Raw genomic sequence first — 41,205 nt, 5'->3', positions numbered from 1 at the left:
GCGCTGTAGTTCAGGTTCTCGACCAGGCTGCGCAGCTGTCCCGACTCATAACCGACCTGCGCAAGGAACGCCGCCATTCGCAAGCGAGTGATGATTGCGTACTTGTTCATAGTCGCGTTGAGTGCATGAACAAAAAGGCCCGCAACGGGGCGGACGTTTGGAAGGATCTACAGCAGTTGCTGCTCTGTGAGTGGTATTCGTTTTTCTCCGATACGATCTAGTTGATTTTGATTAAGCCAGGCTCTTGCTGTTGACACCCATACCATCCAATAAATAACATCAATGAATTCACTAACGAATTCCAGAAATGAATAAAATACTAGCAATAACCTGCCACCAAATAACCAACCCTTTGATCCACACGATCAATTATTTCTCATCATTCAAAAACAACACAATACTAATACATGTAGATAAAAAATCACAAATAAGCGAATTCGAATCCCTAAAAAAAGACAACGTAATCCTTATTGACGACAGGGTAGACATAAAATGGGGAAGCGTCTCTCAAATAGAGGCAACCATAAACTTAATGAAAGAGTCTAAAAAGCATGATCACGACTATTTCTTTCTGCTATCAGGAGACGACATACCAATCCAGTCAGAAAATCGCATAAACGGTTTTTTAAAACATAATTCCGGTTACAACTTCATACATTATCAAGATGAGCGAACAACCTACATCGACCCACACCAGAGAGTCAAATATAGATACACAGAATATTTTTTTAGCCGAAAAACGGATTTAAAATCGAGAATAACCAGAGCACTCCACCGATCAACAAGAGATCTTCTATTCAAGAACAATCAATATACAGAAAATCTGCATAGAACTCCTGAATTGTACAAAGGAACTAACTGGTTCGGACTGACAGAAAATACCGTTAGATACGTACTAGACTTCATAGACTCTAACGATTGGTATCTCCCAATGTTTGAGGAATCAATTTGTGCGGATGAGGTTTTTTTTCACACGATAATAAAAACAAGTGAAAAGAACCTGGTTTATGAAAACAAAGAACTGAGAAGCAATGCATTGAGATACATTGACTGGGTTAGCGGACCGCAGTATCCAAAAATACTTGACGCCACCGACTTTGAGAAAATAATAAAAAGCCACATGTTTTTTGCGAGAAAGATAGAAAAAAATGCAACAAAAGAATTCATGAATATTTTTATAAAAGATTCTTAGATAGACCAACCTACAGAATTTAAGCATCATTTTGGTGGAGGTATTCCTTCCCCCTCACCACTCAACCATCGAACTATCTGGAACTGTCCGCTCAGTACAAACCTGACGACTATGCCAAAGCATCAGGCAAGTTATCGAGGAAGCCCGCCATACTTATTGACGCTCACGAAATATAAGGGTAGACGGCGGTATTAGTCGTCTATTTGAAGCCATCGGCCGAATCCCAGAACGCCGTCACTGGTCTCTGGGGCGAATGCGATGGAGAGTCGTTCCCGGTCAAAACCGGGATCAGGAACTTCATCGTGCTGACCACTGAAAGGTTGGAGCACGTCAGTAAAAAGAGGTCTGTCTAGTCCTGAAATAGGTTTACACCTGTTTCACACTCAAAACGCCCGATGCACCGCGTCGGGCGCTTGGTATTTCAAGGTCTGTCATGGCGCAGGCGGTTGGCCTCATCGACCCGCACTCGGTCAATCACCTCTCGCCCATACTTGGCAACCACATGGAACAGGTCATAGACCACGCGGGCGTGAGGGCAATGTTGGCGCATTTCCAAATCAAAGGCGGTGTTCATGTCCATGGCTACTGCGCGGCCAAGAATGGGCAGGTCTCAAATTGAACGCTGGCCGTATTCGTGAATGATGGTGCTGGGCTGATGGCAACCGCTGCAGGTGGGAAATCTGGTGGACTGGGGAATCAAGTCGACCAGCAGATCATCGCCGTCAGATCGAATCGCGATGGCGGAAAAGCCCTCCCAAAAGGCCCGAAACGTATTAAGATCGTGCACAAGAACGCCGGTTTGTAGATGTGTTTGCTCGCACGAACATCATCCATCAAACCGGCGTTCTTGTTTCTATCTTTCCCCCGGATTCCGTGAAGAAGCAGAAAAAAGCCCCGGCAGATACCGGGGCCCTGAATAGGTACGCATGTCTTTCTGCTGCCGTCAAAGCGGTAGTGATAAGGACAGGTCACCTCAGCAGTCGACGCGCACAGTAGCTAATCATTTGCCTTTTAGTTGATCGTATGGGATCTGAAGGCCCATTTGAGCCCAGCCTTTAGGCATGACAGCATCATTCGCATAGGGTTTGAGAGTTTCCTTTCCCCCTACCATTGCGCAAGTTATACAGTAACCCCCTACTGTTGGTTCATACTCAAAAACCTTGACTATCAGCTTGATGAGTTCAAAACGACTATCGCTCGGGTTATCTAACCAGACACCGCCGAGCCCAACCATAAACTTAGTTGCTTGTGTTTGCTTTGAGAACCAATTTCGGAAATTTGTTAACGATGCTTCATTCCATTGCGATGAATTCCCTGAAGTGCCCATACAATTAAGGGTGTTGTAATGAGCGATAGCCATTTGCTTCGCCCCATTGAAACCCACCACAGCAATACAATTGCCAAGGCCAGCAGTACCCACCTCGCCGTTAACGCTTATCAACTTGGACAGTCTATCGTAGCCAGCTGCTTCCATTGCAAATGCCTCCATTGATTTGAACCGCAAGCATAGACGCAGAAAAGACAGGATGCGCCGCACTCGCACCTGGGAGGAAGCGGCAACACGGTTTTTGAGTGAGAACAAGGACCAGCCTTCGCTCAAGTTGACGGCGCATCATCTGAAGCAGCTTCATCCCTACCTCAAGGATCTGCCATTGACTCACATCGATGACCAGGTCCTTGAACCGTTTGTGAAGGATCGTTTGAAAGGAGTGGTATTACCGGACGGAAGGCAGTTGAGCCGGTGGCTCCTCGTACGATCAACATCTCGCTCGAGCGAGTGATACGGGTTCTTTCGCTTTGTGCGCGCAAATGGCGGGATGAAGAAAGGCGGCCTTGGCTTGATTCAGTGCCAATGCTGACGAAGCTGGACCTGAAGAAAAAGAGGCTTGAGCCCTACCCCATGACATGGGAGGAACAATCGATTCTTTTCGGGGAGTTGCCGGCGCACCTGCAGACGATGGCCCTATTCAAGGTGAACACAGGTTGCCGCGAGCAGGAGGCCTGCAGAGATCTCTTGCCAGAACTTGGCACCAGCGTATTCCTGATCCCCTCCGACTTCGGCGGCCGGAACAAGGTCAGGCGTGAAAAATGGCGATGAGCCGCTGGTCGTGCTCAATAGCGTGGCCAAATCCATCATCGACAAGCAGTGGGGCCAGAACAAGGAAGGTTTTTTCCTTACAACGGCACGGCACCGCAACACATCGCATCGCATGAACGACTCGCCTGGAAGAAGACGCTGGCGAGAGCGGCGAAATTCTGGCAGGAGGAAAACCTTCGCCCCGCTCACCCAACAGCACCTCGACCTTGCTGTACTTGAAGCCAGATCGGTAGATGTAATCGACTGCATCAACCACCACCTTTGTCAGCAGGAGTAGACCTTTAGTTGGATAAGGCAAGTCAACTAGCACGCCACTGGAAACTTTTATTTCCACTAGCGATAAAAATCCATTTAACCAATAGCAAATAAAACCTTAATTAAACTTAAAACCCCACCATAAAATTTGACAGCGGTGACTCACCAAACTTTAATAGCTGAGCGTATACAAGTGCTGGATTCACACAACAGGGAGAAACTCTTGTCTAGAGTTTCTAGTTCGATAAAAAAGGAAATTAAAATGTCTGAAGCACTCAAGAAAACAGTCTCAAACGACAGCCTAGGGGCTCTTAAAAACTTCACCCTCTACAATCAGAATGGCATCAAGATTACCTTGACGCTGCCAACCCCAGTGACGCTCAATCTGAACAGCCAGGAGTTTTACCCCCCAGAAGCGGACCAAACCACGATAGTCGCTCCCGTTTTGGAGAACACCTCCGGCATTTCTCTCAAATCGGCGACGTTCACTATCAAGCTCAATAACGTCATAGAGAACGACAACACGGTCGCGAATGTGCGGTGGTGGAACGTCGATGAGGCCGAGGGGCTACAGGCCATGGAATTCACTTGTGGCCGGATTGATGACCAGGGCAAGGGCTCAGGTACCGCCAAGACTCCTGGATACGCTCGAATCCGGTGGGGCACCATGGCGAACACCGCGCGCCAACATCAAACCTTTACCGTGAGCAATATCTCGCTCACCTTTAATCCGTCGGCCGATACAACGACGGGGGCAAATGACGGGCCAGTTATCAGAGTTGGCTAACTGATCTGCCACCGCGGGGCCCAGAATTCTGGTCCCTGCGGTCGTCCCCGCCTACTTCATTCAACTCGACACCACCCCGATTGCGCGTACAGCGCCCCATCCACCTCTTCAAGCCCGCTGATGTTCAGGCCGAGCGGTGCCATGCCGTCGATCTTTGCATCAAGTAGTCTCGGGAAAACATCAGGACCCGGACCACTGTTGAAAATCCAGGCCTGGGTGCAGGAGCGCCCCAGCCTCTAGGGCGCTGCAACACGGCACCAACGATGCAGCTCACCTCCTCCATACTGCCGACGACCAACTACACGCCGACGCTGTCCGATGGAGCTGGAGGCCACACTGGGCAAAGACCGCGCCGCACCGATTAACGCCCGGGTCGAGAAAGTGGCCCACGGGCCTTTCTTCCGCCAGATCTGGCCGCACCGGGCCATATGCCCGATCGATTGATGGCTCGAATGGGTCGACGCAGGAGGCCCAAAGAAGCAGCCCTACCTGATCCAGGGTTCGCCGATATTCTGCACCTCGATTGGACAGCTACCAGATCCGGACGAAGGGGCCGGAGAACATGATGGCTTTGTGATCATCACCGCCGACAGCACCGGAGGCATGGTCGACATACACAACCGGCGGCCAGTGGCCCTGGCACCTGAACTGGCCCAGGGATGGCGGCCGCAATCGATACCGGCAATGGGCCATTAGCCTATCCGTCCTATGTTGACCGGCGCAGCTGGCATACCAAACTATTTTTCTGAACGACCTTACGCAGCCGAGGACAATAGCCCTCAAGGCGATCAGCGTTTGGTTCTACATCCCGGAACACGGGGGAACGCATCGGGTGAGTAGTGCGCAAACACGAGCCCTGTATGAAATTGAGGTGTATATGAAATCGTCTATGTTCGGCACTGTACCGCTGCCCTGGGCCCATGTGCTTTTACTATTGGCCCTTGCCTTTCCGGCAATTGCAGAAGCGGAGGGGAGATGTCCTGCGGGGCAATATCCCATCGGCGATCAAGGGGTTGGCGGCTGCGCTCCGATCCCAGGCGCTGGCGGGAGCTCCCGCGAGCAGGAGCCCGCCGGGCAGTGGCATAAGACCTGGGGCGCAATCGCTTCATCTGGAGCAACCGCAGATGCTGGGGTTGCCCTCAACAGGCCCAGCAAGGAGAGTGCCGAGAAGTTGGCCTTGTCCGATTGCAGCAGGCGGGGGGCGACTGATTGCAAGGTGATTTTTACGTATCGAAACCAATGTGTCGCGTGGGTAGTTCCCAGCAGCCAGGACGGGCCGTCCCGCTCTGGCCTGGGCAGTGCCAAAGACCCTGAAGAAGCCCGCATGGTGGCTCAACAGTCATGTGTCGACACGGGAGGCAAGGCTTGCCAGGTGGTATACGAAGACTGCACCAAACCTGTGTATGAAGCGTTTTGAGGGTGAGTAATTCGTGATTGCCGGTCCCCAGCTTTCTTGCTGGAACCGCAGATGCAGTCGAGCTAGTTCGTTTAGGTCAACATCCCCGCGCACTACTGCGATAAGAATAGTGGCGAGGATTGTCTGAAGGTACATATCGGCGGGGACAGCGGCCGGGTTAGATGTTGACGCAACGGGCCCAACCGCTCTTTTTCACTTCGTTGAAACAATTTCTTTGACGTAGCTCTGGCAGGCCGCCAGGGCGATCAGTCCTTGGTCACCGTCACCGGTGATTCCGACAATTCGTCGAGCTGCTACTGGCTCAAGTTCGGCTCTCGCCGCTCCATGAGCCAGGCCGCCGACACCGGCGGTGGCTGGCACCCCACAGTTACTATCTGAGGCGGTGGCGTTGAGTAGGACTGACAGCCAGAGATCAACAGTAGCCAACTGGCCGCGCAGGCGAGCCTGTTTCGCTTGTTCATCGAGCAATTCCTTGTAGTGGGTTTCGTCATTCGCTTACAGGCGATCCTCCAGCGCCCGGTGGGCGTCCTGCTGCTCGCCCTGCCAATTGATTACCGCCGTAGCGGCCTGCTCCTTGCTGATCGACATGCCCGCCTTAACACCTTGGCTGTGCCGTAGCCGATAGTCCAGACACCGACGGCATCTTAATAGGCTTGCAGGCGCAGGCCGCGTTGCGACGTACACATTGGGTTTTCTCCAGGCACAAAAAAACCGCCAGATGGCGGTGATCTCGATTATTCATATGTCAGCGCGCGGGGTTATCCGACTCACTCCTGCACCGCCTGGAACTCACCTATGAGTTCAACTTCCCCAAGCGCTGGGAGAAGCGAGCTTGAAGCGGATCTACAACCAGGTCCGCAAACGGTGGCGACAGGCATGGTTGGACTTGCCGGCCAGCGGAATTGAAGAGGTCGGCTATGGCCAAGACCAACGCGGAATTGCAACAGGAAAAACGCGCCAGGGAGAGGGCGTTGCTCGAGCGGATCAGCGCTATGCAGCCTACAGCAATTACTGAGCAGCCGAGGTAGTAGACATAATGGATGAATTCGATTAACGCTCCACGGTTGCCACTAGCAACACTACCGAGATCAGCCATAGGTGCCAAGCAAGTGTTGTGGGCCACAACACTTTCCCGGGATCGGAATCTGCTGAGCGCTTCGGCTTCGAAATGACTACGTCTATTGACAGGTACCGAAGTAGCCCTTGTTACCCTGCTTCTTATATGAGAAAGCGTGGCATGATTTAGAGGGCCTCGCGCTGGTGGGCTTATCATAAATATAAACAGTCACATGTACATCATCCGAAAAAGCAACTGCCCCCCCTTTATGCCATAGGTCTTTCTTGAGGTAGAGGTTTTTACCTTTCGGATCCTTAGTCTTATAAGCACTAGAAACTTCTGTTTTTACTGAGTTCTCTAGGGTCGCCTTAATAGTGGTTTTATTGATATCTGGAGACGTTATATTACGTTGATCTTCTGTGAGTGGAGCCGGCTCCCAGGTATTACAAGGATCGGATGTACAAAGGTATACATCCGCTAGAACATAACTAGAAAAAATAGATAGGCCCAGCGCCGAGACAAGTGGAATCAAACGGGCTCGTAGTTTTTTCATTGGTATCCCTCCCAATGGGAATTTGATAGATATAACTGTGAAAAGTGGCCGGTTCCTACCCTGCATTGAATGCCTCCTGGCACGCTGAAGTAGGAACTGCAATAGACCTTAGACCGGTTAGGGGAATTATCAAGGTAGCAATCGCAGCGCCCACTGGAGTGGTCTAATAAAATCAGACACCTGCAGCCTGAACCTATTTCACTGCCCGCCAGCATTTCCTGCGGGCAGCTATGAAAACGCCGCCTATGTCGGCGGCGTTAAGAGAAGCGGTGCATCAGGGTGTGTAACCCTTGCTCTTGCTGCGATCAGTAGGACCGCCCATGTCCCAAAAGTCCTTCGACTTCTGCTCGTCGATTTTGGCCTGCTTCTCTGCCTCACACCCACTGAGTGGTCCAGCGCTGACTAAAGCAATGATAGCTAGTGCAAAGGCGCGGATCATGGCTTAAACCCTTGGTCCTGGCTCCGGTCTGGCGGTGTGATTTTCCAAAACTTCTCGCTGGCTTCTTGCTGCTCCTTCGCCTTCTCTTCGGCCCCGGATTCGAAGCAGCCGCTCAACGACAGCGCAGTAACGGCAACGAGCATGGCGCCAATGATGGTCCGTTTCATAAGGATCCTTCCTGCGAAATGGTTGGGCGTTATACCAAAGATCGAATCCTTCCGCAAAAACTGACACCAAGCGCTGCCCACCAGCGCCTTCTCCTCTCAAACGATGAACGCCTCCCCGGCAAGGGTGGCGCCTACATGGAGAAAGCCATGAACGTTGAAACCCGACAGTTGCCAAGCTGCTGATCACAGGCGTTCAAGGCCTGGACCCGATCAGCGTCTACCGGGTGACGTCGTCGATCTGATGCGCAAGCGCAAGGCCGCAGCGCAGGCGGTGCAGCCATGATCCTGCTCAGCGTTCCCCGCCCTGCTCTACCTCGCATGGAACATCTACAGGGGCCAAGGCCATGAGCGAAAAAATACGTGAATCCTACAAGATGCACCGCGCAAAGTTGGCCGGCCTGCTGATCCAGGACGAAGACTGGCCTGGAGCTTATCGCCGAGCCGATGAAATTCTCAGCTGGTCGTGTTTCAAGGCCGGATAGCAGGCCTCCCGCGAGGCCGTGGTGGTGGAGCTGCCACATGTCCCAAGCATTGAGGACGACGCCCATCCCGTCGTTGATATCAATTACCAGCGCGACGTCGGTCGTGGGCAGGCATTACTCGAAGCCCGTCAGGCAATCGAGGCCCAAGGCCTGAAAGTGAAGTCCGCCCGGCCCGGATGAGTCGGCTTACAGCGCCAGGACAACGAACCGAGCGGCATGCAACAGTGCCCCGGCGCAACGCAGGCGGCCATCAGACACGCCTCAAACCAACCAAGACAGCCTGCCGGTCGGCGGGCGAGGAATTCCTATAGCCAATCAAAAGGCAATGCAGGCCGTAGAGCTTGCGCCCCGCTTCATCAGAGCAATGAAAGCTCCCGCATACCTAGGTATGTGCAAGGAAGAATTCAAGAACACAGTCAGGCCGCACTGAAATCCGCATAGGCAAACAGGGTATTGCATTCGATCGCAACGAGCTCGACGCCTGGGCAGATAAGTCACCAGCGCACCCTGGATTCAGATCGATCAGGATTCACGACTTGAAGCACACCTTTGGCAGAAGGCTACGTGCAGCAAACGTGACAGAGGAAGATCGGAAAGCGTTGTTGGGTCACAAGAACGGCAGCAGCACGAGCCACTATTCTACCCCGGAGCTGCAGCATCTGATTGAGGCGGCGAACAAAGTATCAGCGACCGATTCGCGAGGGCCGGCACTGACCATCTTGAGGAGGAAAACGGGTTGAACCCCCGCAAAATTCCCTGGGCATGAAAAAGCCCAACCTGTGAAGATTGGGCTAAGTCATTGAAAAATATGGTCGGGACGGAGTGATTCGAACACTCGACCCCTAGCACCCCATGCAAGCGGACACATCTACAGGCCGCTAAACACAAGGCTTCGCGTCAGGCGCTCGCTGCAACGGCACCTAACAGTCATGAACCATAATTTACAAAGTCACTCGGAAAGTCACTCGGCCTTTTGGTCCCTCCTACGGCGTCCTGCCGACCGATCACCAATCCCTATTTCCCTAAAGCATCATAGGCCTGCTCACATGTCACTCCCCTTGCTCCGCGTTGATCAGCAGTTGCTGCCAGATCTTCCGCTCTTTGATCAGCGCGCTTGAGCACGTCGGCAAGCACCATGACGGCACGGGTTGCTGCCGCGCTTGCGGCGGCAGTGCAGGAATTGCTGCTGGTCGTATGCTTGAGGTGCTCGGTGAGAGCGTCGACGGCCCGCTGCAGGCTGTCAGCAGCAGAGCGAGCGGAAACAGCATCAGCGACCGCGCTATAGATTTTTCGTTGCCCATCCTGCACCGCCTTGTTGATTGAGTTCTGCCTCGCCTGCTCTTTCTCGCGTTCCTCGCGCTCAGCCAGGGCCCAGGCCTGTTTGTCGCCGGCGTCACGTGCGCTCCAGCGGGCCTGCCATTCCGCATTCTCGACTGATCGCCCGTGCTGGTAGATCCCCCAGTAAGAGGCGAGGATCAGCAGCAGGACGACCGCGCGTAGCACCCAGGCGCTCACTGGAGCACCTTGAGCGCCAGCTCATAGAGGGCCTTTCGATCAGTCGCACCGTTCGGCACCCGACCAGTCGCCCCGGTGTTGATGATGCTGCCGATGTCTTGAAAGCGGCCGGCGTCGGCCAGTTCGTTGAGTCCATGCTGTGCCCACCACCAGGCGGCCGACTGTGCCGCGTTCTCGGCCTGCTCGAGCAGCTCAGGCTGGGCTTCTAGAGGCAGGCCCAGGCCTTCGCCGGCGGCACGGTAGTTCGATCTGCCGGTGACCTGCAGCAAGCCGCGGCCACGAAAGCGCCAGCCATCGCCAGAGGCCTCCGGGCCGTTGCCCATCCGGCCTCCGTAGACCTTGTTGGCGATCTTCTCGGGCTGCCTGGCGTACGCGCCAGCTGTCTGTGGTGTGAACCGGTTTGGCCAGGTTCGCGCCAACGCCTCGGCGCTGTAGTTCAGGCTCTCGACCAGGCTGCGCAGTTGGCCAGACTCATGCCCGACCTGGGCCAGGAACGCGGCCTGACGCACGCGGGAATCGATCTTCCAGCGAGCCATCGCGCGGTTGAGGGCAGGAACAAAAACGCCCGCTACAGGGCGGGCGTTCGGGAGGATCTGCAGCAGCTGCTGCTCAGTGAGTGGCATTGTGTTCTCTCCAGACACAAAAAAGCCCGCGACAACGCGGGCTTGTAACGGATTTATTTATCTGCCAATGACCACGAACTGGACAGTGTCGCCCGCAGCCGCGCTCTCGAATGGTCCTGAGGTGAGAAGAAGTGTCCCACGAGTTCGCTTACCAGTTACTTCCACCCCGGTCAGAGTTGGAACGCCAATAACTGGGATAAACGCTTGGTCACCAACGAAACGAGTCACTGGAATAAGAACTGGAGGAGAAGTATAGGTCTTGGTAAAAAGTACATTAACTAGGCCTCCCGCCCCAAGAACCGCTGTCAGCATCTCAAATTGAGTCGGCTTTGGCAGCGCTGCGATGGCATCATCGACAGCCTGTTTCGCTGCTTCAGCAGAAGCAGCAGATTGGCTAGCCTGTTGTGCGTAGTCATGAGCATTCTGAACCTCTGCTGACATAGCAGTAGAGATTCCGACAAGAGTCGATTCTGTGCTCGCAATTCGAACTGCAATATTCCCAGGAAGAACATTCTCCGGAAGCTCAACAAGCGTGTCCGAGTTTTTAATCTTCCCTTCGTGATAAACAACTGGGAAAGGCGGATCTGGTAGTTTATGCCAACTGTAGGTCCCGTCAGCTTCTACGATCCACTCTCCAAACCGATCGGGACCGGTCATTGGAGGAAGATCATCTACCCAAACCGATCCTTCAGGAAGGATGTAGTCGTCCTCATAAGTGGTACATCCAGCCTTGTTTGTTCCAACAATTCCAACGCACTTAAATGAGCTCATTTTCAATCTCTAGGAGGTGAGGGCCAATCTACGAGACCAGGCCAGCCTTCTTGCGAAGAAACCCGGTTTACAACAACCCGATATTGCTTCCACGCCTTTAGCCTTGTGACCTCTTCATCTGTAGCGGAATCAAGATCAACTGCATCCTGAAGCGGCGCGATTCGAAGAGCTGCATATGCTAGCAATGAATCACGCTTTTCCAGTGCGATTGAAAGTGTCTGCTCAGGCGAGGGAACAGGATCATCAGGAATAGATTCAGAATAAAACTCGATCTCTGGATCTGGGAAAATTTTTGATGGATTTTCAGGATCTTCTGACGGTCCATCAACTGACCTCCAGCCAGAACCATCACGCTTAACTGCATAACCACTCATAGATTGTCCTCCCATCCACCAACATATAGACGTGACTGTGCGGTACTAGATGCCCAATAAATACTCGTGGATTCAAGGGAAATTACCCCCATGGATGGACTAGGCAACAATTGCCCGCTTGCTGAAAGCCCGACAGGTGGTGGATTGGTACTCGAATTGTATGCTCCATATGAGGTATTTGGAGCAACCATAAGTGCTGCTGAGGTAGCGGCAGGAATTGATAATGTAACCGATACTCTTGATGCAGTCGTAGGAACATACTGAGCCATCGAAATGGCTACCCAAGTAGGAGTGTTTATATCACCAGCAGTTCCGCTAGCTACGGCTGGGAGTGAAGTGAGATTCGATCCGCTAGCCACCTTGTACTGAACAACTCGTCCGTATTGAATAAATGATAATGGATACTTATTGGCTGTTCCATCGGTTCTAACCCAGCCAATCCTGGCTCGATGGGTATATCCTGAAGGTAATGTTGGGTTCGTTGCACTCAGAGAGAATAGTCCAGCAATATTAGTGCCGTTCCAGATCACCCATACGCTATACCATGTATTAGATGTTGATGTTCCGGTATCGAGTCCATTTGCACCAGATGATGCTAAAGACGGAGAAATACTTACGCCGCGTAATGTCTGATATTGATTTGACGAATTTTCTATAACAATTTCATCGGCAGAAAATACAGCAGATGCGCTTGTTCCACTTGCTGACCCTGACAGATTTTTATATGCGCCTTGAATGCCGACAGTATTCTGAAAGTTATTTGGATTAAAATTTGCCGAAGACCATAGCTCCTGCCAAGGTTGAACTGATCCATTTGCCGAGCTACGAAACCATGACCTACTGTCGGTGGTAGATACTGCTTGCTGAGTCCAGTTTAAAGTAGGCTGATTATAAGATATGTGAATTACTGTTCCAAATGTTGCACCTGAAGGATTATTTGTTGTCGATGGATTAAACCTGTACATACCTGTCGAAGGAACACTGTTCAAATCACTAGCCAAAACAACGCTAAGAGATTCAATTCCACCTGCATATTTATTCATGGCATCTGTTATGCCATAACCTGATAAGGTTGTTGGCTTACCAGTAATCTTAACCCATGAGGTGCCAGCATTTTTCGCGGCATTGGATATTGCAGTAGCAAGGTTTGTAAGAATTGGGGCGGTACTGCCGTTATCGAGTACATCGACAGTCGCGTTATCGGATATGTACTGAGCCAAAACGGACGACATTACCGAAGACTGTCTCCACGCTTTGTTGAGCTGAGCAGAGACAGCGGTTCCTGATGAGAATCCATTTGCACGACTCGCAAGAACAGCATAATCCGCCTGACTCATAACATTAGCGCCAGCAGCGATGCCGAATGGCAGGAAGTCATTCGTTGCCATATAAACTCCGATTTATGAGTAGATTTTTCCCCAGCTTCCTTTGTTGAAGCCGGCGACATATTGGTTGTCCACATCGAATCCGAATAATGGACCTTCACCAGTGGGTATGATGTAGTAGGAAATTCCCACACTTTGCGGCTTGATTGGGATGTGACCACCAGTCAATAGAGCAAGCTGTAGGGCTGTTGGCTGTTTACCAACCACACCTACGGTCATGGTCATATCCTGGTTGTCTTGGATGAACACGAAAGTATCGTTATCAAACACCAAGTCAAGAATTGCCCTGGATTGCTCTAGTGTACCGTCCCAATGATTAGCGCCGATTTTTGCTCGAATAAGGGTTCGATAGGTTTCATCATCAAGTACTGTGATGCCCGAATCCGGATCAAATGGACCTCTCCATGCACCTTCATCGAATCCAAGGCCTGGAGTATCTAAAGCAAAGTAGATTCCAGACAGTGGGGTTTTTATATTGCGAGATACGCCTACCCACTCTCCTACAGTATCGAGTTGCACGCCAATTGCGATGTCTAAATCGAATACTGTGGGCAGGATCTCTGATGCATTTCCAGAATCAAGAAAACACTGGCTGACGGCCTGAACCATGGCCATGTATTTTGGGCGGTCCAGGTGCTCACTTGTAATTTTTCCGGTGTAGTCAGTGATCTTGGCCATATCATGTCACCGTCAGCACAACGCTTGCTGGCGTACAGGTCGCCGCCTGATTAAACGCAAGTGGAACATCTGGGACCCCCACTCCGCCTGGGCCGGTAAGCACAAGAGATGTCAGCTTGAAGGTGGTACTGCCTTCAACGCTATTGGCCGCCGTAAGAGCATCAGCCCATTCGACAGATGCGCTTGGGCCGCCTCCAATTGCTACCTGGTTAATGTAATCAGACACAGCCTGCTGAACTGCCACACCAGTTGTGGACGTGTAGCCGGATAGAGCCTTCAGAGTAACTGCAACGGTTATAGCTCTGTAGGTAGGTCGCGAGAACTTGATTGTGATCGGCATTCCATACACATTCAGTACTGTTACTGAAGTGCTTCCGTAGGTCCCCCCGCCAGGCCCTTTCTTGTTAGCAATCGCCTGGGCAATAGCCGTTGCGTCCCCGCCCTCCACGATGATTGCCAGACTGTTGCCTGGAATACCGTTCGAATCAGTAATCTTTGTGTCATTGTCGACTGCCGAGTAACGGATCACGCCAGGAACATTCGCTACTGCTCCAATTGTCCCCTCCAGCACGGTTCTTGATGGCAATGCGGTTGATGTCTTCTGCCGCTGCCTAAGCGCTGCATCAGTCTCAACTGGTGCTCCGGGAGATGCCGCAGAAAGGTTTGTAACCGACTGCCAGCCACGTGTTGGAGTGGCGATTTTGTTGATCTGGCCTGGTGTTGCAGTAATTGCCCCGGCGACCGAACAGGTAGCCGTGACCGTGATCTGGCCCGCCGGTGGAATTGTCACTGAGGCTGGAAGCGCCCACTTGTTAGATGCTTGATCTTCAACTGCACCATTAGTGATCAAGGTGCCAGCCTGGCCTGTCACAACTACGTCAGCCTGTGAATTGCTTGCCACCGCGCGCTTGATGCCGTTGATCTTGACGTTGCTAGATAGCCCTGCCCCCTGAGCGGTACCAGGAGAGAATGAAAAGTAGGCAGATATGGTCGCTGCGTTTGCGTCACTGATTGCAAGGGCAAGCACGCCAAGGAACTGACCATCCTGGGAGTCATTCTCGAGGTAAACATCAGTCCCATAAATCGACCGATACTGCTCTTTCAGAAAGGCTAGGACTTCGGCATAGGTTGGCGCCGAAATGCCCGTAACAGAGATGACTGGTGCAGTAGACGACGCCATTTATAGGTTCTCGCTGATTGTGGTCTGGCCATAGGCCGTGGATATCGTCGCGGATACAGAAAATCGCCGAGTCTCTGCGTTGAATGAACTGTTGTAGGTATCGATCTGTGTTACGCCGGTAGTGCCCAGGATTCGCTTCTTGATGGCAGCATCACGGGTAGCCACTGTTCTCTCCCCAAGCACTTCGCTCATCCATGGCATACCGTCTGCGGTATCGATGAACCACTCACCTTTGTTCAGACGCAGTCGCGTCAAAACGGCCTGACCCACAGCCTCTGGATTATTTCGGTAGAAGTCGGCCTGCTGATTGCCAAATGAGTAGTCCCCATTGGCGTCAAGCTTTCGGTACCTCATGGCGTAGGCCCTCCACTTGTTCCGCTGCCTGGTGTAACTCCGGTGTGCTTATGCAACTGCAGGCTGATAGTGCCGGCCTTCACATCGCCGGTCGTATCAACCTTACCGTTTACCTTTACATCGCCATTGATGGTCACCAGGGGGGCTGTAAGCGTGATGCCGCCCTGAGCACTGACCGAAGCAGGCCCGCTTGTGGTGGCGTTGACCGCATGCGTGGTCGGGTTTATCTCGACAAACGCCTGACCGTCATCACTGCGCAACTGGACGGCCTGCAGGCTGATTCCACCGATTACCCGAGGTTGCGACCTGAATCCCAGCAGAGCGAAACCATCCGAGAGGTCATGCATACGCAGTTCTGCTTGGGCCTGGATCCCTCCCGACTGCCACCAGGAGTCGATGCAGCGGGAAGCGAATACAACCAGGCACTCGTCTCCAGCAACTACTGGAAAGGTCAGCGTGCACCCTCCACCAGCAGGAAACTGCACAGGGCAATCAGTCAGCAGCGGTAGGTTCGTCAGAACCATCGCCCCATTATCATCTGTGACAAACGACTGAATCGCAGGCTGAACAACGCAGGTCATTGCAGCAGCGTTAAATGACTGGATAATCCCTGGAATCGATGTCCACAATTTCGACTGGGCAGAACGCTGGGCAACAGACAGCATCGCAAGCGGGTCGTCTAACCTCTCTTTTACGTTCAAGGAGTATCACCATGATGAGATTGTTGGCTGCAGCTTTGTTAGTCGCAACTAGTCCAGTGATGGCTGAAACGATCCTGGTAGAGCCAGGAGATGGCCATAGGTTCGTTGGCGATAAGTTCAATGCGCGGGAGGTAAATCAAGTTCTCTATGAGGACAGGCCCTGCAAACTTCCCTTGGTAAATGCCAAGCACATGCGCGAGTACAGCACAAAATCAATCGCCATACCCATGAAAGCATGCTGGGGCAGATTGATTGGAGGGGACGTCGCAATAATTCTTGAGAATGGGGACTCTTGGAAGTCGCCAGAAATTGCATATGTAACCACAAGCGTTGATAAAAACGGTTCTGGTGTAGTTACAAAGTCTTTTTACAAGAAGAAAAACTAGCCATATGGCTTGACTGGCCCAGGATCGCCAATAGCACCAGGAGTTTTACTGTTGATCAGTTCTTTGCTGAAGATTGTCGCATCCACAGAAACACATATAACGTCCGTATACCATTCCTGACCGCGAGTATCACCAAAACTATTAGCCATCAATACCTTGTACATTCCGTCTGCATCAAGATCTATCTGGTTCTTAATGATCTCATTTGGCGCCTGATCTCGAAGTGCTACCCCATACCGATACTGTTGGACACTAGCATTATCGATCTTCAAGAGTCGGCCGATCTTAACGCTTGGGTTGAGAAGCATACGGACCTCAACGCCGTTCTGAGTCTGCTCTGGAAGCCCGACCATCCCCGACTGATAGTTCACGACAATTGCATCCCCCGGGAGGTATGCAGTGTTCGGGATCAGCGTTACTCGGCCGTCCTGGATACTCCAGCTGACGTCCTGGGTCCGCTCAAGGTCGTCTAGGACATTCCGGGTCAGCCCGAACATGACTTTTCCGCGCGGGAGTCTGTTCTGCGATAACTGGGGTGCTTCTCCCATCGTTACGCCGCGATCACCCATTACCTTCACAACAGCATCAAGCTGATCCTGTGCCGTCGATCCAGCAGCTAGGGTCATGTTGATGACAGACCAGTTATAGGCACTGTCGCCGTCAGCAGCGGTGATATCGAGATAGGTGTCAGTCTGGCTCTCACGACCGCGGCGCACCTGCTTGATCGTGCCATCGAAGATCACCCCGTAGTTTCCGGCATAGCCGGCCTGCAACACGACGCGCCCAAACTCCTTCAGCTGGGACTTCTTCGCAGTAGCCGCACTGACGTTGTACACCCGGATATCGGCTGTGTTGGGCGTGCTGATCGTACCGCGTCGAACAGAAAATCTGATCCGAAGGTCCGATAGATCGATGGCTTCGGTATCGCTGCCGATCTTGAGGCTGATCTGGCGGAGGTATTGGGGTACGCTCATGGATTTCCTCAGGATGATCAAAAATGCTCAAAAAGGGACTCGTTATGGGCTGTGTGCTAGCTGCCCTGTCTGAAAATTCCTACGCTGGAAAAGATCCATACAAAGTGAACCTGGCAGCAGAAAACCTTCCAAACCTTGTCTCAATTTACAGTGCGATGAATAGCATGTGCCGGGACCGTCCAGATGCTGAACTAGAGTGTGCACGTCGAGATGTCGCAGCTGCTGAAATGAAAAACCGCGGATGGTGCTGGGGCCCGGACAATGTGGCTGGTTCAGAAAAAGAGTGGATAAAATGCCAGCTCCAAGCTCAAACAAATATGCCGTCTGCCGCCTCGGTAAATGACATCGAGTGCCAGAGAGAATTGTCCTGCTGGGGAGATAAGAATTTCGCCATTGCATCGGCAACATGCCGACGCGAAATAGAGAAGCTGGCAAAATACTCATTCAAATGGACTGATGGATTTACAGACTTCAAATTTAGCAAGTATCGATGGTCCAACCAAAAAAATCTTATTGTCACTTACATCGGTGACAAAATTCAGTTTCAAAATGGATTTGGCGCATATGAGGGATTTACATATGAATGTGATTTCGACACGCTCAATAAGTCCGTAAAAAATGTTATTGCAAACCCTGGAAGACTCTAGTCATTAGTCCACCAATACAGATGGGAGCCGACCCCGAGATTATCGAAGGTCGGTACCGCATCTGGGTCGTCAGTGGTCTGGCACCAGAGCACGCCACCAAGTCCAAGGTATTCGTATTGATCAAGCAGGTTGGTACCTGTCACCAGCGGAATGCCTTGGATGATTGGATTTCCCGCAGCATCAGAGATATCAACAACCCATCCGCCATCCGTTGCATTTCGCCAAGCCACAGACATTCGGTACTGAACACCCGATAGCGTGATCGTGAATCGCTGAGGACTTGGCGTCAGCGGAATTTCGAAGTTGGCCATCTATCCCCCGCCATCTGGTGGCTGCCAGCCTCCAGGGGCCGGGAATGATTGTGCTACCTGCTTATCGCCGGCGTTTTCTGTTTCAGCTGTACTTGCAGGAGAGGCCTGATCACCTCGAGGTGGTAGGGTTGTGGCTGACGTACTTACGATCAGCACCTGACGGAACGTCGCCGTCACCATCAGCGTGTACTCGCTGGAGGGATCGGTGGTCTGTGTAAGACTGCGCATCAGCATGTTCGTGTAGACACGCTTGCCAGTCGAAACATCAAATGGAATGCGCGACTGCTGTAACGCTAGGAGCTGGTTGTACACCCCAGACACATAGTCAGAGCCGAATGCATCGCCGCCCGTGATAGCAGAGAAAAGCCCTTTCACGCTATCGATTACCCCGGCCAGACTGGCATTGCTCCAGCCACACCTGATAACTACCTCGGGGTTCTTCTTGTAGGCATGGTCGGTGATCTCGGCGCCTTGCTCTACAGGGTGATCAGTGATCTGCAGTTCATCTGTACCAACCTCCTCCAGCGTGACATGCGCAACGATGCTGTCGATCGACCGTTTCGGATCGATCGTGATGAATCCTGCAAAGTTGGGCATGTCAGTTCACCGGGTTGCTAAGGTTTCGACGCATATCTTGTGTGACCTGCTTCTGAGCTCCTGCTACAGCACTGGCGGTTGCATTAGGATCATTGGCGCCATACACATTGATCGTGGTGGTCTGGTTGAGTTGAGATGCGATCTCACCTCGATTGCGCGCCTCGCGTTCAGTATCGCGAGGGCGAAGCCAATATTGAGAACCTATCTCTGCTGCAGCTCTTGAGTTTTGTGCAGCCCTCATCAGCTTCCCAGCCCTCTGCTCTGCTCCCTGTGTCAGTTCATAAACAGCAAACTCCATCTGCTTGAACTCATCAGCCCGATCATCCCGGATGTTAAAACCTGACCATTTCTCAAAGTTTTTCTGCCGATCCGGGTGCAATTGGAATATGCCCCTGGCAGCTCCGCCATCACCAATAGCCTTTGGATCGAGATTACTCTCAGCTATCCCGTTGGCGATCATGCCTATTGCCATCTCTCGGCTTACTCCGAGAGACTCAAGAAAGTCCGTGTAAAACGACGCCCTATCCTTATTGGATGCCGAAGCCATCACATCCTTTTTGGGACTGCCAGCATGTACTCCGGCCATGATTTCATCGGCACGTTTCTGTACATCATCTTCCGATGTTCCTCCAAACCACTTTCTCCACCATTGGTTCTCAAACTGCTTTCGAGCCAAGGCAATAGCAGCTTCCCGTGAACCGGCCATAGCCTGATCCTGGAGCCCTTGAGCCTCCTTGCTGCTATCAGACACATCCCCTTTCAGCAGGAGACTTGCAGTGGCAACGGATGCAATACCGCTCCCAAGCCTGAAAAATGCTGAAGCCAGCTTAGTAATTCCAGCTATGACAGCAGTAGCACCAATCGCATTGAGAACCCAAAGGAGGGCCAGCAATTTGGTACTCCACCCATCAGTGGCAGTATCAAGATCTACGAAGAACTGCCAAATCTGCTGGAGATATGGGCCTGCTTTCTCAGCCATTTCCACCAGTTTTATAACGATGTCGGCAACACGGTCAGCGATCATCGGCGCGTTCTTCTCGAACCACTCTGAGAACCGCGCCAGTTCTGGACCAAGACGCTGCATCAGCGCAGCTTGCACTCGTATCGAGAAAGACTCGAACTGCAGCATCAAGCCACGTAAAGCCTCCATGAATGCGTGCGCATCCTTTGAAGCCCGGTCAAGTCCGCTTCCTGCAAGTCGCTTGCGATTCTCTTCAAGCTTGCGACCAAAGTCGCCGCTGATGATGGCTCGAAGCGTGTTGTCATCGATACCAAGAATCCCAGCGTATTGCTTGGCCTGGTACCAGGGCATGCTACGAAGACGATTACCGAGACCAACCATCAAGTCTGCTGTATCGCGAAGCTCGCCATTGGCTTCTCGTGTCTGTACGCCGATCCCCTGAAGAAATCTCTCACCACCAGGGTTCTCACGCAGGAACCGCGCCATCGACTCAAGAGAGCCGCGCGCTTCAGATGCCGAAGCACCCAAATCCCGGGCAGCATACTCAGCTGATTTGATGCTTGTGGCAGAAGAACCAATCCGCTGGGAAGCGAAATAAAGGCCTTCCAGGTTAGATGCGAAGGCTGAAACACCAGCAGCAACCGCCAATGAAGCACCAGTGATAGCTGTCACTAGGTTTTTTACAGCCTTGGTCGCGCCATCCACACCATCGGTGAATGACTTCATACCTTGCTTATCGACCTTGAAGCCGAGGCCAACAAGGAACTCTCTCATGACCTCCTGATCAGCCATTGATTCTCTCCTGGGCTATCCGTGAGCGCTCTTTGTTCTCTGCGCGCACAAGAAGCGCATCGTTCATCTTGGCTATGTCAGCAAGATCTAGGGTTCCATCAATCAGCGATTCATACCGGCACATGCCCTCCATAACTGGGAGCAGTAGCCAGTCTTCACCGCCTGGGAGGCTGGCCACTTCAAACGTTACGCCTGGGGAGTACTCTGGCCGGTAAGCATCCCTTTGAAAAAAGGGCCAAGGGATTCCTTGATCACCCGGAAGCACATCTGAATCATCGAACCAAGGTCGATATCATCGAACATGCAGACCGCGCCGCGGTTGCTCCAGATCGGCGCCCAGGAATCGCCCTGCTTGCGCTGGACGGCGCCAAGACATGTCGACAGGATGAACTCCGACGACTCGTTGTCCATGTTCGCGATGCCCTCAGCGAAAGGGGTGATCAGTTCTGCCATTCCGGCCAGATCACCACTTAACGGGTTCTCGCCGCTCGACTTCTGCAGCGTCATGAACACAGGGATCAGGGTTGGAATGATCGGTGCAACCTTGCGAGACAGATGCCATTGATCGAAGACCGACAACTTGCCGATCTTGTAGGTAATGTCATTGAGTTGGAACTCGCTCATCAGTAAGTCCCCAGCAGGCCATCGATTTTCACGGCGTCAAACACCCATTCAACGATGTCGCCGTCTTTGCGGTAGTTCAGGTCAGGGCGCTTCTTGAAGGCGCAGGACCTGGCCACCGTGGTGTCGCCGCTCGAGGAGTTGGTGATGGTGATCAGGTTCTGTCCCCATAGGGATGAGCTCAGCGACTGAGCATCGTAGAGCGCCATCAACTGGGCGTTCTTGGGCGAGGTCTTCAGCAGGCGCACTGTGACCTGACCGGACTTGTCGGCGTGCAACGAATGCATGCCTTCACCATCCGCACCGATGGTCATGGTGTTCTTGTCGCCAGCTGCGACGATCGAGATGCCCTCTTCAGCGTTCGCGGATCCTGAGCCCAAGTCGAGCACAGCCCCGGCGCCCACCAGCGTAGCGTTTACATCGAGGAACGAATAGGTTGCCATGGGTGATCAGCTCCGATCAGCGGTTGACGTTGATAATTACGTCGGCGAAGTGAACTGCACCAGCCAGCTTTACCGCCGACTGAAGCACTGTGGACTTGCGCGCCTCACGGTCCGCCTGGGACTGAGAGGCTACTGGAGGCGCATAGGTGTAATAGCCAGTCGAAAGGAACTGGCCAGTAGTCAATGCGCCAAATGAGGGGCCATTCCACTGTCCTGGAGCAATGAGTCCGTTTACTACCCCCTGTTCATGCCTGCTGTTGACGGTGGTAACGAGCCGATTCATGCCCCTATCCGTTTGAGGGGTCTTGGGGCCCGTGTACAGCACGTTCCACACTGCGGTTTGAACGTCGTTCTGCAACCAGTCCAGGCCGTGTACCTCGTCGAAGAAGTACCCGTTAGCCATCACGCCTTCTTGAATGATCGCGGTGTCGTTGTCGTAGTTGACGAAGACATTGCAGTTCTTCGCCTTCAGGGCTGCAGCCTGGGTCGCGTTCAGGCTCTCGGCAGTAACGCCTGGCTCCTGCTTGAACTTCAGGGTGATGGTGGTGTTGTTGCCCTGGAAGTTAACAGTGAACGCCCGGCCGAAGATCGACGCAGTGGCGTATGGGCTGGAGCTCGAAAACTGGGTAAAGGTACGCTTGTAGTTGGCGGCCTTAAGCTTCGAGGCGATGTCAGTAGTGATCGATCCGTCCAGAGTCTGTGGGTTCTGTGTGGTGTACCCGAAGATTCGAGACTGCCCTGAGCCTTCGATGAAGGCCGCAACAGCCAACACGTCATCAGCGGAAATCGATGTATCGGCCACCTGCAGGCCATACCAGGCATTCGACATCCCGGCCAGAGTGGTAACTGCGTCCAGCAGAGACTCAGCGGCAACGCCATTTACAGGCGCAGATGCAAGAGTGCTGTTAAGGCCAAGTAGGGCCGATACATCTACTCCGGACGCCGGAGCGGATGCGTAGCTGATGGTCGAGGTTGTGCCAGTGGTTGCGCTCGTGACTTCGAAGCGGCTGAACGTGGCATTCCAAACGCAGGTGCCTGCCGTCGACAGCTTGGTGTTCACGATCGACGCCACGCCGTTCAGGTTCGTTACCCCCGAAAAATCCATTGCAGTCAGGCTCTTTTCAGTGCCGTCGATGGTGATTTTCATCGCACCGGTGGTGATGGCGGTGAAGTTTGCGATCTCCTGCTGTTCAGCCGATAGCGCGCCGCCCTTGAGCAACGCCGACGTTGCGGTCTTAGCCCAGCGCCCTACAAAAAGGGTTTCCGGCTGAGGCGACTGACTGTAGTAAAGGTTGGCGGCCAGGTACTCAGGGGCGGTGTTGCCAAAGTCCGACACAACACCATCCAGGTTCGAGTACTGACGAATTCGTTCGGTTACATCAACCACAGGCGAAGCGCCCAGAATCAGCAAAGCGCCGAAATCCCGGGTGGCTGCCGCCTTTGGAGACATGACGATCTGGACGCTCACCACGTCCGAAACGGCGAGAGTTTGCATTGAGTTCTCCAATGGAGTCAGCCGGTGATGATTGGGGTATCAGCGGACAGGATGTTGAGCACCTGGTAGGTGCGGGTGATCTTCCGGCGCAGGCGAATGCGCAGGTCGTAGCGGCGAACCCATTGCTGGTTCACCAGTTCAGGCGCAGCGATCAAATCGCCGGCCTCGACGAATGCCATGTCCTTGGAGCGAAGCATTTCGCTGTTCTGAGGGACATACATGCCGTCGCTGAGTATCTGGCCGTACGCCTGGGCATTTGGGCCGTAGAACGTGGCCAGCAGGATGATTTCCTGATGGCGTTGGTACTTGTCGTGGCCGTCTTCGATTCCGATGTGGTCGATGGCTGAGTTGGCGTCCTGCCTGGTCGACATCACGCCGATCGCGCACCAATCGACGCTTGGCTCTGGCTGCTTTGGGTTTCCAGGCTGCCAGCGAGGCCGCACGTACTTCCCAGGAATGCTAGTGATCCCGGAAACCATTGCTTGCAGGGTATCTTCGAGCGACTCATCGGTAGGCGTAGGCGCGCCTTCCGGCGCCAGATAGCCACCGGTTGCTGAGGTGTTCGCCATGGGTCATCCCGCCAGAGGTTTGAGATCGCAAGAGGCGGCCACGAAGCCGCGCCCGAAGTGGCTGTAGTCGTTGACGTTGGCCACGGTGTAATCCCGCCCCTGCCAGGTCACGATGTCAGCGATGACATCGTCGCCGTCGCCGGCCGTGAGGCGGAACATGGTATGGATGGTGATGGAGCCTTTCTTGCGCTCTCCGCCGGCAATGCGCTCAAGGATGTCGCCCTTGTCGCTGGTTACCACGCCAGCAAAAGGCGTAGCGGTCACGGCGTTGGTCGCTCGACCGTTGTCGCCTACTGATTGAGTGGAGCGCTTGCAGACCAGGCCCATGTCCATGAAGTCCGGATCAAGCAGGACCTCTGTGACATCGAGCAGGGCCATGGCTATTCCTTCTTGCGGATGACGTAGGTTATTGAGTTGCGCAGCTGGCCGGTATTGACCAGCGGCTGAATGCCGGCCTCATCCTGGGCCTCCTCGGGCGCAGAGCCCGAGGCGATCAGTTCCAGGTAGCGCTTTTCCGAGGCCCGCATCGACTTGGTGCCGCGGGCCTTGTACCGGTTGCGGATGGTGCTGGGCGACAGCGGCGCGAACTCGCCAGAGTTGAGCTTGTTGCGTGCACCGGTTGAGGCGATCAGGCCGGCCGCATTAAGCGACAATTCCACCTTTTCGCCCTGGCCATTCAAAGCCGCCTTGGCCGCTGTCTGCAGGTGATTGGTGATGCTGGCTCGCTGCTCCTCCACCCCAGGCTCCAGGAAGGGCCGCGCCGGGATGTTGGCCTTGGGTGAGCCGTATTCATGGATGTAGCCGATCTGCGCGTTGTTGAGTGGGGCGCCCGCCTCGTCATCGTTTCGCTCGGCTTCAGTCGCCGGGATGCCGACCAGAACCTCCTGGCCTGCCAGCTTCTGGATGGCATGCAACACGCTCGCGACGTTGTCCTTGGTCACCTTCAGGCTCATAGCTGGAACCCTCCGGTGCCGATCATCCTGGCCAACTGTAGTAGTTGGATGCCATAGGTGGTCAGGTTAAAGAACCCGCCGTCCTCGAGCGACACCGCACCGCTGTCGTAGCTCACACTGACCTTGTCCACCGACTTGCTGTTTACTGGACCCTTCACCTGGCCGCCAGTACCACCAGCTGCAGCGGTCTGCTGGTTGCCAGCGGCGACGGTCAGGTTGTGAGCCACGAACAGCTCAATGCCGATGTTTAGGTAGTCGCACCACCGATCAGGCGGCAGGACATTGATGGCCAAGCCCATCCAGAGATTCACCGCAGAATCCGGGTACTTGGTGGTATCGGAAAACTCGGGGAAGTCCTCGCGGAACTTAGCTGCATCCATGGTCCCGTCCTGTATCAGGCGTCAGCGTTGGCCTTGGCCACTCGCTCGCGCAGGGTTTCGAGTTTGATGTTGCCGCCGACGTTAATGCCCTTGGCTGACAGCTCAGCGATGAGGCGCTTCTTCTCTTCCTCTTCGCTTTCGTCGACGATTTCTGGCTCCAGGTGGGCCTGGACGAACCAGTGATCGATGTGTTTGTCATCGATCACCTGGGTGCCTGCCGCGAAGTCGATCACACCGTCAGCGGTGTTCAGCTTGAAGGGCTTGATCACATTGCGCTTTGCCATGATGAAGCCCTCAGATGCCGTCGCGGTAGCCGATGGTTTCCGGGTAGACCACTTCCGTTACGCCCAGGCGGCCGTAGTAGGTAGTGATCTGGCGGATGCCGCGATATTCCAGGGGGGTACGCTGCAGCGGCACCATCGGGAAGCGGACGCGGTCCTGCTCGTTTGTGTACGCCATCATGCGGTTGGCGTTGCTCACGCCACGGTTGGTCAGCCACTTCAGCGGCTGGATGTTCAGCGGGGTACCGTTGATGGAGTTCGACAGGCTGTTGACGCGCAGGAACTCCAGCACCGAGATGTTACCGGCGTCGGAGACGATGCGGCTGACCAGTTGGCTGTAGGCCACTGGCGGCAGGCGCAGTTCGCGCGGACAGATGGCGAAGCCCGAAGCAGCCCATACGCTGTTCAGCAGATCGTTCACGTCTGCCAGGATCTGTGCTGGGGTTGCGGTGGCCCAGCTACCAGTGATGGCGTTACTGACGTTGGTGACCGAGGCCGCATTGACCAGCCCGGTGACGCTGAGGTCCGAGTCGCCCACATAGACCATCTCGTCGATGTCCATGTTGTGCTTGAGCTGCATGCCAGTGAACTTCTGCGAGTCGACCGGGCGGCCCAACTGTTGCGCAGAGGCCAGTTCAGGGAGGGTCCACGACAGTTCCATACCCCACAGGGTCAGCGGGCTGGCGGTCTTGCCGATGTCCAGCGCCAGCGAGGCGATCGAGCTGGAGTCCTTGCCGATCCATGCCTTACCGGTTGGGCTTGTACCACCGACAGCGGCGAAGGTGCTGTTGGTGAAGCTGGAAACTTCATCAGCGATGGATACGTCTTCGCGCAGCATGATGTCGCGCGACCAGGTCACCGAGGCCAGTGGGCCGTGCAGGTTCTGGTCCAGACGCTCCAGCTCGCCGATCAGGAAGACACCGGTGGAATCGATTGTCTGCGCATCGAAGGTCATCATCGAGTCGCGGGTGTGGGCGCGCTTGATCGAGCGCGGCAGAATCAGATTGCTCATCGAGCGTTCCCCTTAGATGTTGTAGGCAATTTCGACGTTGCCAGATGCATCAGCAGCGCCCATGAAAGTTGCAGTGGTGATGGCCACTGTGTTGGTGCTGTCCGCCGCCGCTTCGATGCCGCCGATGGGCTTGCCGGCTGCTGCAGCGGCAACACGTACGTAGACGGTGCCGTCTTTGGCCGCGGTGCCAGCATTCAGCTTCACGGTCGTGTAACCGCGGCGCAGGACATCTGCTATGCCCCTGGTTGGCGGGGTCGAAGTACCCAGCGGATCGGAGCCGGAGCCACCGGTGATTGGGTACGGGCGGACCAGCAGGCCGTACTCGGCGCCAGCAGTGTCACCGGCACCGAACGGCACGAACTTGTCGCTGACGATCTTGCCGAACAGGCCGAAGCCGGAGAACGGCAGGGATGGGTTCAGCATCACCGGCTCGATGGTGGACTGGCTGGCACGGGTCACATCACCAGGGATGCCCGCCGGCATGCGGTAGAGAAATGCGTTGCTCATCGGGTATCCCCTTACTTTTTCCAGAAGGCCTGGTTGGCATTGTTGATTTCAGAGATCGACCGGGTGCGACCGAAGTCCTTTGTGTTGGCAGTTACGCGAACGCCCTGACTGTTGTTACTGCGCTTGGCCAGCTCACTGGCACCAGCGAACGCGGCGGACACCTGGTCGGCGGTCATCTTGTCCAGCGCACGTCCCATCAGGAACGGTTCGACAATGGCTTTGCCGCCTTCGGTGTCCATGGCCTTGCCCAACGCTTGGCGCTGGCATGCGCAGATGTGGTCGCTGGTCTTCACCTTGGCGTCGCGGGTGGCGAACGTGATGCCCGGGGCCAGGATCTCGGCTCGGGAGCGCAGGTCGGTCAGCAGGGCGGCGTCGCCAGTGTAGGTCTTGCCAGAGGCCTCACTGTTCGACTCGGCTTCCTCGGCCTCCAGGACGGTATCCTTGGTCTTGGCCTCGTCTTCCTCGTCGTCGTCCTTGGTCAGCTCGTCCATCTTGCCTTCCATGTCGCCAACGCGGGCGCCGAGGGCATTGACGGCCTTGAGGATGGCGTCGAGGGTCGCAGCATCGCCGGTCTTGGCTTTGCCGTTGCCCTCTTCTTCCTCTTCCTCGTCCGCGGTTTCCGCTTCCTTGGCCAGGGCCTCGGCCGCTTCGGCATCCTTGGACATGAACGCCGCGCGGATGCGATCGGCGAAGCTGCGTTTCTGTTTCTTGCTCATGGTGTCGGAGTCTCCGATTGCGCATCGCGGACCACAGCGGCCACGCTCTACCAGTGCGACGTGGTTTCCCACGATGTTTGTCTGGCGGCCGCGACCGACTGCCAGTTGTTCGTATTCGGCGTCATAGCCGCAGGACACCTGCCGCAGGCCGTTGCGGACGTCCTCGATGGCCTGGGCGTCGGTTATCAGCAGGTCGGCCAACATCAGGTCGTTCTCGACCCCTTCGCCGCGGCGGACGTTCTGAGTGATCCCCATACTCAGCTCGCGCCAGTTGCTGGGGTTCACGAAATCTTCGGGATGGGCCAGGGTGACCGGCTTACCCTCGAAGCTTGCTATGGTCTCGGGACGGAACACCTCGTCGGCGTTACGCTCGATGGTGACTAGACCTCCAGAGCCGCCCTCAATCAGCGGTCCGTCTTCGTTGACCAGCTCGCTCTCGTCGTAGAGCAGCGTGCCGATGCGGGCGATGGGAACGGCCTCGCACAGCAGAAACCCTTCAGGGGTGACGCTCTGCCGTGCACTCAAGCGCTCAGGCGCGAACCAGCGCCCGGCCTCGTCCTGGGTACGTGCTTTCATGGTTTTCACTCTGGAATGACTGGCTCTGGCCAGCACCTGCAGTTGGGTAGGCATCCGGCGTGGCCGGTCAGCTTGTCTAGCGTTGGCGGGTCGCTCCAGTACACGAACTTCCCTTCCATGGCCTTGTGCGATGAGCGCACGTCGCCGTCGTGGGATGTCCGCCAAATGTAGCCAGTGCTGCCGGTCGCCTTCGCGCGCGCCTCCGTGAGCGTGGCGGCGGTGCGGGACACCTCGGTCCGCGCGATCAACTGGGCGCGACTCTCGGCAACCTCGCCAGATCGGCGAATCTCCTTGGCAACCTCGTTAGCTCTGGTGCCGTCCTCGATGCCCTTCAGGGTAAGGTCATGCACGCGCTGTGCGGCCTCGATAGGGATGCTCTTGATGAGCGTCACCTGCTCAGCCAGCAGGCCGCGCATGGCGGCCCCTGTGTCGGCATTCAGGATCTCGTCGCGCAAGGCCTTGGACATCTCCGACGATCGCTGCGCCCAGGCTTTCCGGTCATCCTGGTTGACGTCGGCGATCATCCGGCTGGCCGTGGATACCGCCCAGTCGTTGAGCAGGTCCGAATACCGGCGCAGGATCTGCGTGATGGTCGGGTCAGCGGCGGGATCACCTGGCGGGAAGCCGTTGATGATCGCGCCAACCTGCCGGGCAACCTGGGTCAGGCTACGCTGGTACTCTCGCTCCGCCCGGCTCGTTCTCACCGGGTTTCGGCGTTTCTTTCGGTCCAGGGTTCGCATTCGGCAATTCCAGGCCTTCGACACCAGGCGGCGGATCGTTCTCCGCTTCCTTGATGTCCTCGTCGGTGATGTTCGACCAGAGGCCGGTGGTTTGGCTGGACTGGCGCAACTCTTTCAGGGCAGTCACGCGGCTGACAATTCCGGAATCGAATGCCTGGACTACCGAGTTGGTGTCCTTGGCGCCGATCTCGGCCTTCTCGGTGTCGGTGAGCTGCCACAGAGGAACGAACTTAAAGTCCCAGCCATCTCCCATTGGTTTGCCCAGCTCAGAACGAGAAACCACCTCAAGCAATGTGGTAGTTCCGGGTCTAAGGTCTCGGTCCTGCCATGCGGCCACATTGTCGTAATAAGTGCGTAGTTCGCTGTCACCGGAGCCGTTGAGCCCTCCTGGTGATTGCCCAAAAAGTCGCACCAAAGGTGTCTGTAAGGCCCCTGAGATGTCCTCGCCGAAGCTGAGCTTTATTTCCGCAAGCCCAGAGAAGCTGTATTGATGCGTCTCGAATTCGTCCGAGGCATCCATGACGGTCATGCCTTCGTTCGATTGGTATAGGCGGATCATCTCCATCTGCTTCACGAACGCTTCGAAGGCCTTGCCGCCCATGGCGATTAGCTCGCGGAGCTTTTCGACCTTGTAAGTGCGCAGGTGGGCCTTGTAGACCAGCTGGGCCGCACCAGAGCAGACGCTATCGAACGCGATCAATCGATCCCATAAGCGCTCCAATACCGACTGACCCCATCCGTTTTCGGCAATTCGCTGCCAATATGGGAGCTGAACACCCTCAAGGCGAATTACCCGGGAGTAGTGAATCTTCTGGTTGACCAGTGCCTGAGCGTCAGCCAAAACGGTGTAGAATCTGGGCTTGCCCAGGTGTGGGCCGTATTCTGTGACCAGATCCTCCAGCGACGGCTGAATAACCCAGCGGTCTAGGACCAAAAGGCCCTTGAACTGACCCTTAGCAATTGAGTCGAGCCTGAGCGGGGTACTGACGTTCTGTCCGTCGATCAGCATTACAGCGATGGAGCCGCCGTAGAGCCTGGACCATTTCACGTTGTCGCACAGGCTGTTCCAGATCTGCAGGCGCTCCATTGCCTGGTTCAGCTTGTCCTTCTCCTCGGGGTCCATGTCCGAGATGATCTCGATGCCGGCACGGGTCATGTCCTGGGCCACTAGGTCGACCGCCATGCCGGCGATCCAGCTGGAGCGGTACACCGCTTCCATCTGCACGCGGTTGCGGCTGACCAGGTCGAAGGTGTAATGCGATGCGGCGTTCTGATTGTTCGCTTGAAGCCCTACGCGCGCGGCGAAGTTCTCGAAGCTGTCGCCAGTCATGAAGGATTTGCGCGCAGCATCAGTCTCGGCAGCTACTTGTGCGGCTCGCGCCTTGATCTGATGTTTTTTGCTCATCCTGCCAACCTTCTCCAGACTTCAATGGCGTTGCCCGAGGCAACCATGTCGTTGATTGCATCGCACATAGGATCGATCTGGTCGTCGTGCGCGTGCGTATCGTTCGGGGTGAATGCCTCGCACTCAGCAACGAAGTCACTGGTGAATGGCGCGTCCTCTGGGATGCAGACCCTGCCGGCCTCGATGTACCCGACAACGTCGAGAACGCGCGTCAGCTTGTCCTTCTGGCGCTCGATGGGGAGGATCGGGATACTGCAGGTGAGGCGGATGTCTTGGATTAGGCCTGTGCCACTGGCCTTGTCCTCGACCGCCATCGCCCGAAGCGAGCCGAACTGGTGAGTGTCGAAAGCAAGGTGCTTGTTCCAGAACTCCACGGCACGCCGTTTAAGCTCTGGTGCTTCCCACTTCCCGCGGATCATGTCCAGCAGGTAGGCCTTCCCATCCTCTCCCTGACCCCAGCATTCGAAAACGCTGTAGTCGTTGTGTTCTTTGGTCTTCTGCGCGGTGTCCGCGAAGATCTTGCGATAGTTGAGCACCGGCAGCTGCTTATAACGCTGCATCCAGGCGCCCTTGATGATCCCGCCACCGAGCGGGCTGGGCCGCTGCTGGTACTGGCCGGAGAACACATAGGGGTTAGCTGCCCGCATCTTCTCGAGCATCTCGACTGTGTGCTTCTCTGGCCACAGTGGCTGGCCCGTGGATTCGTCCAGCGCAGATAGGGACAGCAGCTCCCATTCCTCGCCGTTGCCGCCACCCAGCAACCAGCCGGCCAGGTCCTTCTCGTGCAACCGCTGCATGATCACGATGATCGGCGTGTTGTGCGGGTCGTTCTTCCGCGACTCAAGGGTGTTCTGGAACCAGTCCAACACGCCCTGGCGGATCACGTCGCTGTTCGCTTCGTCGGCCTTGTGCGGGTCGTCGATGATGATCGCGCCGCCAAAGCCCGGCCTGTGCTTGCCCGCGCCGTAGCCGGTGATGGTGCCGCCTGAGCCGGTCGCGTAAACGATGCCGTTCTGGGTGGTCCGCCATTCATGCTTGGCCGAACTGTCCGAGCGAAGCTGAGTTTCAGGGAAGATCTCGCGATACGCCTCATGGGCGACCATCTCGCGGGCCTGCCAGGCGTTGTTCGATGCCAGCTGGGCCGCGTAGCTGGTATGGATGAACTCGGCGTCGGGAACCTTGCCCAGACACCAGGACATCCAGTTGATCACCGCCAGCTCCGTCTTGGAGTAGCGCGGCGGGATGTTGATCACCAGCCGCTTGCACTCGCCACGGAAAACACGCATCAGCGCATCGCAGACCATCTTGTGATGCGGCGCACGCATCCACTTGAAGCCCTTACGCTGCAGGAACATCCAGCGGGAGAAGAAGTAGAAGTCAGCCCGAGCTAGCTGGATCGCCGCGTAGCGCTCTTCTGCTGCGGCGGTCATCGCTACACCTCGTCGTTGATCTTCCTCGCAAGCCTCTCCAGCTGATCATCTGAAAGCGTTGCGGCAAGGAGCGGTGCACCGTTGGGCCCGCTCATTTCTACCTTGTCCTTGAACATGCCGAGGTGGCGACCGATATCGACCAGGGCGCCCTTCTTGTCGTGCAACTTGACCTTCAGGCCGTCACGACCTTGGGATACCTCAGCAATGGCGGCAGCAGTGTCGTCGTCTACCTCGGTCGAATCGATCAGGGCCAGGCCATGGTACGGAACCATGTCATCCGGACCCTCGCCATCGGAGTCGACCATGCGAACCATCGTCTCGCCCCAGCGAACTACCTTGCGGATGTCGCTGAAACCGATCTTGGCAAGCTCTCGCAGCACCATGTCCTGAGTGATCTCGGTGCGCTCCGATCTCGACTTCATGCGCTTCTGTATCTCAGCCTTGATGACAAGTTTTGACATGTTCTGGTCAGCGATCTGTCTGGCAGTCCTCTCGCTATACCCGGCACGGATCGCAGCCTGCGTTCCATTCAGGTCGATCAGGTACTCATCGACAAAGCGCTGCTGTTTGGGTGTCAGCGCCATATGATTTCCTCGCGCCACAAAATGGCACTTGTCTGTTTTGTGGCGCGCTTCAGCCAAATACGTGAGCCCTGCGCGCCCAGGCATAGGCAACCACCCCAGCGTGAAGCATCACGCCGAACGGGTTTACCCAGTGGCCCTGGATAGCAGTGACGAACGCGCCAAATGCACCGATGGCGACCATGTAGAAAGCTGCACTGAGCAGCGGCTGATCGATCGGGCGAACCTTGCGTAAGTAGTCACATGCAGCGATCACAACAAGCACACACAGAAAGGCATCTGCGGCAGTAAGCGCAGAGCTCAGGAAGTTGTTCATTAGACAGCTCCTGTAGCGCCAAACTTTCCTGCCAAGGCTTTCAAGCCTGGGATGATGTTCATAGCCAACAGGCCGATCAGGAATGCAACGCCGTATTGAGTTTCACCACCAGGCTCGAGCTTGAAGAAGCTAATAGCCAGGGGAGTACAGAAAACTGCTGATGCGAAGCCAGTGAAGAACGCCGCAATGGCTTGCTTGCGGGTGAGTCCCTGCAAGAATGTCAGCGACAGGATTGCGCCACCAAAGGCGCCAAGGAATACACCGTACTTCACCAGCAGCACACCGATAGCAGTAGAACTGGCTGGTTCTGCCATTGGAGTCTCCGGGGAATAAAAGGCCCGGTGTGAACGGGCAAAGCGCAGCTAGAGCAGCACCAGGAATTTGGGCAATAAAAAACCCGACGCTTGGCCGGGTTTCTGGAGAGGTTGCCGTAGGCAAAACTCTAACGATGGGGAAAAGTTACTGCCAGCCGTGCATTTTGTCAATACGTTATAACGAAACTGTTTTACGCTGCCTCTTTCATGATTTTCATGGCTTGGGATACGGGCACCAATGCGGCTTTGTCCAGGTCATTGCAGGCGTTGAAGCATGCAGTGATGAACTCATCCCATTCGCGGGCCCACGCGCAGCTATCAAGTTCAATACCGTGCTCTTTCAGAAGCCATCCTCTGAATGCTTCAGGGTTAGGGCATGGATCAACACCTTCGCTCTGGCCACCCTGGTGCATGCGGCGATAGCGATGAAGAACCCCGGCAGCCACATAACGGGCCTTTTCGAACTTCTTGGAGTACATCCGCGGGCCCATCGCATAAGCGACCCTGAATAGGGCCTCCTCTGCCTGCTCCTTGTCGTCATCAGTGGCCATAGGGCTGTACATGTGATTACCGAATGCCTTGAGGTGAGGCGGAAGAGTATCCATGGCCTGCTGCACCCGGCCTGCAATAGCCTGGTGCGCAGCGTGTGCTGCGTTCGTCATGCGATCAGTCTTCTGCACCAGTCGACCTAGCAAGCCCATCTCCTGGAGCACTGCACCCTGGCTATCGCGCCGAGTGTAGAGGCTGTCATGCCAGGCCATCCGGGCCGAGTTGAGTTTCATCATTGCTTGGCCCTCTGGCGATTGGAACCGAGTAGTGATTTCTGGCCCTGATCTAGATGCCAGTCGAAGCGTTCTTTGCAGCCGGTGGCGCACTGGCGCATGTTCAGGCTTGGAAGATTGGTCATTGGTTCGCCGCAGTCTGGGCAGCGCTTTCCACATCCGTTTTCAGTCATGCCACTGCCCTCTTGAGTTCTCTGATCATTGCGCGGAATTTTGTCTTGATGGCTTTGATCTCTTCCACTGTGTACTTGCACGGAGCGTGCAGGCCTTCCAACCAAGCCACCTTCTCAGCGCCGATCCGCTGAACCAATCGGATGCGGTACTCGACGGCATTCCCGGAGAGGTTCCGGTTGCACTTCACGCACTGCCGGTGGATGTTCAGCGGCTCGAAGCGCAGCTCCGGGCAGGCGCCCACGGATCGGTAGTGGCCGGCGTCCCAGCGGCTGCCGGTCATGAGGTCGCTGTCGTTCGGCATTGAGTCGCAGCTGATGCACGGCAGGTGTGCGTCACGCAGGCGTACGTACTCATTCACCGCGGCCTGGGCTTCACGCAAGTGACCCGCTCTGCTCTTCAGCTTCTCCTTGCGGACCTTGATCTCGGAGCGCTCGACCTGGGCCAGGGCCTTGCGGGCCTTCTCCTGGTTCTTCGGAGCGTCCAGAATCGCGCACGCCGGGCTGCATACAGCCTGACCCAGGCGCGCAGGGACGAATGAGGCCCCGCACTCTGGGACACGGCACTTCTTGGGCTTTCGCTGCTTGGCGATCATGCTGCCTCCCCGAAGTCGATCCGCATCTTCATGTACTCACTGTCCTCAGGGTGCGAGAGGTAAATTCCGTGCTCGTTGGCCCACATATCCACGCAGGTCATGAAGGCGTGCATGGCGCCCTTGTCCAGCTCGCTGGTATGGCGAAGCTCGTGGCGCTCAGTGACTTCGCCTGTCTTGAGGTTGATGTCACGGATCACCTCCTCGCCCAGGAACGTCTGCTTCAGGTTGCGCTTGACGTGCTCCGCGTTCATCGCAGCGCCAGTCGCGAAGGTCGTCTTGCCCATGCGCACGAAGAACTGGGCGATCTCCTCACACCACTTATGGAACAAAGCGTTCTGAGGAAGGCTGCGTCCTGCACCGGTGATCGCCACATTGCAGGGGAAGCCCTTCTTGCGGATCGCGGCCTGCAGCTCAGCAAGGTCGCTGATCTGGTTGATGCGGATCTTCTCAGCCATGGGTCACCTCCACATCGCGGCACTGTTCGCAGTACGCCAGGCGGCCGGCGTGAGTCAGGTAGTAGCCGGACACGGTAACGATACCCATGCGCTCACTACCGAACTCCAGATATCCAAACTCTTCCATCTCCTTGGCCAACTTGGATTTGGTCTGAAATGGCAGACGACCTTCGATCTCAGCGGAGAAAACCTTTTCCAGCATGTTGAACACGCTTTTGGCCATACCTGTCATGGCTGCTCTCCCTTGCTCATGACCGCATCGATGGCCATCTCCAGCTTCTCACCCGACGGCAGCATTCCAGGTCCGATAGATCCGGCAATCACCTTGTACTCAACAATCCCGCATCGATCGCGAAGCCACCGGTACCGCTCTGCATCCTTGCGCAGCGCCTCGTTCTCGGCCTTGGCATCCCCCAGCCGGCGCTCATGCACATCGCAGAGGTGATCAACTCCCCAGCGTACCTTTTCCACAAGATCGGCTGCGCTGAGGTATTCAGCGTTGTAGCCACCAGCGCCAAGAGTCGAAGCAATGGCGCGCATGCCTTCGTCGAAGCACTCGATTTTTGCAGCCAGAGACCCGTTCTCGGCTTTGAGCTGGTCGATCTCGCGCAGAGTCTTGCGGGCCTGCTTCTGCGCCCTGGATGCGTCCTCGCCCATGCGCTTGGTGCTGCCGCGCATGCTGCCGTTGTCGACTTCCAGCCGCTCGATCTCCGCGAGCAGGGTCAGGACATCGGCTGCGCGAACGGCAAGAGCAGGGAAAGGGTTGCCGCCGCCACCAGGATGGTTGTTGGCAATGGCGCGCTCAGCCAACGCCTTCAGCTTCTCTTTGTCGATGGTCATGGCTTCACCTCGTCAGCAGTGGCTTGGCGCCATGAAAATTGGCAAGTTCTGCAGTGCTTTTTCAGATGATCCTTTGCCGCTTTGTGCTGCCAGAAAAACTCGTATTGGCTGGAGGTTACGAATTCTGTTTCGATCTTGGTGCGGCCGGAATGGTTGATCAGTGCGTTGGCTGGTACGAAAGCAACCACTATTTCTTGGCCTAAACATTTCGGACATACGCTCATATCCCAGCCTCCAGCGCTCGATAATCGGCAATCCTCTTGACCAGTTCTTCTTTGTCCATGCCGAGCGCATCAGCGATGTACTGACACACCTGGGCAGCCTCAGAGCGGCTGAAGGTAACCCCTTGGCCTGGCTTCCATTCGGTGAGAGCGCGCAGGGCGTCGTAGGCCTCTGTGTATGGATATCGGCTCATGGCTTTACCCTCAGGCCCTGGGCCTCGATGGCTCTCTTGCATGCGAATAGCGCGCCCATTCCGTCAGCTGTTGGACGCTCAAGCTCTGGCAGTTCGATCTCCACGGCCTCGCGGGAGGCTTGCCATGACTGCCACATTCCCTCAACAATCCGATTGCCGTAGATCTCGCCATTCCAGCTGGCCAGGGTCCGGTCTTCTGGATCTCGTGCATCGTCATGCAGGTGCCAGCTGTATCGATCCTTGGCCCACTGCTCGAACTGCTCGCGCATCTTGTTGGTGTCCATCAGAAACCCTCCTTGCGTAGGCGCTCAGACTCGCCCTTGAAGACGAGGCCAATTCCCCTGCCCTCGCGCAGACGGTCCACAGAACGATCACCAAGCACCTCGCCGAGTCGGTCAAAGTCCAGGTTGGAGATCACTATGGTTGGGCGCTGGTCTTCGTAGCGTCCGTTGATGACGTTGAACAGGGTTGCCAGCTCGAACTCGCTTGGCTTGGTAGCGCCGACCTCATCGATGATCAGCAGATCGGGCTCGACCAAACTCGCGAAAGCCTGGGCCTCGGTGTACTCAGCGTTGTTGCCGTAGCTGCCCTTGATGTACTGCAGCATCCCGGCGACGGTGCGATAGACAGCGGTCATCCCAGTGCGGAGCATGATTGCGCCAGCGGTGGCCGCGGCCAGATGGGTCTTTCCAGTGCCAGGGGTTCCGGTCATCACGATGCAGCGGCCGTCAGCGCGGTGCTGGCGGAACTGCTCGGCGTACTGCTTGCAGCGGGCCAGGTTGTGGCGCTGGTTATCGGTCTCGGCGCGGTAATTGGCGAAGGTCTTATCCATGAACCGGCGAGGGATCAGCGATGCACCCAGCTTGCGCTCCAGACGGCTAGCAGCGATGCGCTCCTGGGTGGCCTGTTGGTCGATCAGCTCCTGAGCATCACGGGCTTCCTGGGCGCAATCAGGGCAGCCACTCTGCCCCTGCTTGCGGATGATCACGGCGAACTGACCGTGCTTATCGCAGTTTCCAGGCTGCTTCGCGATGACTCCAAGGCGCCGCTCGATGTCGCACACTTCGAGGTTTAGAGGGTTAGAAGTCATACGAACCATCCTCGTTCTGGATGCGTCCAGCGGCGTGGTCAATCTGATGCAATCCGTGATGGCGGGATTGCATGGCCGGTTGCTGACGGTTGTCACGAACGCGATTGATCACCCAGGATGCTTTGAACCCCTGCCAGCCAGCGGACAGCGCCTCGGTGATGGCGGTCGATGCCGAGATTCCGGCATCGGCACACTTGGCCAGTTCGGTGTTCACGGTCGACCAGACCGTCAGGGTTACCGCGGCCTTCTTGGCCTTGCGCTGGGCCAGCCAGTCGGCGAGGAGTTGCTCAGGCACCTGGTGCGGATTGTCGGCCAGCAATTGGGCCAGTCCGAACGGAGCCTTACGATCAGGTTTCGGCTCAACGGGCAGCTCGCCCTGAACCTTGGGGGGGGATGTAATATCTTCCGAAGGAAGATTTACATAGGGGGTTTTATTCTTGGAATAAAGAAGGGAGTCGGCTGTTTTGGTCTGTTTCGCAATAGATCCGATTCGGACGATTTGAGCCGAATCAGACGATTTGGCCTGTTTCGGATCTTCAACGAATACCCATTCTTTCGGGTCGCACAGACCAATATCGCCGCGGGCTCCGCCATCACGGAACAGCACACGACGTCGCAGCAGGCCCGAGATGGCCTTTGAAACAGTGTCAGGGTGGATATGGGTAGCCTTAGCAATTGCCGTGGCTGGAATGCGCTGTGCGCCCTCATTGAAGTTCAACGTAGCCTTGGCCACGTACAGCACGATCTTCATCTCGCGAGCGGACAGGTTGATAGCCATAAGGCCATCCATCAACTGATTGTCCATCCGGGTAAACCCCCCGGTATTGCGTAATGGGACGATGTTTGTCATGATTTCTCTCGCTTACAGCGTTATCGAATCAGCCGACCTTGCCCGTCGGCTTTTTTGTGCCCGGCCTCCGGGCTTATCAGGGCCTGCTCAGGCCCTCCTTTGAAACGGTGTTACCGTCCCCCTTGGATTGCGGGGTTTTGTACGGTTGGCCAGTTCCCTTCGAATCAAATCAGCGGCAAGGGCTTCAGGGGTAACCCCCCTTCTCTCCGCTTCCTGCTCTAGCTGCTCCATCAGCTCCTGATCCAACCCGACCTCTTCAGTCGGCATAGGCCCTCCTTCGGGCCTTCAGGCCACGTACTGATCGCCGTTATTCTCGGAAGTCAAAGCAGCCAGTTGCGCCTCGAGCAGTTCACGGCATAGAACAGCGCGCTGTGTGCGGTGGAACTTGGCCAAGGCCTGAATCAGTTCAAAGGTGTCCTCATCGACCCGGACCTTGATCTCGCGGTCATGCAGGTGTTTGGGGTTTGCATACATGCGTGGATTGCTCCTGGTTTCAGAAATGGTTAAGCGGCGGATTTGGACGGCGCGGCATCAGCGAGAAGTCGTGCCGCCTTGAATCCCTTCCCCTTGGCCTTAGCCAGAGAGGCGATTTTTGCTGCGTACTTGGTTTCGCCGGTGTACTCGGTTCGCGGAAGACAGCCAGAAGCAAGCCACTTGTAGATGGCGCGCGGCGTTTTCCCGCAAGCGAGCGCAACAGCGGCAACACCGCCTGCGTCTTCGATTGCCTTCTTGAGTGCCTGCATCTGGGCCTCCAATCTAAATATGAACTGTAAGTACATATTATGTCGGAACTGAAAGTACATGCAAGCGCATGCGATATTGAACCTATGGTTCAGATCGAAGAAATTAGAAAGGCTTTCGCTGCTCGCCTAAAAGAAGCTCTAGCGTCTAACGGCCTTGCAGAATGGGGGGCTGGTGCTCGCCTAGCCAAAATGGCTGGAGTTACTCCAAAGGCATCCAGCAAATGGATGAATGGAGAGTCAATGCCGGGGGGAGCAAAAATGCTCGCCCTCGCCAAGGCTTTATCTGTGCGTGTTGAATGGCTCGAGTACGGCCGAGGTTCAATGACTGATAGCAAGACACCTGACCCCATCCCGACGCCTCAGGATGACTCGCTATCATTTCGTTATTTTGACCTTCCTAGTGATCCTTCCTACACCGGTATCAATCAGCACACAGCTCGAGCTGCGGCTGGCGATGGCGAGGAAAACACGCACGTCGAGATCCGGGGTATTCTGGCGTTCAAATCGGAGTGGCTTCGCCTGAATAGGCTGAATCCTAAGCACCTGGATGTGATCTATGCGAACGGCAATAGCATGGAGCCCACAATCAGCAGTGGCGACGTGCTGCTGATCGACAGATCCAAGATCGAGCCAAAAGACGGCCAGATTTTCGCGATGTACAGCGAGGCCAAGGGCACTATCGTCAAGCGCCTGATCCAGTCGGATTTCGACGGCTGGCTCATTCGAAGCGACAACCCGGACAAGACGAAGTACGGCGACCAGACCTTGAGTGATGAGGACATCAACGAGGTCAGGATCATCGGGCGCGTGGTCTGGCGTGGTGGGATACTTTAGAGAATTCCTCGGTTGATGCTCTCATGCTCGATTAAGCAAATAGGATAAATCAATTGGTCCACCGCGAATCTGAATGCTATTAAAAGCGCACAAGGACCGAGTAACCCGCGAACAAAGCATTGGTTACGATGTCAAAATCTTGAAGGTAAGCCGCAGGACGCGGGTATCAACAAGCGAAAAGCCATTTTGGCAATTCGATCCAGAAGCACCACTAGGGAGATGAGGAAGCTATGAATATGAATACTATCCGAGACGAATACGAAGGGTTCTAACCCATTGATGCTCTCAATGTAGCTCCAAAAAGGAGGCTCCGGCCTCCTTTTTTATGCCTGGAGAAAGACATATATGGAATTGGTTTTAAGTTTTTGGGGATGGCTGACTGAGCTTTTTGGAAGCAAGGGCTTTCGTGGGTTCTTGATAATGACTGGCGTGGTTGTCGCTATTGCTTCGGTAATCAGCGCAAGGAACACTGCCAGAAAAAAACAGACTGCAGATCTGCTTTTTGGTACCAGGTCAGACGAGAAGCTGAGCGATGGGTACAAATGCCTCCAGCGACTTCACAATTCTGATGACGCAAATATGAGAGCGCTGACAAAAGAAGACAAAAAAAATTCTGAGGATGCCAACCAAATTCGCTACGTACTCAACCATTGGGAGCGGGTATTCGTAGGGCTTAGACAGGGCATCTATGATGAAAAAATGCTGAGAGAAGCCAACTACAACACCGTGATCAAAACCTTCAATCAAGCACGAGCATATATTGAGGCTGTAAGAGAGTTGGAGCAGAGGCCAACCTACTACCAGTGCCTTGAGCGTGCTGCAAAAAGGTGGAAGAGAAAACCACTGGCGGTACTGAAAAAATGAACCTAGCCCGGCCCAGCGCCGGGCTTCTTGTATCTGCCCTACCACTCCGATCCGGCTCTGAACCCGCTACAGAGTCGCCCTAGCCGGTCCTGACACCATCACCCCTTCCAGCTTGACCAATTCATGAGCCCGCCTAGCGCGGGCTTTTTTGTGCCCTCAAGAAAAATATGTACTTTTGGTACTTGACCAATGTGAACCATTGGTACATATTTTGTCCATCGAAGCAGCAAACACTGCTTCTGAGGGCCTGAAAAGACCCTATCAGCAAAAGGTTTAGCGAGGTCGAGCCTCAATTCGACCCACGGGTAAAAGCGATCAGTGATCGCGCCTCGACCCGGCCGGAGCAGCTTAGATCCGTGCAAGAACAAGAGTGCAGTCGGGAAGAGCCGCGGACTGCTTAACAACAAGAATGGGGGCTACCGCACCAGTAGTGCCGAACCCCAAGGCGCAAGACAGCTAGAGGGGTGCTGATTCACTCCTCTTCCTGGTTTTACAAATGCCTCTCCAACCCCGGGAGGCATTCGAAAGCCA

Annotated in this window: 54 protein-coding genes and 5 pseudogenes; 11 read left to right on the top strand and 48 right to left on the bottom strand. The window is 55.3% G+C overall.

Annotated features, from left to right (window positions below; translation table 11 throughout):
- Nucleotides 1-167 (bottom strand): annotated as a pseudogene (locus H7A76_RS32565) (glycoside hydrolase family 19 protein); the annotation flags it as partial.
- 140 nt (nucleotides 168-307) lie between these two features.
- Between H7A76_RS32565 and H7A76_RS30760 the strand changes: the two are divergent.
- The gene (locus H7A76_RS30760; RefSeq protein ID WP_185701996.1) at nucleotides 308-1,192 is read left to right on the top strand and encodes a beta-1,6-N-acetylglucosaminyltransferase; all 885 of its coding nucleotides are present in this window, start codon (nucleotides 308-310) and stop codon (nucleotides 1,190-1,192) included.
- A 424-nt stretch (nucleotides 1,193-1,616) separates the two neighbouring features.
- Here the strand turns inward: H7A76_RS30760 and H7A76_RS30755 are convergent.
- Together H7A76_RS30755 and H7A76_RS30750 are read right to left on the bottom strand one after the other, a co-directional pair.
- Nucleotides 1,617-1,781, bottom strand: a pseudogene (locus H7A76_RS30755) (transposase); the annotation flags it as partial.
- A gap of 411 nt (nucleotides 1,782-2,192) precedes the next feature.
- Entirely contained in the window at nucleotides 2,193-2,666 is a 474-nt protein-coding gene (locus H7A76_RS30750; protein ID WP_185701995.1) for a hypothetical protein, read from the bottom strand.
- A 49-nt stretch (nucleotides 2,667-2,715) separates the two neighbouring features.
- On the opposite strand from H7A76_RS30750, the pseudogene H7A76_RS32655 reads away from it, so the two are divergent.
- The 4 genes and pseudogenes from H7A76_RS32655 to H7A76_RS32920 form a co-directional block, all read left to right on the top strand.
- Nucleotides 2,716-3,482, top strand: a pseudogene (locus tag H7A76_RS32655) (site-specific integrase); the annotation flags it as partial.
- 325 nt (nucleotides 3,483-3,807) lie between these two features.
- Nucleotides 3,808-4,332, top strand: a complete 525-nt coding sequence (locus tag H7A76_RS30740) for a hypothetical protein (RefSeq protein ID WP_185701994.1) — start codon at nucleotides 3,808-3,810, stop codon at nucleotides 4,330-4,332.
- A 230-nt stretch (nucleotides 4,333-4,562) separates the two neighbouring features.
- Nucleotides 4,563-5,013, top strand: a pseudogene (locus H7A76_RS30735) (SOS response-associated peptidase family protein); the annotation flags it as partial.
- Nucleotides 5,014-5,209: 196 nt separating this feature from the next.
- The gene (locus H7A76_RS32920; RefSeq protein WP_221775429.1) at nucleotides 5,210-5,749 is read left to right on the top strand and encodes a DUF4189 domain-containing protein; all 540 of its coding nucleotides are present in this window, start codon (nucleotides 5,210-5,212) and stop codon (nucleotides 5,747-5,749) included.
- Nucleotides 5,750-5,941: 192 nt separating this feature from the next.
- Here the strand turns inward: H7A76_RS32920 and H7A76_RS30725 are convergent, their stop codons facing one another.
- A complete protein-coding gene (locus H7A76_RS30725; protein WP_260498124.1) occupies nucleotides 5,942-6,217 on the bottom strand; it encodes a hypothetical protein in 276 nt (91 codons plus the stop codon).
- 364 nt (nucleotides 6,218-6,581) lie between these two features.
- Between H7A76_RS30725 and H7A76_RS30720 the strand changes: the two genes are divergently transcribed.
- Complete coding sequence (locus H7A76_RS30720; protein WP_185701993.1) at nucleotides 6,582-6,764, top strand: hypothetical protein; 183 nt, start codon at nucleotides 6,582-6,584, stop codon at nucleotides 6,762-6,764.
- Between the two features lie 1,030 nt (nucleotides 6,765-7,794).
- Here H7A76_RS30720 and H7A76_RS30715 read toward each other — a convergent pair.
- The gene (locus H7A76_RS30715; RefSeq protein WP_185701992.1) at nucleotides 7,795-7,965 is read right to left on the bottom strand and encodes a hypothetical protein; all 171 of its coding nucleotides are present in this window, start codon (nucleotides 7,963-7,965) and stop codon (nucleotides 7,795-7,797) included.
- Between the two features lie 979 nt (nucleotides 7,966-8,944).
- Here H7A76_RS30715 and H7A76_RS30710 point away from each other — a divergent pair.
- A pseudogene (locus H7A76_RS30710) lies at nucleotides 8,945-9,187 on the top strand (site-specific integrase); the annotation flags it as partial.
- 274 nt (nucleotides 9,188-9,461) lie between these two features.
- Here the strand turns inward: H7A76_RS30710 and H7A76_RS30705 are convergent.
- Genes H7A76_RS30705 through H7A76_RS30665 form a run of 9 tightly spaced genes read right to left on the bottom strand, consistent with a single transcriptional unit; the run spans nucleotide 9,462 to nucleotide 16,028 of the window.
- Nucleotides 9,462-9,962, bottom strand: a complete 501-nt coding sequence (locus H7A76_RS30705) for a DUF2514 family protein (protein ID WP_185701991.1) — start codon at nucleotides 9,960-9,962, stop codon at nucleotides 9,462-9,464.
- Nucleotides 9,959-10,585 (bottom strand): glycoside hydrolase family 19 protein, encoded by a 627-nt coding sequence (locus H7A76_RS30700; protein ID WP_185701990.1) that lies wholly within the window; start codon nucleotides 10,583-10,585, stop codon nucleotides 9,959-9,961. Before H7A76_RS30700 ends, H7A76_RS30705 begins: the two co-directional genes overlap by 4 nt.
- Nucleotides 10,586-10,642: 57 nt before the next feature.
- The gene (locus tag H7A76_RS30695; protein ID WP_185701989.1) at nucleotides 10,643-11,356 is read right to left on the bottom strand and encodes a hypothetical protein; all 714 of its coding nucleotides are present in this window, start codon (nucleotides 11,354-11,356) and stop codon (nucleotides 10,643-10,645) included.
- A gap of 2 nt (nucleotides 11,357-11,358) precedes the next feature.
- A complete protein-coding gene (locus H7A76_RS30690; protein WP_185701988.1) occupies nucleotides 11,359-11,730 on the bottom strand; it encodes a tail fiber assembly protein in 372 nt (123 codons plus the stop codon).
- On the bottom strand, nucleotides 11,727-13,118 hold the full coding sequence (locus H7A76_RS30685; RefSeq protein ID WP_185701987.1) for a pyocin knob domain-containing protein: 1,392 nt from the start codon (nucleotides 13,116-13,118) through the stop codon (nucleotides 11,727-11,729). Before H7A76_RS30685 ends, H7A76_RS30690 begins: the two co-directional genes overlap by 4 nt.
- Before the next feature lie 12 nt (nucleotides 13,119-13,130).
- Entirely contained in the window at nucleotides 13,131-13,793 is a 663-nt protein-coding gene (locus H7A76_RS30680) for a DUF2612 domain-containing protein (protein ID WP_185701986.1), read from the bottom strand.
- Nucleotide 13,794: 1 nt separating this feature from the next.
- Nucleotides 13,795-14,973, bottom strand: a complete 1,179-nt coding sequence (locus H7A76_RS30675) for a baseplate J/gp47 family protein (protein ID WP_185701985.1) — start codon at nucleotides 14,971-14,973, stop codon at nucleotides 13,795-13,797.
- On the bottom strand, nucleotides 14,974-15,327 hold the full coding sequence (locus tag H7A76_RS30670) for a hypothetical protein (protein WP_185701984.1): 354 nt from the start codon (nucleotides 15,325-15,327) through the stop codon (nucleotides 14,974-14,976). It abuts the gene before it with no gap.
- On the bottom strand, nucleotides 15,324-16,028 hold the full coding sequence (locus H7A76_RS30665; RefSeq protein WP_221775428.1) for a Gp138 family membrane-puncturing spike protein: 705 nt from the start codon (nucleotides 16,026-16,028) through the stop codon (nucleotides 15,324-15,326). Before H7A76_RS30665 ends, H7A76_RS30670 begins: the two co-directional genes overlap by 4 nt.
- Before the next feature lie 11 nt (nucleotides 16,029-16,039).
- Between H7A76_RS30665 and H7A76_RS30660 the strand changes: the two genes are divergently transcribed.
- On the top strand, nucleotides 16,040-16,414 hold the full coding sequence (locus H7A76_RS30660) for a hypothetical protein (protein ID WP_185701983.1): 375 nt from the start codon (nucleotides 16,040-16,042) through the stop codon (nucleotides 16,412-16,414).
- Here the strand turns inward: H7A76_RS30660 and H7A76_RS30655 are convergent.
- Nucleotides 16,411-17,388, bottom strand: coding sequence for a phage protein (locus H7A76_RS30655; RefSeq protein WP_185701982.1), 978 nt, complete (start codon nucleotides 17,386-17,388; stop codon nucleotides 16,411-16,413). The two genes, H7A76_RS30660 and H7A76_RS30655, sit on opposite strands and share 4 nt — an antisense overlap.
- Before the next feature lie 23 nt (nucleotides 17,389-17,411).
- On the opposite strand from H7A76_RS30655, the gene H7A76_RS30650 reads away from it, so the two are divergent.
- Complete coding sequence (locus H7A76_RS30650) at nucleotides 17,412-18,035, top strand: hypothetical protein (protein ID WP_185701981.1); 624 nt, start codon at nucleotides 17,412-17,414, stop codon at nucleotides 18,033-18,035.
- On the opposite strand, the gene H7A76_RS30645 is transcribed toward H7A76_RS30650, so the two are convergent.
- The 33 genes from H7A76_RS30645 to H7A76_RS30490 all read right to left on the bottom strand — a co-directional run bounded on the left by H7A76_RS30645 (nucleotide 18,032) and on the right by H7A76_RS30490 (nucleotide 38,976).
- Nucleotides 18,032-18,346: a phage baseplate plug protein gene (locus H7A76_RS30645; protein WP_185701980.1), complete on the bottom strand. Its 315-nt coding sequence runs from the start codon at nucleotides 18,344-18,346 to the stop codon at nucleotides 18,032-18,034. The genes H7A76_RS30650 and H7A76_RS30645 overlap by 4 nt on opposite strands.
- Nucleotides 18,347-18,943, bottom strand: a complete 597-nt coding sequence (locus H7A76_RS30640; RefSeq protein WP_185701979.1) for a phage baseplate protein — start codon at nucleotides 18,941-18,943, stop codon at nucleotides 18,347-18,349.
- A gap of 1 nt (nucleotide 18,944) precedes the next feature.
- On the bottom strand, nucleotides 18,945-20,696 hold the full coding sequence (locus tag H7A76_RS30635; RefSeq protein WP_185701978.1) for a phage tail tip lysozyme: 1,752 nt from the start codon (nucleotides 20,694-20,696) through the stop codon (nucleotides 18,945-18,947).
- Entirely contained in the window at nucleotides 20,689-20,820 is a 132-nt protein-coding gene (locus tag H7A76_RS32915; RefSeq protein WP_409519231.1) for a DUF6889 family protein, read from the bottom strand. The genes H7A76_RS30635 and H7A76_RS32915 overlap by 8 nt, the downstream gene beginning before the upstream one ends.
- A 62-nt stretch (nucleotides 20,821-20,882) precedes the next feature.
- Nucleotides 20,883-21,320, bottom strand: coding sequence for a phage tail assembly chaperone (locus H7A76_RS30630; protein ID WP_185701977.1), 438 nt, complete (start codon nucleotides 21,318-21,320; stop codon nucleotides 20,883-20,885).
- Nucleotides 21,320-21,760, bottom strand: a complete 441-nt coding sequence (locus H7A76_RS30625) for a phage structural protein (protein WP_185701976.1) — start codon at nucleotides 21,758-21,760, stop codon at nucleotides 21,320-21,322. The genes H7A76_RS30630 and H7A76_RS30625 overlap by 1 nt, the downstream gene beginning before the upstream one ends.
- Before the next feature lie 16 nt (nucleotides 21,761-21,776).
- A complete protein-coding gene (locus H7A76_RS30620) occupies nucleotides 21,777-23,255 on the bottom strand; it encodes a DUF3383 domain-containing protein (RefSeq protein WP_185701975.1) in 1,479 nt (492 codons plus the stop codon).
- Nucleotides 23,256-23,272: 17 nt separating this feature from the next.
- Nucleotides 23,273-23,824: an LIC_12616 family protein gene (locus tag H7A76_RS30615; RefSeq protein ID WP_185701974.1), complete on the bottom strand. Its 552-nt coding sequence runs from the start codon at nucleotides 23,822-23,824 to the stop codon at nucleotides 23,273-23,275.
- Nucleotides 23,825-23,827: 3 nt separating this feature from the next.
- Nucleotides 23,828-24,202 carry a hypothetical protein gene (locus H7A76_RS30610; RefSeq protein WP_185701973.1) on the bottom strand — a complete coding sequence of 125 codons (375 nt, stop codon included), beginning with the start codon at nucleotides 24,200-24,202 and terminating at the stop codon, nucleotides 23,828-23,830.
- A gap of 2 nt (nucleotides 24,203-24,204) precedes the next feature.
- Nucleotides 24,205-24,777, bottom strand: a complete 573-nt coding sequence (locus H7A76_RS30605; RefSeq protein ID WP_185701972.1) for a hypothetical protein — start codon at nucleotides 24,775-24,777, stop codon at nucleotides 24,205-24,207.
- Complete coding sequence (locus H7A76_RS30600; protein ID WP_185701971.1) at nucleotides 24,774-25,157, bottom strand: DUF4054 domain-containing protein; 384 nt, start codon at nucleotides 25,155-25,157, stop codon at nucleotides 24,774-24,776. Before H7A76_RS30600 ends, H7A76_RS30605 begins: the two co-directional genes overlap by 4 nt.
- Nucleotides 25,158-25,171: 14 nt before the next feature.
- Nucleotides 25,172-25,441, bottom strand: a complete 270-nt coding sequence (locus tag H7A76_RS30595) for a hypothetical protein (RefSeq protein ID WP_185701970.1) — start codon at nucleotides 25,439-25,441, stop codon at nucleotides 25,172-25,174.
- A 10-nt stretch (nucleotides 25,442-25,451) separates the two neighbouring features.
- Nucleotides 25,452-26,450, bottom strand: coding sequence for a DUF2184 domain-containing protein (locus H7A76_RS30590; protein ID WP_185701969.1), 999 nt, complete (start codon nucleotides 26,448-26,450; stop codon nucleotides 25,452-25,454).
- A gap of 12 nt (nucleotides 26,451-26,462) precedes the next feature.
- The gene (locus H7A76_RS30585; protein WP_185701968.1) at nucleotides 26,463-26,957 is read right to left on the bottom strand and encodes a hypothetical protein; all 495 of its coding nucleotides are present in this window, start codon (nucleotides 26,955-26,957) and stop codon (nucleotides 26,463-26,465) included.
- 11 nt (nucleotides 26,958-26,968) lie between these two features.
- Nucleotides 26,969-28,249 (bottom strand): DUF2213 domain-containing protein, encoded by a 1,281-nt coding sequence (locus H7A76_RS30580; protein ID WP_185701967.1) that lies wholly within the window; start codon nucleotides 28,247-28,249, stop codon nucleotides 26,969-26,971.
- 5 nt (nucleotides 28,250-28,254) lie between these two features.
- Nucleotides 28,255-28,989: a phage minor head protein gene (locus tag H7A76_RS30575; RefSeq protein WP_185701966.1), complete on the bottom strand. Its 735-nt coding sequence runs from the start codon at nucleotides 28,987-28,989 to the stop codon at nucleotides 28,255-28,257.
- Nucleotides 28,916-30,394, bottom strand: a complete 1,479-nt coding sequence (locus tag H7A76_RS30570; RefSeq protein ID WP_185701965.1) for a DUF1073 domain-containing protein — start codon at nucleotides 30,392-30,394, stop codon at nucleotides 28,916-28,918. The genes H7A76_RS30575 and H7A76_RS30570 overlap by 74 nt, the downstream gene beginning before the upstream one ends.
- Complete coding sequence (terL, locus tag H7A76_RS30565; RefSeq protein WP_185701964.1) at nucleotides 30,391-31,824, bottom strand: phage terminase large subunit; 1,434 nt, start codon at nucleotides 31,822-31,824, stop codon at nucleotides 30,391-30,393. The genes H7A76_RS30570 and terL overlap by 4 nt, the downstream gene beginning before the upstream one ends.
- Before the next feature lie 2 nt (nucleotides 31,825-31,826).
- A complete protein-coding gene (locus H7A76_RS30560; RefSeq protein ID WP_185701963.1) occupies nucleotides 31,827-32,408 on the bottom strand; it encodes a terminase small subunit in 582 nt (193 codons plus the stop codon).
- Between the two features lie 49 nt (nucleotides 32,409-32,457).
- On the bottom strand, nucleotides 32,458-32,721 hold the full coding sequence (locus H7A76_RS30555; RefSeq protein ID WP_185701962.1) for a hypothetical protein: 264 nt from the start codon (nucleotides 32,719-32,721) through the stop codon (nucleotides 32,458-32,460).
- A complete protein-coding gene (locus H7A76_RS30550) occupies nucleotides 32,721-33,035 on the bottom strand; it encodes a peptidase M48, Ste24p (RefSeq protein WP_185701961.1) in 315 nt (104 codons plus the stop codon). The genes H7A76_RS30555 and H7A76_RS30550 overlap by 1 nt, the downstream gene beginning before the upstream one ends.
- Before the next feature lie 191 nt (nucleotides 33,036-33,226).
- Nucleotides 33,227-33,820 (bottom strand): hypothetical protein, encoded by a 594-nt coding sequence (locus H7A76_RS30545; RefSeq protein ID WP_312026276.1) that lies wholly within the window; start codon nucleotides 33,818-33,820, stop codon nucleotides 33,227-33,229.
- A gap of 166 nt (nucleotides 33,821-33,986) precedes the next feature.
- Nucleotides 33,987-34,583: a recombination protein NinG gene (locus tag H7A76_RS30540; protein WP_185701960.1), complete on the bottom strand. Its 597-nt coding sequence runs from the start codon at nucleotides 34,581-34,583 to the stop codon at nucleotides 33,987-33,989.
- Nucleotides 34,580-35,038 carry a recombination protein NinB gene (locus H7A76_RS30535; protein WP_185701959.1) on the bottom strand — a complete coding sequence of 153 codons (459 nt, stop codon included), beginning with the start codon at nucleotides 35,036-35,038 and terminating at the stop codon, nucleotides 34,580-34,582. The genes H7A76_RS30540 and H7A76_RS30535 overlap by 4 nt, the downstream gene beginning before the upstream one ends.
- Entirely contained in the window at nucleotides 35,031-35,270 is a 240-nt protein-coding gene (locus H7A76_RS30530) for a hypothetical protein (RefSeq protein WP_185701958.1), read from the bottom strand. The genes H7A76_RS30535 and H7A76_RS30530 overlap by 8 nt, the downstream gene beginning before the upstream one ends.
- Complete coding sequence (locus H7A76_RS30525) at nucleotides 35,267-35,878, bottom strand: hypothetical protein (protein WP_185701957.1); 612 nt, start codon at nucleotides 35,876-35,878, stop codon at nucleotides 35,267-35,269. The genes H7A76_RS30530 and H7A76_RS30525 overlap by 4 nt, the downstream gene beginning before the upstream one ends.
- Nucleotides 35,875-36,102, bottom strand: a complete 228-nt coding sequence (locus tag H7A76_RS30520; protein WP_185701956.1) for a hypothetical protein — start codon at nucleotides 36,100-36,102, stop codon at nucleotides 35,875-35,877. Before H7A76_RS30520 ends, H7A76_RS30525 begins: the two co-directional genes overlap by 4 nt.
- The gene (locus H7A76_RS30515; protein ID WP_185701955.1) at nucleotides 36,099-36,293 is read right to left on the bottom strand and encodes a hypothetical protein; all 195 of its coding nucleotides are present in this window, start codon (nucleotides 36,291-36,293) and stop codon (nucleotides 36,099-36,101) included. Before H7A76_RS30515 ends, H7A76_RS30520 begins: the two co-directional genes overlap by 4 nt.
- Nucleotides 36,290-36,577: a hypothetical protein gene (locus H7A76_RS30510; protein ID WP_185701954.1), complete on the bottom strand. Its 288-nt coding sequence runs from the start codon at nucleotides 36,575-36,577 to the stop codon at nucleotides 36,290-36,292. Before H7A76_RS30510 ends, H7A76_RS30515 begins: the two co-directional genes overlap by 4 nt.
- Nucleotides 36,577-37,383: an ATP-binding protein gene (locus tag H7A76_RS30505; protein WP_185701953.1), complete on the bottom strand. Its 807-nt coding sequence runs from the start codon at nucleotides 37,381-37,383 to the stop codon at nucleotides 36,577-36,579. The genes H7A76_RS30510 and H7A76_RS30505 overlap by 1 nt, the downstream gene beginning before the upstream one ends.
- Nucleotides 37,373-38,233, bottom strand: a complete 861-nt coding sequence (locus H7A76_RS30500) for a replication protein (RefSeq protein ID WP_185701952.1) — start codon at nucleotides 38,231-38,233, stop codon at nucleotides 37,373-37,375. The genes H7A76_RS30505 and H7A76_RS30500 overlap by 11 nt, the downstream gene beginning before the upstream one ends.
- A 285-nt stretch (nucleotides 38,234-38,518) precedes the next feature.
- A complete protein-coding gene (locus H7A76_RS30495; protein ID WP_185701951.1) occupies nucleotides 38,519-38,707 on the bottom strand; it encodes a hypothetical protein in 189 nt (62 codons plus the stop codon).
- 29 nt (nucleotides 38,708-38,736) lie between these two features.
- Complete coding sequence (locus tag H7A76_RS30490) at nucleotides 38,737-38,976, bottom strand: hypothetical protein (RefSeq protein ID WP_185701950.1); 240 nt, start codon at nucleotides 38,974-38,976, stop codon at nucleotides 38,737-38,739.
- Between the two features lie 84 nt (nucleotides 38,977-39,060).
- On the opposite strand from H7A76_RS30490, the gene H7A76_RS30485 reads away from it, so the two are divergent.
- Together H7A76_RS30485 and H7A76_RS30480 are read left to right on the top strand one after the other, a co-directional pair.
- Nucleotides 39,061-39,810 carry a LexA family transcriptional regulator gene (locus H7A76_RS30485; RefSeq protein WP_185701997.1) on the top strand — a complete coding sequence of 250 codons (750 nt, stop codon included), beginning with the start codon at nucleotides 39,061-39,063 and terminating at the stop codon, nucleotides 39,808-39,810.
- Nucleotides 39,811-40,155: 345 nt separating this feature from the next.
- Nucleotides 40,156-40,674, top strand: a complete 519-nt coding sequence (locus tag H7A76_RS30480) for a DUF4760 domain-containing protein (protein WP_185701949.1) — start codon at nucleotides 40,156-40,158, stop codon at nucleotides 40,672-40,674.
- Nucleotides 40,675-41,205 lie beyond the last annotated feature (531 nt).

It is taken from the genome of Pseudomonas sp. MSSRFD41, from assembly GCF_014230245.1.
GTDB classification, from domain to species: domain Bacteria; phylum Pseudomonadota; class Gammaproteobacteria; order Pseudomonadales; family Pseudomonadaceae; genus Aquipseudomonas; species Aquipseudomonas piscis.
This window is presented reverse-complemented; position numbering and strand designations above follow the sequence as displayed.

Excerpts from the sequence above, each read along its gene's own strand:
- H7A76_RS30760 (WP_185701996.1), top strand. The coding sequence starts at position 308 with ATGAATAAAATACTAGCAATAACCTGCCACCAAATAACCAACCCTTTG.
- H7A76_RS30750 (WP_185701995.1), bottom strand. The coding sequence starts at position 2,666 with ATGGAAGCAGCTGGCTACGATAGACTGTCCAAGTTGATAAGCGTTAAC.
- H7A76_RS30740 (WP_185701994.1), top strand. The coding sequence starts at position 3,808 with ATGTCTGAAGCACTCAAGAAAACAGTCTCAAACGACAGCCTAGGGGCT.
- H7A76_RS32920 (WP_221775429.1), top strand. The coding sequence starts at position 5,210 with ATGAAATCGTCTATGTTCGGCACTGTACCGCTGCCCTGGGCCCATGTG.
- H7A76_RS30715 (WP_185701992.1), bottom strand. The coding sequence starts at position 7,965 with ATGAAACGGACCATCATTGGCGCCATGCTCGTTGCCGTTACTGCGCTG.
- H7A76_RS30700 (WP_185701990.1), bottom strand. The coding sequence starts at position 10,585 with ATGCCACTCACTGAGCAGCAGCTGCTGCAGATCCTCCCGAACGCCCGC.
- H7A76_RS30695 (WP_185701989.1), bottom strand. The coding sequence starts at position 11,356 with ATGAGCTCATTTAAGTGCGTTGGAATTGTTGGAACAAACAAGGCTGGA.
- H7A76_RS30690 (WP_185701988.1), bottom strand. The coding sequence starts at position 11,730 with ATGAGTGGTTATGCAGTTAAGCGTGATGGTTCTGGCTGGAGGTCAGTT.
- H7A76_RS30685 (WP_185701987.1), bottom strand. The coding sequence starts at position 13,118 with ATGGCAACGAATGACTTCCTGCCATTCGGCATCGCTGCTGGCGCTAAT.
- H7A76_RS30680 (WP_185701986.1), bottom strand. The coding sequence starts at position 13,793 with ATGGCCAAGATCACTGACTACACCGGAAAAATTACAAGTGAGCACCTG.
- H7A76_RS30675 (WP_185701985.1), bottom strand. The coding sequence starts at position 14,973 with ATGGCGTCGTCTACTGCACCAGTCATCTCTGTTACGGGCATTTCGGCG.
- H7A76_RS30670 (WP_185701984.1), bottom strand. The coding sequence starts at position 15,327 with ATGAGGTACCGAAAGCTTGACGCCAATGGGGACTACTCATTTGGCAAT.
- H7A76_RS30660 (WP_185701983.1), top strand. The coding sequence starts at position 16,040 with ATGATGAGATTGTTGGCTGCAGCTTTGTTAGTCGCAACTAGTCCAGTG.
- H7A76_RS30655 (WP_185701982.1), bottom strand. The coding sequence starts at position 17,388 with ATGAGCGTACCCCAATACCTCCGCCAGATCAGCCTCAAGATCGGCAGC.
- H7A76_RS30650 (WP_185701981.1), top strand. The coding sequence starts at position 17,412 with ATGCTCAAAAAGGGACTCGTTATGGGCTGTGTGCTAGCTGCCCTGTCT.
- H7A76_RS30645 (WP_185701980.1), bottom strand. The coding sequence starts at position 18,346 with ATGGCCAACTTCGAAATTCCGCTGACGCCAAGTCCTCAGCGATTCACG.
- H7A76_RS30640 (WP_185701979.1), bottom strand. The coding sequence starts at position 18,943 with ATGCCCAACTTTGCAGGATTCATCACGATCGATCCGAAACGGTCGATC.
- H7A76_RS30635 (WP_185701978.1), bottom strand. The coding sequence starts at position 20,696 with ATGGCTGATCAGGAGGTCATGAGAGAGTTCCTTGTTGGCCTCGGCTTC.
- H7A76_RS32915 (WP_409519231.1), bottom strand. The coding sequence starts at position 20,820 with ATGTGCCGGTATGAATCGCTGATTGATGGAACCCTAGATCTTGCTGAC.
- H7A76_RS30630 (WP_185701977.1), bottom strand. The coding sequence starts at position 21,320 with ATGAGCGAGTTCCAACTCAATGACATTACCTACAAGATCGGCAAGTTG.
- H7A76_RS30625 (WP_185701976.1), bottom strand. The coding sequence starts at position 21,760 with ATGGCAACCTATTCGTTCCTCGATGTAAACGCTACGCTGGTGGGCGCC.
- H7A76_RS30620 (WP_185701975.1), bottom strand. The coding sequence starts at position 23,255 with ATGCAAACTCTCGCCGTTTCGGACGTGGTGAGCGTCCAGATCGTCATG.
- H7A76_RS30615 (WP_185701974.1), bottom strand. The coding sequence starts at position 23,824 with ATGGCGAACACCTCAGCAACCGGTGGCTATCTGGCGCCGGAAGGCGCG.
- H7A76_RS30610 (WP_185701973.1), bottom strand. The coding sequence starts at position 24,202 with ATGGCCCTGCTCGATGTCACAGAGGTCCTGCTTGATCCGGACTTCATG.
- H7A76_RS30605 (WP_185701972.1), bottom strand. The coding sequence starts at position 24,777 with ATGAGCCTGAAGGTGACCAAGGACAACGTCGCGAGCGTGTTGCATGCC.
- H7A76_RS30600 (WP_185701971.1), bottom strand. The coding sequence starts at position 25,157 with ATGGATGCAGCTAAGTTCCGCGAGGACTTCCCCGAGTTTTCCGATACC.
- H7A76_RS30595 (WP_185701970.1), bottom strand. The coding sequence starts at position 25,441 with ATGGCAAAGCGCAATGTGATCAAGCCCTTCAAGCTGAACACCGCTGAC.
- H7A76_RS30590 (WP_185701969.1), bottom strand. The coding sequence starts at position 26,450 with ATGAGCAATCTGATTCTGCCGCGCTCGATCAAGCGCGCCCACACCCGC.
- H7A76_RS30585 (WP_185701968.1), bottom strand. The coding sequence starts at position 26,957 with ATGAGCAACGCATTTCTCTACCGCATGCCGGCGGGCATCCCTGGTGAT.
- H7A76_RS30580 (WP_185701967.1), bottom strand. The coding sequence starts at position 28,249 with ATGAAAGCACGTACCCAGGACGAGGCCGGGCGCTGGTTCGCGCCTGAG.
- H7A76_RS30575 (WP_185701966.1), bottom strand. The coding sequence starts at position 28,989 with ATGCGAACCCTGGACCGAAAGAAACGCCGAAACCCGGTGAGAACGAGC.
- H7A76_RS30570 (WP_185701965.1), bottom strand. The coding sequence starts at position 30,394 with ATGAGCAAAAAACATCAGATCAAGGCGCGAGCCGCACAAGTAGCTGCC.
- terL (WP_185701964.1), bottom strand. The coding sequence starts at position 31,824 with ATGACCGCCGCAGCAGAAGAGCGCTACGCGGCGATCCAGCTAGCTCGG.
- H7A76_RS30560 (WP_185701963.1), bottom strand. The coding sequence starts at position 32,408 with ATGGCGCTGACACCCAAACAGCAGCGCTTTGTCGATGAGTACCTGATC.
- H7A76_RS30555 (WP_185701962.1), bottom strand. The coding sequence starts at position 32,721 with ATGAACAACTTCCTGAGCTCTGCGCTTACTGCCGCAGATGCCTTTCTG.
- H7A76_RS30550 (WP_185701961.1), bottom strand. The coding sequence starts at position 33,035 with ATGGCAGAACCAGCCAGTTCTACTGCTATCGGTGTGCTGCTGGTGAAG.
- H7A76_RS30545 (WP_312026276.1), bottom strand. The coding sequence starts at position 33,820 with ATGATGAAACTCAACTCGGCCCGGATGGCCTGGCATGACAGCCTCTAC.
- H7A76_RS30540 (WP_185701960.1), bottom strand. The coding sequence starts at position 34,583 with ATGATCGCCAAGCAGCGAAAGCCCAAGAAGTGCCGTGTCCCAGAGTGC.
- H7A76_RS30535 (WP_185701959.1), bottom strand. The coding sequence starts at position 35,038 with ATGGCTGAGAAGATCCGCATCAACCAGATCAGCGACCTTGCTGAGCTG.
- H7A76_RS30530 (WP_185701958.1), bottom strand. The coding sequence starts at position 35,270 with ATGACAGGTATGGCCAAAAGCGTGTTCAACATGCTGGAAAAGGTTTTC.
- H7A76_RS30525 (WP_185701957.1), bottom strand. The coding sequence starts at position 35,878 with ATGACCATCGACAAAGAGAAGCTGAAGGCGTTGGCTGAGCGCGCCATT.
- H7A76_RS30520 (WP_185701956.1), bottom strand. The coding sequence starts at position 36,102 with ATGAGCGTATGTCCGAAATGTTTAGGCCAAGAAATAGTGGTTGCTTTC.
- H7A76_RS30515 (WP_185701955.1), bottom strand. The coding sequence starts at position 36,293 with ATGAGCCGATATCCATACACAGAGGCCTACGACGCCCTGCGCGCTCTC.
- H7A76_RS30510 (WP_185701954.1), bottom strand. The coding sequence starts at position 36,577 with ATGGACACCAACAAGATGCGCGAGCAGTTCGAGCAGTGGGCCAAGGAT.
- H7A76_RS30505 (WP_185701953.1), bottom strand. The coding sequence starts at position 37,383 with ATGACTTCTAACCCTCTAAACCTCGAAGTGTGCGACATCGAGCGGCGC.
- H7A76_RS30500 (WP_185701952.1), bottom strand. The coding sequence starts at position 38,233 with ATGACAAACATCGTCCCATTACGCAATACCGGGGGGTTTACCCGGATG.
- H7A76_RS30495 (WP_185701951.1), bottom strand. The coding sequence starts at position 38,707 with ATGTATGCAAACCCCAAACACCTGCATGACCGCGAGATCAAGGTCCGG.
- H7A76_RS30490 (WP_185701950.1), bottom strand. The coding sequence starts at position 38,976 with ATGCAGGCACTCAAGAAGGCAATCGAAGACGCAGGCGGTGTTGCCGCT.
- H7A76_RS30485 (WP_185701997.1), top strand. The coding sequence starts at position 39,061 with ATGGTTCAGATCGAAGAAATTAGAAAGGCTTTCGCTGCTCGCCTAAAA.
- H7A76_RS30480 (WP_185701949.1), top strand. The coding sequence starts at position 40,156 with ATGGAATTGGTTTTAAGTTTTTGGGGATGGCTGACTGAGCTTTTTGGA.